Annotated in this window: 54 protein-coding genes and 1 pseudogene; 34 read left to right on the top strand and 21 right to left on the bottom strand. The window is 56.9% G+C overall.

Features of this window, described 5'->3' with window-relative positions:
* A partial coding sequence (locus A7976_RS14625) for an XrtA system polysaccharide chain length determinant (RefSeq protein ID WP_082878187.1) occupies positions 1-1,251 on the bottom strand: 1,251 nt, incomplete at its 3' end.
* 118 nt (positions 1,252-1,369) lie between these two features.
* Entirely contained in the window at positions 1,370-2,002 is a 633-nt protein-coding gene (locus A7976_RS14620) for an XrtA/PEP-CTERM system exopolysaccharide export protein (RefSeq protein WP_067113656.1), read from the bottom strand.
* 341 nt (positions 2,003-2,343) lie between these two features.
* Between A7976_RS14620 and A7976_RS14615 the strand changes: the two genes are divergently transcribed.
* Positions 2,344-3,114, top strand: a complete 771-nt coding sequence (locus A7976_RS14615) for a GAF domain-containing protein (RefSeq protein WP_067113653.1) — start codon at positions 2,344-2,346, stop codon at positions 3,112-3,114.
* A 217-nt stretch (positions 3,115-3,331) separates the two neighbouring features.
* Positions 3,332-4,288, top strand: a complete 957-nt coding sequence (locus tag A7976_RS14610) for a transglycosylase SLT domain-containing protein (RefSeq protein WP_067113650.1) — start codon at positions 3,332-3,334, stop codon at positions 4,286-4,288.
* Positions 4,289-4,401: 113 nt separating this feature from the next.
* Here the strand turns inward: A7976_RS14610 and A7976_RS14605 are convergent, their stop codons facing one another.
* The 14 genes from A7976_RS14605 to A7976_RS14540 form a co-directional block, all read right to left on the bottom strand.
* Positions 4,402-5,046 carry a PEP-CTERM sorting domain-containing protein gene (locus tag A7976_RS14605; protein ID WP_067113647.1) on the bottom strand — a complete coding sequence of 215 codons (645 nt, stop codon included), beginning with the start codon at positions 5,044-5,046 and terminating at the stop codon, positions 4,402-4,404.
* Positions 5,047-5,191: 145 nt separating this feature from the next.
* Complete coding sequence (locus A7976_RS14600) at positions 5,192-7,498, bottom strand: RND family transporter (protein WP_082878185.1); 2,307 nt, start codon at positions 7,496-7,498, stop codon at positions 5,192-5,194.
* Between the two features lie 37 nt (positions 7,499-7,535).
* On the bottom strand, positions 7,536-8,924 hold the full coding sequence (locus tag A7976_RS14595; protein WP_131801041.1) for a DUF1302 family protein: 1,389 nt from the start codon (positions 8,922-8,924) through the stop codon (positions 7,536-7,538).
* A 68-nt stretch (positions 8,925-8,992) separates the two neighbouring features.
* Positions 8,993-9,805: an outer membrane lipoprotein-sorting protein gene (locus A7976_RS14590; RefSeq protein WP_067113642.1), complete on the bottom strand. Its 813-nt coding sequence runs from the start codon at positions 9,803-9,805 to the stop codon at positions 8,993-8,995.
* Positions 9,806-10,025: 220 nt separating this feature from the next.
* Positions 10,026-11,213: a PEP-CTERM sorting domain-containing protein gene (locus A7976_RS14585; RefSeq protein ID WP_067113639.1), complete on the bottom strand. Its 1,188-nt coding sequence runs from the start codon at positions 11,211-11,213 to the stop codon at positions 10,026-10,028.
* A gap of 371 nt (positions 11,214-11,584) precedes the next feature.
* Entirely contained in the window at positions 11,585-12,346 is a 762-nt protein-coding gene (gene pepA, locus A7976_RS14580; RefSeq protein ID WP_165601756.1) for a flocculation-associated PEP-CTERM protein PepA, read from the bottom strand.
* Positions 12,347-12,517: 171 nt separating this feature from the next.
* Positions 12,518-13,618 (bottom strand): nitroreductase family protein, encoded by a 1,101-nt coding sequence (locus A7976_RS14575; RefSeq protein ID WP_067113633.1) that lies wholly within the window; start codon positions 13,616-13,618, stop codon positions 12,518-12,520.
* Between the two features lie 2 nt (positions 13,619-13,620).
* Positions 13,621-14,493: a ThiF family adenylyltransferase gene (locus A7976_RS14570; protein WP_067113632.1), complete on the bottom strand. Its 873-nt coding sequence runs from the start codon at positions 14,491-14,493 to the stop codon at positions 13,621-13,623.
* A gap of 97 nt (positions 14,494-14,590) precedes the next feature.
* Positions 14,591-15,364 carry a hypothetical protein gene (locus tag A7976_RS14565; RefSeq protein ID WP_205633548.1) on the bottom strand — a complete coding sequence of 258 codons (774 nt, stop codon included), beginning with the start codon at positions 15,362-15,364 and terminating at the stop codon, positions 14,591-14,593.
* Between the two features lie 141 nt (positions 15,365-15,505).
* On the bottom strand, positions 15,506-18,289 hold the full coding sequence (gene prsT / locus A7976_RS14560; RefSeq protein WP_067113629.1) for an XrtA/PEP-CTERM system TPR-repeat protein PrsT: 2,784 nt from the start codon (positions 18,287-18,289) through the stop codon (positions 15,506-15,508).
* Positions 18,290-18,412: 123 nt separating this feature from the next.
* Positions 18,413-19,483 carry an SDR family oxidoreductase gene (locus A7976_RS14555; protein WP_067113626.1) on the bottom strand — a complete coding sequence of 357 codons (1,071 nt, stop codon included), beginning with the start codon at positions 19,481-19,483 and terminating at the stop codon, positions 18,413-18,415.
* A gap of 20 nt (positions 19,484-19,503) precedes the next feature.
* A complete protein-coding gene (locus A7976_RS14550; RefSeq protein ID WP_067113623.1) occupies positions 19,504-20,784 on the bottom strand; it encodes a nucleotide sugar dehydrogenase in 1,281 nt (426 codons plus the stop codon).
* A gap of 189 nt (positions 20,785-20,973) precedes the next feature.
* On the bottom strand, positions 20,974-22,767 hold the full coding sequence (locus tag A7976_RS14545) for a diguanylate cyclase (protein ID WP_067113620.1): 1,794 nt from the start codon (positions 22,765-22,767) through the stop codon (positions 20,974-20,976).
* Between the two features lie 114 nt (positions 22,768-22,881).
* The gene (locus A7976_RS14540) at positions 22,882-23,946 is read right to left on the bottom strand and encodes a GGDEF domain-containing protein (RefSeq protein WP_067113618.1); all 1,065 of its coding nucleotides are present in this window, start codon (positions 23,944-23,946) and stop codon (positions 22,882-22,884) included.
* Positions 23,947-24,667: 721 nt separating this feature from the next.
* Here A7976_RS14540 and A7976_RS14535 point away from each other — a divergent pair.
* The 13 genes from A7976_RS14535 to mutS all read left to right on the top strand — a co-directional run bounded on the left by A7976_RS14535 (position 24,668) and on the right by mutS (position 37,472).
* Positions 24,668-25,315: a response regulator transcription factor gene (locus tag A7976_RS14535; RefSeq protein WP_067113614.1), complete on the top strand. Its 648-nt coding sequence runs from the start codon at positions 24,668-24,670 to the stop codon at positions 25,313-25,315.
* 32 nt (positions 25,316-25,347) lie between these two features.
* Positions 25,348-25,722, top strand: coding sequence for an Hpt domain-containing protein (locus A7976_RS14530; protein WP_165601755.1), 375 nt, complete (start codon positions 25,348-25,350; stop codon positions 25,720-25,722).
* A gap of 32 nt (positions 25,723-25,754) precedes the next feature.
* Positions 25,755-27,443 carry an ATP-binding protein gene (locus A7976_RS14525; protein ID WP_082878182.1) on the top strand — a complete coding sequence of 563 codons (1,689 nt, stop codon included), beginning with the start codon at positions 25,755-25,757 and terminating at the stop codon, positions 27,441-27,443.
* Positions 27,436-27,798 carry a response regulator gene (locus A7976_RS14520; protein WP_067113603.1) on the top strand — a complete coding sequence of 121 codons (363 nt, stop codon included), beginning with the start codon at positions 27,436-27,438 and terminating at the stop codon, positions 27,796-27,798. The genes A7976_RS14525 and A7976_RS14520 overlap by 8 nt, the downstream gene beginning before the upstream one ends.
* A 157-nt stretch (positions 27,799-27,955) precedes the next feature.
* The gene (locus A7976_RS14515) at positions 27,956-28,378 is read left to right on the top strand and encodes a Fur family transcriptional regulator (RefSeq protein WP_067113599.1); all 423 of its coding nucleotides are present in this window, start codon (positions 27,956-27,958) and stop codon (positions 28,376-28,378) included.
* A gap of 230 nt (positions 28,379-28,608) precedes the next feature.
* Positions 28,609-29,349: a ZIP family metal transporter gene (locus A7976_RS14510; protein WP_067113596.1), complete on the top strand. Its 741-nt coding sequence runs from the start codon at positions 28,609-28,611 to the stop codon at positions 29,347-29,349.
* A gap of 11 nt (positions 29,350-29,360) precedes the next feature.
* Entirely contained in the window at positions 29,361-29,813 is a 453-nt protein-coding gene (gene hisI / locus A7976_RS14505) for a phosphoribosyl-AMP cyclohydrolase (RefSeq protein ID WP_067113594.1), read from the top strand.
* Positions 29,806-30,771: a GTP-binding protein gene (locus A7976_RS14500; RefSeq protein WP_067113591.1), complete on the top strand. Its 966-nt coding sequence runs from the start codon at positions 29,806-29,808 to the stop codon at positions 30,769-30,771. Before hisI ends, A7976_RS14500 begins: the two co-directional genes overlap by 8 nt.
* Positions 30,759-32,420, top strand: a complete 1,662-nt coding sequence (locus A7976_RS14495; protein WP_067113588.1) for a formylmethanofuran dehydrogenase subunit A — start codon at positions 30,759-30,761, stop codon at positions 32,418-32,420. The genes A7976_RS14500 and A7976_RS14495 overlap by 13 nt, the downstream gene beginning before the upstream one ends.
* Positions 32,417-32,824 (top strand): RNA polymerase-binding protein DksA, encoded by a 408-nt coding sequence (gene dksA / locus A7976_RS14490; protein WP_067113584.1) that lies wholly within the window; start codon positions 32,417-32,419, stop codon positions 32,822-32,824. Before A7976_RS14495 ends, dksA begins: the two co-directional genes overlap by 4 nt.
* A 15-nt stretch (positions 32,825-32,839) precedes the next feature.
* On the top strand, positions 32,840-34,060 hold the full coding sequence (gene zigA, locus A7976_RS14485; RefSeq protein ID WP_067113581.1) for a zinc metallochaperone GTPase ZigA: 1,221 nt from the start codon (positions 32,840-32,842) through the stop codon (positions 34,058-34,060).
* Positions 34,057-34,710, top strand: coding sequence for a DUF1826 domain-containing protein (locus A7976_RS14480; protein ID WP_067113570.1), 654 nt, complete (start codon positions 34,057-34,059; stop codon positions 34,708-34,710). The genes zigA and A7976_RS14480 overlap by 4 nt, the downstream gene beginning before the upstream one ends.
* Positions 34,711-34,955: 245 nt before the next feature.
* Positions 34,956-37,472, top strand: coding sequence for a DNA mismatch repair protein MutS (mutS, locus tag A7976_RS14475; RefSeq protein ID WP_067113668.1), 2,517 nt, complete (start codon positions 34,956-34,958; stop codon positions 37,470-37,472).
* A gap of 47 nt (positions 37,473-37,519) precedes the next feature.
* Here mutS and A7976_RS14470 read toward each other — a convergent pair whose 3' ends face one another.
* Both A7976_RS14470 and A7976_RS14465 read right to left on the bottom strand, forming a co-directional pair.
* On the bottom strand, positions 37,520-37,999 hold the full coding sequence (locus A7976_RS14470) for a peptidylprolyl isomerase (protein ID WP_067113568.1): 480 nt from the start codon (positions 37,997-37,999) through the stop codon (positions 37,520-37,522).
* Positions 38,000-38,461: a peroxiredoxin gene (locus A7976_RS14465; protein WP_067113566.1), complete on the bottom strand. Its 462-nt coding sequence runs from the start codon at positions 38,459-38,461 to the stop codon at positions 38,000-38,002.
* Positions 38,462-38,546: 85 nt separating this feature from the next.
* Here A7976_RS14465 and A7976_RS14460 point away from each other — a divergent pair, with 85 nt between their 5' ends.
* The 4 genes from A7976_RS14460 (at position 38,547) to A7976_RS14940 (ending at position 41,391) form a co-directional block, all read left to right on the top strand.
* Complete coding sequence (locus tag A7976_RS14460) at positions 38,547-39,659, top strand: cupin domain-containing protein (RefSeq protein WP_067113563.1); 1,113 nt, start codon at positions 38,547-38,549, stop codon at positions 39,657-39,659.
* Positions 39,660-39,671: 12 nt separating this feature from the next.
* Positions 39,672-40,178, top strand: a complete 507-nt coding sequence (locus A7976_RS14455; protein ID WP_067113559.1) for a hypothetical protein — start codon at positions 39,672-39,674, stop codon at positions 40,176-40,178.
* Positions 40,178-40,984 carry a hypothetical protein gene (locus A7976_RS14450; RefSeq protein WP_067113551.1) on the top strand — a complete coding sequence of 269 codons (807 nt, stop codon included), beginning with the start codon at positions 40,178-40,180 and terminating at the stop codon, positions 40,982-40,984. The genes A7976_RS14455 and A7976_RS14450 overlap by 1 nt, the downstream gene beginning before the upstream one ends.
* 167 nt (positions 40,985-41,151) lie before the next feature.
* Entirely contained in the window at positions 41,152-41,391 is a 240-nt protein-coding gene (locus tag A7976_RS14940; protein ID WP_082878181.1) for a hypothetical protein, read from the top strand.
* Between the two features lie 69 nt (positions 41,392-41,460).
* Here the strand turns inward: A7976_RS14940 and A7976_RS14440 are convergent, their stop codons facing one another.
* Genes A7976_RS14440 through dapA form a run of 3 tightly spaced genes read right to left on the bottom strand, consistent with a single transcriptional unit; the run spans position 41,461 to position 44,397 of the window.
* Entirely contained in the window at positions 41,461-42,234 is a 774-nt protein-coding gene (locus A7976_RS14440) for an MBL fold metallo-hydrolase (protein WP_067113549.1), read from the bottom strand.
* The gene (gene bamC, locus A7976_RS14435) at positions 42,234-43,508 is read right to left on the bottom strand and encodes an outer membrane protein assembly factor BamC (RefSeq protein ID WP_067113547.1); all 1,275 of its coding nucleotides are present in this window, start codon (positions 43,506-43,508) and stop codon (positions 42,234-42,236) included. Before bamC ends, A7976_RS14440 begins: the two co-directional genes overlap by 1 nt.
* A gap of 13 nt (positions 43,509-43,521) precedes the next feature.
* Entirely contained in the window at positions 43,522-44,397 is an 876-nt protein-coding gene (gene dapA, locus A7976_RS14430; protein WP_067113543.1) for a 4-hydroxy-tetrahydrodipicolinate synthase, read from the bottom strand.
* 215 nt (positions 44,398-44,612) lie between these two features.
* Between dapA and rsxA the strand changes: the two genes are divergently transcribed.
* The 15 genes and pseudogenes from rsxA to A7976_RS15280 all read left to right on the top strand — a co-directional run.
* Entirely contained in the window at positions 44,613-45,191 is a 579-nt protein-coding gene (rsxA, locus tag A7976_RS14425) for an electron transport complex subunit RsxA (RefSeq protein ID WP_067113540.1), read from the top strand.
* On the top strand, positions 45,191-45,742 hold the full coding sequence (gene rsxB, locus A7976_RS14420; protein ID WP_067113537.1) for an electron transport complex subunit RsxB: 552 nt from the start codon (positions 45,191-45,193) through the stop codon (positions 45,740-45,742). Before rsxA ends, rsxB begins: the two co-directional genes overlap by 1 nt.
* On the top strand, positions 45,739-47,400 hold the full coding sequence (gene rsxC, locus A7976_RS14415) for an electron transport complex subunit RsxC (RefSeq protein WP_067113534.1): 1,662 nt from the start codon (positions 45,739-45,741) through the stop codon (positions 47,398-47,400). Before rsxB ends, rsxC begins: the two co-directional genes overlap by 4 nt.
* A complete protein-coding gene (gene rsxD / locus A7976_RS14410; RefSeq protein ID WP_067113532.1) occupies positions 47,397-48,419 on the top strand; it encodes an electron transport complex subunit RsxD in 1,023 nt (340 codons plus the stop codon). The genes rsxC and rsxD overlap by 4 nt, the downstream gene beginning before the upstream one ends.
* Positions 48,416-49,057, top strand: coding sequence for an electron transport complex subunit RsxG (rsxG, locus tag A7976_RS14405; protein WP_067113530.1), 642 nt, complete (start codon positions 48,416-48,418; stop codon positions 49,055-49,057). The genes rsxD and rsxG overlap by 4 nt, the downstream gene beginning before the upstream one ends.
* Positions 49,057-49,734 (top strand): electron transport complex subunit E, encoded by a 678-nt coding sequence (locus A7976_RS14400; protein ID WP_067113528.1) that lies wholly within the window; start codon positions 49,057-49,059, stop codon positions 49,732-49,734. Before rsxG ends, A7976_RS14400 begins: the two co-directional genes overlap by 1 nt.
* Before the next feature lie 13 nt (positions 49,735-49,747).
* Entirely contained in the window at positions 49,748-50,386 is a 639-nt protein-coding gene (gene nth, locus A7976_RS14395; RefSeq protein ID WP_067113526.1) for an endonuclease III, read from the top strand.
* Positions 50,383-50,841: a DUF1841 family protein gene (locus tag A7976_RS14390; protein ID WP_067113524.1), complete on the top strand. Its 459-nt coding sequence runs from the start codon at positions 50,383-50,385 to the stop codon at positions 50,839-50,841. The genes nth and A7976_RS14390 overlap by 4 nt, the downstream gene beginning before the upstream one ends.
* A 14-nt stretch (positions 50,842-50,855) precedes the next feature.
* Positions 50,856-51,425, top strand: a complete 570-nt coding sequence (locus tag A7976_RS14385) for a sigma-70 family RNA polymerase sigma factor (RefSeq protein WP_067113521.1) — start codon at positions 50,856-50,858, stop codon at positions 51,423-51,425.
* The gene (locus A7976_RS15285; protein WP_067113518.1) at positions 51,425-51,721 is read left to right on the top strand and encodes a hypothetical protein; all 297 of its coding nucleotides are present in this window, start codon (positions 51,425-51,427) and stop codon (positions 51,719-51,721) included. The genes A7976_RS14385 and A7976_RS15285 overlap by 1 nt, the downstream gene beginning before the upstream one ends.
* Before the next feature lie 26 nt (positions 51,722-51,747).
* Positions 51,748-52,092 carry a hypothetical protein gene (locus tag A7976_RS14375; RefSeq protein WP_067113515.1) on the top strand — a complete coding sequence of 115 codons (345 nt, stop codon included), beginning with the start codon at positions 51,748-51,750 and terminating at the stop codon, positions 52,090-52,092.
* 8 nt (positions 52,093-52,100) lie between these two features.
* The gene (locus tag A7976_RS14370) at positions 52,101-52,955 is read left to right on the top strand and encodes a DUF692 domain-containing protein (RefSeq protein WP_067113512.1); all 855 of its coding nucleotides are present in this window, start codon (positions 52,101-52,103) and stop codon (positions 52,953-52,955) included.
* Entirely contained in the window at positions 52,952-53,704 is a 753-nt protein-coding gene (locus A7976_RS14365) for a DUF2063 domain-containing protein (RefSeq protein ID WP_067113665.1), read from the top strand. Before A7976_RS14370 ends, A7976_RS14365 begins: the two co-directional genes overlap by 4 nt.
* A gap of 79 nt (positions 53,705-53,783) precedes the next feature.
* Entirely contained in the window at positions 53,784-54,305 is a 522-nt protein-coding gene (locus A7976_RS14360) for a DoxX family protein (protein WP_082878180.1), read from the top strand.
* A 236-nt stretch (positions 54,306-54,541) separates the two neighbouring features.
* Positions 54,542-55,182, top strand: a pseudogene (locus tag A7976_RS15280) (hypothetical protein); the annotation flags it as partial.

Below are 55,182 nucleotides of genomic sequence, written 5' to 3'. Positions count from 1 at the left end.
TAACGTCATCAGCTCGGTCGTGGCCCGCATATCCCCGGACATCTTGGCGGCTTCGCGGCGTTCGATGAGCTTTTCGTAATTGGCCTTGTTGACCTCGTAGTCGCGATTGAGCTGGGCTAGCGCCGCTTCCACTTCGGGTACGGCGTTGCTCATGGATTTTATTTGATTGAAGCGGGCAGTGAATTCTTCTACCCGGGCACGCATCGAGGCGACCCTCGCTTCCGCTTCTGCCAACGCGACATTCAGCTGCTGCAGCATCGGGCTATAGTTTTTCCCGGGGTCGCTGCTCTGCTGAATTAGTTTTGCTTCCTCACGCTCCCGCGCTTCGATCTGCTTGATTTCTTCCTTCTTGCGCTCTTCCAGCTGCTTGATCAGGCGCTTTGCCGCAATGATATCCGGGTGCTGCTCGGTATATTGCAAAAGCAGCGCATCCAGATGCTTGTTCAAAGACTGGATGCGTTCGTCGATTTCCGGCGTGGCGGTCATGCTGGCGACAGGAGCATCTTCGATGATGGTAGAGGGTTCGTTGCCGGCGATCTGGTTCTTGAGCGCGTCGCGCGCCTGCTCGGCTTCCTTCAGCTCCAGCCTCGCCTGGTTGAGGCTATCGGAAACTTCCGCGAGCTGCGTGGCGAAGTCCCTGTTGTTACGGGGCATGACGCCCATGTTCTTTTGCTTGAAAGTCTTGAGGGCGGTTTCGGCAGTGAGCAGTTTCTGTTCATACTCCTTGATCTGCTCGTCGATAAAGCGAATGGCCGAGGTCGTATTCTGCTTGTTGTCGCGGAGGCTGCCTTCGACAAAGATGGTCAACAGGGATTGCACGACCCCTTTGGCGATTCGCCGATCTTCGTTGGCGTAGGAAATGGTAAACAGATTGTCGCGTCCGGTGGCCTCGATCTTGATGTCATCCATCAGGTTGGTGACGAGTTGCTCGCTTTCCTGCGCCGTCCTGGCTTTGAGGTCAAGATCGACCATGCGTATGACTCTTTCCACGTTGGGACGGCTGATCAGGGTACGGCTCATGATGGTAACCTGCTGTTCAACGTTGGGTGGTTGAGCCATGCCCGCGAGCAACGGTTTCAGGACGCTCTCGGTATCCACGTAGATTCTTGCTGACGACTCGTAATTGTCAGGCAGTTCATGCACCACCAGCCAGCCGATAACGGCAACAACCCAGATCGCCACGACACCATACCAACGATATTTCCATGTCCCTTTTAAATAGGGAATTACATGTGTAGTCAGATCCTCCATCTGGTCACTCTCTCCTTAATCAAGGATCGGCGTCGCGTCGCATAAAACCCGGGTTTCTCATCCCCGGGCCGGCACGGAAAATCAAACGGTCATAAGCAAGGAATCCGTCATGTGATATCTAAAAATAGCTTTCCGGGATGACCACCACATCACCCGGCCGCATCACGACATTGGCAGAGATATCGCCATCCCTGAGCAAATCTTCCAGGCGAACACCGAATTGCTGCTGGCTGCCGTCGATATTGCGAATCACGCTGGCACGGTTGCCGTCGGCAAAGTCGGTAATGCCGCCCACGGCAATCATGACGTCCATCACCGTCATGTTTTCGCGGTAGGGGAGTGCTTGCGGTTTGGCAGCTTCGCCGACTACACGGATCTGCTCGCTATAAGGCCCGACGAAGTTGGTCACGATCACCGTGACTATCGGGTCCTGAATATATTTGGCAAGTGCTTTTTCGATGTCGCGCGCCAACTGGGAAGCCGACTTTCCGCTGGCTGGCAGGTCTTCTACCAGGGGGGTGGTGATTTTGCCGTCCGGACGTACCGGAACGGACATGGAAACTTCGGGATTGCGCCAGACCATGATGCTCACGCTGTCACCCGGGCCTACCAGGTAATCATGCGCGGCAACCTGTCCTTCCTCGCCGGAGAGCGGCGGATATCCTTTACTGGCGCAACCGTTGAGAATCAGGAGGGAAAAGACGATAGCAAAACAGACCAGCCATCCCGGGGTGTATTGTTGTGTATTCATTTGGATCACCTCTTTCGCTGTGGAAGAGCGGCAACGCCGGAACAAGTCGAAATCTCTGTACGAATATCTAAAAACTAATACTTACCTTAAAGCGCACTGCTGTTTTCCTATCAGTAAGTAGGAATTATTTTACACACGGGTAAGAATTTTTCTACTAAATCTTATAAACCAATGCTGATCAATAGTTAAGCTACTTTTTAAAGGATGAGTTTGACTGAACATAAGCATATACTTTTTTCATGGCCAAGACTCGTAAAATCTTCCTTGATCAGCCGGTTATCAAACGAGTCATTGAAATAGCGCCGTCAGGTTCAAGGAAATGGAATCCTTAGGAGAGTCTCATGGATAATCCACTCATCAAACTTCAAGACCTGTCCAACTTTCTTGAACAGGGAACTCTCGACGATAACCTCCTGCAATTGGCCGAAAAATCGGCTAGAGCACTCACTGCCGAAAAATGCTCCATCATGCTGCTGAAAGACGGCGAATCCGATAATCCCAGGATGCGGGTCTGCGCCAGCTACGGACTATTGCCGGACGCCGCCTATACCGAGTCGATAGGGAAAGGCGAGGGAATTGCGGGGCGGGTCATTGTCACCGGCCGATCGATACTTATCGAGGACATTAGCCGATCGGAACTCGCCGCCAGTGCGCGACGTACGGACGATCCGCGCAAAAGCCTGGTTTCATCGCCGATTCCCATCAACCGGCGCATCGTCGGCGTGGTCAACGTGAGCGGTCATATGCGCGGGGATGTCTTCACCGAAGCCGACCTGAGTCTGCTCGAAGTGATAGCTCTTTTCATCGGCAAATCCATCCAGGCGATTCAATTGCAAAATATCCTGAATTCCCGGTTTGCGCAGCTGGCCCTGCTCCACGAAGCGGAAAAGAGCATGGAGCCCTTGGGCGTTGGCGCCGCGATGCAAAACCCCGATCAGGTGGCGAAAATACTCGCGAAATCCTTTTACAGGGAAATGACCCGGGCAGGTCTGGGCTCCAGCCAGATCATCAATGCCGCTTCCGAAATCATTTCACAGTTGAGCGGCAGTTTGCAGCGACACAACAAGCGTCTCGCGCGGGGTATGCCGGAGATCGCTGACGACGACTCTTAGCAAGGTGTCGGATTTTTTTACACCCGTCGCGATAAAGGTTGAAAGCGGTGCTTGGTGGATTCTCACCCATGCGCTGCATGTCTACTTACCCATTCCATGCGGGACAAGGGAGGCCAGACTTCTCTTGCGATGCCTGCCGTTTCGAATTCATCCGCAAAAAATACACTGGTGCGCAATTTGCTTGTTCAAGGATTAAGCATCCAATAGTGGCGAAAGTATGGCCCATTCGAAAAAATCATTGCTTGCGCTCGCGATTTTGGCCTCGTTCATGGCGAGTGCCGGAGCAGACGATAGGCTTGTCGAGGGCACGCCGCCCACGCTTGCGGATGCAAACAGTCCGGAGGCTCAGGTAGCCTTGGCCGTCAGGTACGAGCACGCCGAGGGTGTGCCCCGGGATTACATCAAGGCGGCTGAGTTGTACTGCCGTGCTGCCCGCTCGGGCAATGCAAATGCGCAATTCGCCCTAGGCTGGATGTATGCCAATGGGCGCGGTGTTCCCCGTGACGATAGCGTGGCCGCGCAGTTGATTACCATGGCTGGCGATCAAGGGCATACACATGCCAAGGAGATGTTGCGATACATTCATGCTTCCGCCACGACGCCATTGCCCTCATGCCTGTTGCCAGACCCTGAACCCGTGGTGGAGGGGAGCCTTGACGAGAAAGGGCTTCAGTATGCAAGAAAGGGGCATCTGAAAGTCGTCATGGAGGAAACCTTATTTCAGCGAGGCCCGATTTTTGATCTGGTGCACAAGCTGGCCTCCGACTACGAAGTCGATCCCAAACTGGTTCTGGCCGTCATTACGGTGGAATCGGGCTTCAACGTATACGCAAAATCACCCAAAAACGCGCAAGGCCTGATGCAACTCATTCCCGAGACCGCCCAGCGCTTCCGCGTCAAAAACGCGTTCGACCCGAAAGATAACATCAAGGGCGGGCTGGCTTATCTGCAATGGTTGCTGGCTTACTTCAAAGGGGATGTGCGCTTGGTGTTGGCGGCCTACAACGCGGGTGAACGGACGGTGGAAAAGTACCGCGGTATCCCCCCGTATCCTGAAACCAGGGATTATGTGCAGAAAATTACCAAGCTTTACAAAAGCCCCACCCATCCCTACAAATCCAACTGGATAGAGCCGGCAAAGTTTGTGGTTTTACCTGCGAATACCAAAAAATAAATCAGAGTTAGATTCATGGTCTAGTTGTAGCTACTAATCCGACCATTACATTTAAAATGGTTAAAAAGAACCTCATTCATGGGTGCTTTTTTATTACTTAATAGCTCATGAGTTTAGCGCTTAACGGTTTTTCTCCTGCGTGAGGTCCAGCCCATACCCGCAAAACCTACCCCCATCAGTGCTAACGTTACAGGTTCCGGAACGCCGACGAAGTCCGTAACGGTGCCTGGGTCCACAAGGGTGACGTCGGCCGGAATCGTTATAACTTCATTAGTCGTTCTATCTACATTGACCGTCAGGGTTGAACCGAGGAACAGAAAATCGCTCCTGTCTTCCTGATGGCTATTGGTCGTGCCTGCATTTTCAAGCTCGACGTTCAGAATACCATCTGCAGAAATCAACCCGCTCAAGGTCAATCCTGAAAACACGGTAGTAAACGTCGCCCCACCGTTGGTGACGAGCTGCGAACCGAATGGCGCGAGGTCGAATGTAAAAAATACCGACTCCGCTGCTGCATCCGTACTTTCATCTGCAAAGCTGAATACGAGCGAAGAGCTCGTGATGGAATCCGTGAGTGCGTTATAGCCATCGTCAAGAATATTGTGACTGTAGCTATAGGTTTTGTTGACGCCAAATGCGATCAGTTCGTCCGGGCTCGGATCTGCCACATCGGTGAATGTCAACTCAGTGGCATGGGCCGCAAGGCTGCCGGTGAGTAGAAGAAGAATGGTCAAGAGAAGCGGGTTGATCTTATTCATGGCGTCACTTCACTTTCTATCAAAAATAGATTTGAACGGCGAAAGCGCGATTGCGAAAAAGATTAATGAATTCAATATACTTAAACTCTAAAACAAAGCAAGTTATTTTTGTGTCGAGACCTTGCAACTGTAAAAAATCCCGACATTAAACCGCCATCAGTCGATGGCGTATCCTTAGCTTGCTCCAGAGCACGATCAACGCCGGTAGCAGCAGCAATTCAAGGAGTTGCCCAGCCAGCAGGCCGCTGGAAGCGAGCAGGCCGAAATGCGACGTGGGCTGGAAGCGTGAAACCGTCAGCAGCAGAAACTGGGCCACCAGCAGGAGCGAGATAGCGACGACGGCGCGGCCTGAGGCCTCGAAACTGCGTGCCAGGGAAAAAACGACGCCGCAACCTTTGTGGCGTCGCTCCAGATAGCTGTGAAAGAAATGGATGGTGTCATCCACGGTGATGCCCAGTACTACGCTGGCGATCAGTACCGTCGCCATATCCAGGTAAATCCCGAAAGTGCCCATGATGACAAAAATGAAGGCGAGCGGTGCCAGGTTGGGCAGCATGCTGATGACGGCTGCAGGAATGGAGCGCCACAGAATCAGCATAATCAGGAATATCTGGCCGAAGGCGCCGAGGAAGCTGCGTTCCTGGCCCACAACCAGCAAATCTTCCTGATCCGAGAACAAACGGCCGCCGCCGCCGATCTGCCAGGTAACGCCGGGTGCATTGATTCTGGCCAGATGCGCCTCGATTTTTTCAATGACGGACTGGATGGCATTGGCGCCGTGCACATTCACATTGAGCAGGATGCGGGTGCGCTGGTATTCGTTGTTCACCAGCTCCTGCAAATCGCGGCCGTCATAGATCAGCAGCAGCTGGCTGAGCAGTTTGTCGTTATCGGGAAGCACGCGCGCGGCCGGGTCTTCGCCATTGAAAGCCCAATGCATTTCCTCGACGACATCCATCATTGATACGGTGCGGTCAACTTCCGGCAGGGTTTCAACCCGGCTCTGCACGGACTTGAGGATTTTCAGCCGCGCGGCATTCTTGAAAGCGTCGCGGCCGGGCCCATCGACGACGATTTCCAGCGCGGTAACGCCCGCCAGCCTGTCCTCGATCTGCCGGGTGGATTGCGTGAGGGGGTGGGAGGCGTCGAAGAACTTCAACAGGTCGGATTCGGCCTGCACCTTGAGGATTTGAGGCGCGGTCAAGATCGCCATCAGGGCAATCGTGGCCGCTACCCAGCCGGCATGGCGCATGCTGAAGCTCGCCAACCCATAGGAAATGCGTTTGGTCCATGAAAAACCGCCGCTCCGTTTCGGCCAGTAGCCGCTATCCCACTTCACCAGCAAAGGCGGAATCAGATAGATCATTACCAGGTAAATCATCAAGGTACCGAAGGCGCCGACAATGCCGAATACCTGGATCGGCGGGATGGGCACCAGCACCAGGCTGATCATGCCGGCCGCAGTACTCAGCATGTTGAACAGCGCCGGCTTGTGCACCAGTTGCACCGCAAAGACGACGCGCTTCGGCCTGCGGAAGCCGGCCTTGCGCATGCGTAGCAAGGCCGCGTACAGATGCAGGATATTGGCTGCGGTATAGGCAAACAGCAAGGTGGGCGCCATCGCCGTGACCAGCGTATAAGGCCGGCCTATGGCCGCTATCAGTGCCACGCAGCTGATCACGACGGTGCTCATTCCTACTGCGCCGATCACGACCGGCGGGGTGCGTCCCACGACCCAACGCAGCAACAGCAGACCCATGATCACGACCAACGGCGTGAACAATGCGCTGTCCTGCAGCATGGAGCGCATTTCGGCGGCATCCAGCGCGACCGGGCCGGCGACGGCGACCAGTTTCTTTTCCAGTTTTTCCGTTCTGACCGCCTCATACAGGGCCGCTTCGATGGCTGCGCGCTGGCGGCTTTCGCCTAATTTGTTGGCGCGCACGACGATCGCCAGGGCCGAGCCGTCCTTCGCAGCCAGAAAACCGGGCGCGAAGCGATCCTGAAGTATCCTGTCCTTGCGCTCTTGCGCGGTGGTGTCATCCAGCGTTTCCGGGTCAATCAGACGCTCGACCGTGAAGCCGTCCTCGCTGCCGCCGATATGATCGGTATTGGTGACCGTGAAAACGCGGTCCACGTCCGGGTGTTGTTCCAGACGCTGGCTGATCCGGTCAAGCGCGGCGAGAAACTCCTTCGAATAGAGATCGTTCCCGGCAAACAGGCCGATCAGTACTTCATCGTTGGGAAATTCCGCGCGAATTTGCCGATCTAGGATGGTGGCAGGGGCGTTGTTGGGAAAATAGAGCTCAGGCGCATTATTCACTTCCAGGCGCAATAGAAAGGCGCCTGCCACCAGATGAATCGCCACGATCAAGCCGATGGCAACACGCAGGCTGAGCAGCCTGGGCTGCATCAGGTGCCGGAGCCAAATCTGCGCAGTGCGTTTAGGCATCTGGGCTGCCCTCAAAACGGTACCGTGTCGTTGCAGGCTAGAACTTGGCCTGCCAGCCCAGCAGGATCAGATCTCCATCTTCGTAATATCCTCCCAGGGTTTTCTCGGAGCCGCTGAACACGTGCGCCGCCAGAAAGAATTCATGCTGGTCGATGCCGATGTAAGCGATCTTGGGAGTGAGATAAAGATCGTGGTCGTTTATGCCGGCAATAAAGCGCAGGTTTGCACGCCAGCGCCCTTGTGCGAAGGGGTGCTCGATCTCGCCGGTCAGGTTGTAGATATTGTCCCGATCCAGCAGCGGCGTGTCGGTGAAGGTCTTGTGGCCGGTCAGTTGCAAGGTGACACGGGTGTCGCTGTCGCCGGGAAAGAATTCCGTGCCGACTACCACATCGAACGCCTGTTCCGTGCGGTACTGAAAGGCGCGGGTAGTCACCGGCTGATCGCTGCTCCAGGCGGCTTCCATGCGCCAGGTAGCGCCCCATTTCTGCGCTTCCAGCTCACCGCCGACCACCCAGCTATACGGGTGGATCGCATTCAGCAAGCCCGGCGCCGCCAGACGATAATAAGGCTGCGACTGGCGCACCCGCTGCAGATTGAAGCCGTAATCGAGACCGCCGCCGGAACGGGTAATGCGGATACCGCCACCGCCGCTGCCATCTTCGTCTTCATGCACCCGCGCGCCGATGATGCCGGGTACGTCGCCTATGCCCAGCAAACGGCCATTCACCGTATCCACCGGGCTCCAGAAACTGTCCCGGTCGGGCAGTACGGCGGCATCGAACACCGGCAGCCATACCGCATCGATCTTGAAGTCGCCGGCGAACTGTTCCAGCCGCACGGCCGGGACGGCGCGGCGGCGATCCGGCAGCTTGTCCAAAACAATGCGCGAGAGATCAGCGCGGCTCATGCGGTCTATCGGCGAGATTTCGTCTGTACGGCCCCACAGCACATTCTGCGTGCCTACCGTGATGCGAGTATCCTCGCCGCGCCAGCGCAGGTAGTTTTCCGCATAGTCCAGCTTGTCCTTGTAGAAATCCTGCGTGCCTGACTGGGAATACGCGTCGAAGCGAGCGCCCAGTGCGAACTCCCACGCGCCGGATTGCCCTTTGGCGCTGACGGCCCCATGCACGAAAGCATCGGTGGAAGCAGGGTTGGATTTGTCGACGAAAGGGCCGTATTCGACCCGGATATCGTCGATCTTGATCTTGATGCCGGCCTTGTCGGCTTTGCGCGAGCGTTTCTTTTTTGTGGTGGGAGCGCTCGCCTTTTCTTCCGGCGGCTCTACCGCGTCCAGGGATTGCTCGACCGGGGCTGACGCTGGCTCGTCCACCATCTCATCATCGGCGGCATAGCCCGCCGTCGCCACGCCAAACGACAGGAATATCCCCGCCAGTCCGCTCGCCATTATCGTCCGACAGTGCGTCATGTTTCTTCTCCCTTTTAGAGCCTGCTGAATCAGACTCTTATTGCATAACCGCGAAACCTGCCGACCAATCACGGACGGTAGTCTTCCTCTGCGCTTTCGTCTTCCAGTACCTGATTGGTAAAGAGCCGCGCCGGCAGTCCCCGGTCATACTGCGTGCGCTCCAACGTCAGCCGCGTCTGGTGCCCATTGCTTAGCGTCGTCAACGTGCTGTCCATGACCGTCCAGTAACCCTGAACTTTTTCCCGTTTGACGACCAGCAGGCGTTTGCTGGGCTGATCCTGGTGTTTTTCGAAGAAATCGACGCGCATCGGCAGCAAGGTAACCGAATCGATCCAGCTGATGCGTTTGGTATAAACCGAATTGCCGGATTCAGTGGGGATGCTTTCCAGTATTTCGCAGGGAATGCCGGCTAATTCCTCCCGGCCGAGAATGCGGTGCTGGTCCTTGTTGACCTGGCGGTCGCGCAAGTCTTCGTAGTAATAATCGGAATTGACGAAGCGGCCGCCCTTGCGATTGGAGTCGATGCGGCGTGTGCGTTCGAGGGCGGGCAAATAGATCCACTGGTCGGAGTCGCCGCTGGCATGATCCAGCGTCAACAGGCCGGTACCTTCGATGTCGGCAGGATCGGTAAAGCGAATCAGGGTGGAGACTTCGTCCGCCTTCTGGTCCAGCCGGTAGAGCAGCATCTTGCGGACGCGCGGACTGCGGTTTTTCTCCGTTAGCGTCATAGTCATGGCAAAAGCGGCGTCTTTGCCATCGGGGCGGTCGTAAACGCGCTGGGCCAGCTCGACACCCACAGTGTCGGCCCATACCTGGCCTGCCAGAAACAGGCTGGTGAATATTGCCACGGCATACTGCAATATCGCTAGGTGATTTGCCATTGCCATCATTCCCTCACGTTGACGTAACGGTTGATTTTTCGGCATGTTTTACTGTACATGAAACCTTGAAGCATGGAAATGTGCATTAATTGGGATGATTCCGGAAAAAGGAATAAGACTCGCCAAGCGGAAGAAGTTCTTCAAAAAAAAGGGTGCCTTATGGGCACCCTTGAATTCACTTTGTAAGTGCTGCCGCTTTGCGATTGTTGTGCCCTTTTCTTTAAGAATGGTTACGGCGACGAGCGATGGCGCCGAGGGAGATCAGACCCAAAGCCAGCAGAGCCAAGCTGCCCGGTTCGGGCACTACTACCGTTGGTCCAACACCGCCCAGGATACCGAATTCCTCGGCTCCATTGGTGTTGCAGCCTCCATCTTCAGTCCCGAGGAAGGGGCTCGTGATACCGGGGATGCAGCCCAGGTCGCCGCTGATGACCCACAGGAAAGACGGATCAAACAGGCTCAGGTCCATGGTATCGGCGAACACCATAAAGTCGGCGGACCCGGATCCCTTGTTATGTTCGAGGTTCACATAATCCGCGCCATCAGTCGTAACCCCGGCACAGCCCTCGCCCGTCACCGGATCCCACGGGTCGGCCGCACAAGCTGCCGCGTCTCCCAGGAAGCTGATCTTCCCGTAGTTGTAAGTCGGGTCCGTTTCGTCCCAGGTGCCATTGGTTGTGGAGTCAAGCTGCCAAGAGGCAACGGGCAGTCCGGTTAATGGATCGATGATCTGGACCTGCGCGCTGAACCACAGCGAGTCGCCACTGCCGGTCTGGTTGTAGTCGGCATAGATCAGCGGGATGGTGAACGATGGGTCAAGGCTCTGCAGGTAGGTCAGCAGGTTGCCGACCGTAGTCACGCCATTGATGTCCCCTGACGGACTGCTATAGCTCGACGCCACAGTGCCATCATCATTATAGAACGTGCAGGCTTGCGTTGACCCGCCCCAATTGCATGTCCATCCCCCTATTGGGTCGCCGTTATCGAGTTCAGCCGGGTCCTGGAAAGTCAGATCGCCGCTTGGGCCAGGAGGGGGGAGTGACACAACGTTGGTCGCGCCTTGAGCAGTCGACGTGAGGTTGATGTCGATTACCCCAGTACCCGTCGAAAAATTGTAAGAGCCGAAGGTCGACTCGGGGATCAGCGTAGGGGAATTCGTCTGGATTGACTCCAGCAGCGGCCCGGAATAAGACCAGAAGTCGTCATACTTGAAGGCGATCGGGATGCCGTTCATGAGATAGGCTTCTCGCAGTTCTCCCGTAGCGTCAGGATAGAGGCCAAGGGTAACGTTCGTATTGTTGTCCGGATTAGGCAGGACGAAAGGATCAACAGCACTTGCCACCCCTGAAGTCCCGGCAGCGAGCACCATCGCGCTGGCAAGGATCAATTTACGTAATTTTGTATTCATGATTTTCTCCAGTACACGTAACCAGAGCTTTGTCGCTCTCTCGCTAATCTATAAGCAAGACGCGGGCCAGAGTATTAATATGAATTAAAACAATACCTTGAATGAATAATTATTTGCCATCCATCGATGTTATGTAAATAATCCCGACAATGAATTACAGGAAAATTCTGGAATCGATTATTTGCGTTCTCTCGATTCCTATCCGCTAAATATCGCTGCGGATAAGAGGGCTGAACTTGTGGCTGACAGGCTGTATGAAGGATGAAGGCAAAGGTTTTCGAGGATGGGATAAGGTAGAGAAAAAAGCCCCATGTTTCCATGGGGCTGCAGTTTTAATTCTGATATTTTTATTCCTTTAACGGCGCTTCCCATTAGGTCCGACGACGGCTGGAGAAAGCCAGTCCCAGCAGGCCGATGCCCAGTAGCGCGAGAGAAGCTGGTTCTGGCACGGCATTGGTAAAGAACCCGTTACCGGAACCATCCACGTCAGCCACAAAGGATTCCTCGGTGCTGGCGCCTGTAATGGTGGTGGTATTGCCCGCGTAATTCAACTGGATATAGAACGGGTTGGGGTCGAAGAAATAGGTTTCGCCGAACGCGGTGGGTGTGAAGGCCATCACCGCCTCGAAGTCGCCATTGGCCAATCCGTCGAAGATATGAGCGACGCCTTCACCGGGAACCAAACTGGCAGTACCCAGCAACGTATCGCCTACGCCGTCTTGGTCGTCATCAATATACAGATTCATCAGGAAGGTATCGAACAGCGCGGTAATGTTTACGCCGGTGATGCCTGCTGTACCTGTTGCGGTGAAATCGCCGATCAAGCCATAACCAGCTGGCTCGAATCCATTCAGGGATGTTTGTTGAGTGTCGATCCCATCTTTATAGGACGACAATTCAAAAGTACCCGTTTCTATGAAAGTGTCGCCGACAAAGTCAAAGTCGCCAACAATGGTTTGGTCGATGGTGGCTTCGTAAGAAAAGTCGAAAGAATCGGCGGTCACTATGTTGCTTGGTGTCCCGGTTATGACTCCTTCATCGACACTAAATGTACCGCCAGTGCCGACAGCAAATGCAGGGGCAGCCACACCCAGCATGCCCGCAACGGAGGCGGCTACCAGAGTTTTTTTCATGTGCTTAAACATTTGGAACCTCTCTCAATGGTTATTAATTGATGGGGCTTGTCTGACTGACATAAAGCAAGAGAGGTGCCAAACATAAAAAACAGTTAAAAATCAATGTATTTAATCCGATTCTGCTACCCATTAAACATGGCATCAAGAAAACAATCGCGACATGTAAATTTATCCGACAGACTCAACCGGGCTTGAACTCTTTCCGGCAATCGTCAATTCCGCCACGTTCTTGCGGGTGGATCTCGCCCATGGCCTCGGCTTCATCCCGATGCGGCCCATGAAGAACAAGCGCTCGACTTGCGCTGTGCCTACCATGGTTTCCAGTCGTGCATTCAACTTTCCCGTTTCTTTCAGTGCGGCTTGTGTCGCGGTAAAAGCCAGGCCGTGCCGATGGTAGCGTGTAAAGATAACCGGCGTCATTTCGGGCTGGATGAGCCAACCTAACTGGGTGGCGGTCAACCAGAAGCGCTGAAGCGCGCGGCCGGCGGCGATATAGTCGTCCACGGAGACGAGGGGCGCAGGAGCGAGCAGGGCAAAATGCGCGCCGCAGCGCAAGCCGGGGAGCAAATCCAGTTGCAGTCTGGGCGGCAGATGCCCTAAAAGATAAGTGTTAAAAAATCCGACACGTTCCCAACTGTCCATGACCCAATGCATGAAGCGGGCGGTCAGCGGATCGACGCCGACCGCCTGCTCGGGAATCCTGTCCCGGCTGAATTTCGCGCCCCACTCGATGACAGATTTGTGCACCGCATACGCTTCCGGGATGGTGAGGCGTATCTTGGCGTTGTCGAACATGAACCTGGCCAGCCGCCAGCGCTGGGCGAGCCCTTCAAACCAGGCTACCGCATAGCCTGCGGGCAAAGTCCTCGCGAGCGCTTTTTTCTGCTCGTTGTTCAACGGGTGGGTAGACATCGGGCGTCGCTGCACGACACGCTTCTCGATATAAGGAGCCAGCGGGTCAGGCGCGAGATAGTCTTGCGATTGCAGGCGCACATCGAATAGCAAGTGGGTTTCAGGCGTGCCCGGCCTGCGCTGGATGATGGCTGTACGCCCCACGGTGCTGGCGGCGATGGATAGGGTTTCCAGCAGGGCGCCGACGGCCAGTTGGCTGGCATGGCCGTCCAGATCGTAGACCACATGATCGCGCGTGTCGAAGCCGTGTACCAGGATGTGCTCGTTGCCGAGAATCTCGAATTGCCATGGCTGGGTGTTGTCGCCGCTGGGAGCCCAGCGGGCCAGGTCGAGTATGCGTTGGAGATGCAGCTGCATGCCTAGATTCCCAGCTGATGCCGGGCCATGGCAATGGCCAGCATGTTAAGCGGGTTGCGATTGCCGCCCGGGCGCCAGGTATGCGCCAGTTTGTTGCGGTAACCGTCGAACTGGATGCAGTGAGGTGCGGCCCATACTTTGCCGCGGCCGAGCAGAATCTTGAGCGCTTCGCTGGCGGCGACGCCGGCGCAGAGCTGGCAGGCCATGATGGTGGAAGGCCCTTTACGCGCCTTGAGGTCTACCCGGGACTTGTCTGCCAGATAATGGCGATGCAATAGCGCAGGCGCGAGGCCGACCAGGAAGCGCACGGCTTTTTCCAACTCGGGACGGCCGGCGAGCTGGAAGTACTCTTCGAACGTCATGCCGCCGGGCATGAAATTGAGCAAGGCCGCGCCCATGCCAAGCGGGGCGACAGTGACGGCCGGAATGCCGTGCCGGGCGCAGTGGGCGAAGACGAGTTCGCGCGCATCGAAGGCAAAAAAGTCGAGGCCGTCGACGTAGATATCCACATCCTTGAAAAATTCGTCAAGATTGGCCGCATTCACGCCTAGCGCATAAATGTCCAATTCTGCTTCGGGATTGATTTCCCAAGCCATTCCCGCCAGCACTTCGACCTTGGGACGATGCAGAGTCGACATTCCCGCTCCGGCCTGCCGATTGAAATTGGCGAGCTCAAATGTATCCAGATCGGCAATGTTAAATTTTCCGACACCCAGGCGTGCCAGCGTGAGCAAATGAAAACCGCCCACGCCACCCATGCCGGCGATGGCAATCCGCTTATGCCGCAGAGTCTTTTGCTCGGTATCGCTTAACCAGCCGATATTGCGCGAGAACGCGGTTTCATAACTGAACGCGGTTTCGTCCGGCAATGACATGATCCCTCTGTGCGTCAGGCGATAGATTGATAAGACAACTGGCGGGATGCTCGTTATTCAGCCGGTTGCCAACGAATATTGCTGAAAATTCATGCGCCTAGCCTATGCTTAATAGCCGATGCAGTATGCCTTCCTCCTCGCGATGGGAGAAGAAATATGGATACAGGGACCGCTCGACCCCCGGGTGGCTACTGGTGCCTCCCAGTTTGCGGATCTGCTCCGCAACGAAATCCACATCCACCCAAAGCAGAACAGCCGGTGCGTTGACGCGTGGATTCATCCTTCTTTCCCCGATCCGTTTGAAGCCCAGCATCGTTTCATAGAAGCGGCGATGTCGTGGATTGACCTCGATAAAAACGTCGGTGCATTTATGAATATAGCGGCCATAGATAAAGATCACGTGAAAAAGCGAACCCATGACCAGCTTGGAGCGAACTCTGGGGTCGAAAGCCAGCTTGATCAACTCGCATACCTTGCCCCCGAGATTCCGGCGCATATCGACCTGATCCTTGAAGATTTCGTCGGCAAGAATGCCGATGGGAGAATCGATGCTCAATGTGACGGTTCCGATGGCAGTATGCTTGTCGGAAGCAGTCAAGGTAATGCGGCTGGGGCTTTCATGGAGTTCGTGAGACCCCGAATAGCCCCGCCAGGTATACATCTTGTTAATAAGCATGCTTGCGGAGTTGCGACCTTCTTCCGTATCGGCAAGACGTATGGCAAAAGTTTTCTGATCAACGGTCAAGTCTTCGAACTCGATGCGCGGTTCGGTATCCGGGCATATCACGTCTTCCATGGTTGGGGTGTACAGGATCTCCTTGATGGTCTTGTCGGGCACCATCTCATCCAGACCCCGGTTTTTGCTGGCCATTGGCTTCTCCTCATGGCTGAGAGCCTGTTTCAGTCGGGCCGACCTCCTGGTCCATTCCTGTTGTTTTTGTTGTGTCGGCCCAAGAGGACGCCTGGCGGCTCACCCATGTTATTGTTTGAATTATTGATATTATTCATATCGTTATAACTTCTTTAGCAGCGCTCGTGCTTCCTCGATTTGAGAAAAGCTCTTTCCGCTCGCCAGCAATTGCTCCAGTTCCTTGCGCGCATTGGCCTTGTCGCCGGACTTCATCAGCCCAACCGCCAGGTGATAGCGAATTACCGCGGCCCCCGGTGCCTGGCTGGCGGCTTTTTGCAACAACGGCAGGCCGCGGGTGACATTGCCTTGTTCCACCAGTATCCATCCCAGGGTGTCCTGGATCGCGGCATTGTCCGGCTTGAGCTTATAGGCTTGCTCGGCATACCCCAGGGCGCGAGCATCATTCTGCTGGTGCAGCAGCCAGGCCAGGTTATTGAGTGCCGGCACATAGTTTGGATTCAGCCGAAGAATGATCCGATATTGCTCGATGGCCGCCTCGTTTTGTTTAGCAGCAAGAAAGGTACCAGCTAGGTATAACCGGGTCGTATTATCCGCAGGATGCTCCTTCACCCACTGAGCTAATCGGGCGTCCGCTTCCTTGCCTTTCCCGGCATTGGTGAGAGCTTCGTGCAGTTTTATCAGCGCGAGGCCTCCTTTGCTGAGCGCGTGGGCCTGCTCATAGAGTTTCGCTGCGACATCGGGTTTTTTCTGTGCCATCAGCAGGTCGCCTTCCAGCAAATAGCCGGCGGGCGATTTGGCACGCTGCTTCTGGATTGTCTGGGCGATGGCGACCGCGCGATCGTACTTTCCATTACTGGCTTCCAGCGCCGCCAGGTTCATTTGCGCTTCCAGGTAGTCCGGTTGCAGTTCCAATGCCTTTTTCAGGGCTTCCATTGCTGCCTGCGGGTTTTGCATGGCCCTGTACATAGAAGCGATGCGCAACTGTGCCAAAGCGGAGTTCGGGCGCATAGCGGCGAGGCGGTTATAAGTGGCTAATGCAGCTTGCTTATCGCCGTTCGCAAACTGCGCCTGGGCCAGAATATCCAGTACTTCGGGTGAGTTCGGGTTGGCGCCTTGGAATTGTTGCGTCAAGGTGAGCGCTTTCTGTTTCTCACCCATGCGCAGATAGTGTGCCGCCAGTTGCAGGGCTGGCTCCAATGCATCTGGATTTTCTTTGCTGGCGCGCTCCAGCCATGCGGTAGCTTCCTTTTTCTGTCCTTGCGCAAGGGCGAGATTGGCAAGGGCGTTCATCGCTTTGAAGTTTTTTTTGTCCTTGGCGAGCAGTGCTTCGAAACGCTGTTTGGCACGCTCGGGTTTCTTTTCTATCAGATCGAGTTGCGCCAGGTTGGCCACCGCAGGGAAAAAGCTGGGCTGGATGGCAGTCGCCTTTTCAAAGCTCGCCCGGGCGTTCGCGTAATCTTTCTTGCCAAGATAGGCAACGCCTTTCAGATTGTGGCTGAGGGGATTGCTGGGCTGGTTTTTCTCAAAGTTCTTCGCTGCATTCAATGCCAGGTCAAATTCTTTCTTGCGCAGATGGGTAATAACCAGCAATAGATCCGGCCGTGAAGATAGGCTGTCCAGATCCGAGGCCATTTCGAGTTCGGCGATGGCCCGGGTATCATCGCCCTGTGCCAGCTTGCTGATGCCTAGCGCAGTGTGGACATTAGCGTCTTTAGGCGAAAGTGCCGCGGCTTTTTCGAAGTACTCCTCAGCTTTTTCGAAATCTTTTGCCTGCATGTATGTTTCGCCAGTAAGCCTGAGCAGTTCGAAGTCCTGGTGGGAGTTTTGGAGTGCCGGCCGCAGTACTTCAAAAGCGCTATCCGTCTTGTGGGCTCTCAATAGGGTGGAAATTAGCACTTTTCGGGCGTATGGATTCCTTGGGTCTTTATCCAGATAACTCTTCAGATAAAGCTCGGCCTGAGGCATCGATCCCAGGGCATATTGCACCGCTCCCGCTAGCAGCACGCTGGGCATGTGTTCCGGCGCTACCCGCAGTATCTGTTGCAACGAATCCCAGGCCTCGGCATGCTTCCCCTGGCGGAAATCGAGCAGCGCCTGGGTGTAGAAGACCATGAGGCCGCCTGGCGCTACCTTTTTTGCCGCGTCGATATCGGCTTTGGCTGCGTCGAATTTCCCCAGGCCGATTTCCAGGAAGGCCTTGTTGAGATGTGCCATGACGTTTTTCGGCTGCAGTTTCAGCGTCTGGTCGTAAGCGGCCATCGCCGGCTCGATTTTTCCTTGGGCACGCAACAGATCGGCCTTGAAAAGCCAGGCCTCGGCATTTTTCGGATTTTTTTCTACCGCCTGCTCGGAAAAGCGCGTTGCCGCTTCGATATTTTTTTCCATGAGCGCATGTCTGGCCAGCCCGATGAGCGCTGACGGAAAATCGGGCTGGCTATTGAGGGCTCGCTCGAATGCCGCTTTCGCTTCCTGGTTCTTGCCCAGCGCCAGGTAGGCATTGCCGCGCAGGCTCGCTATCTCGGGAGATTCCTTCTCACCCGATAGCCGTTGCGTTTCATCCAGGGTTTGCTGGTACTGCCCTTGAACGAGCAGGGCCTTGCCAAGCTCGGGCAGCACCTGGGTGCGGCTCATGCCCAGGTCCAATGCTCTGCGCAGTTCCTTTTCCGCGGATTTTGAATCGCCGGCTTCGTTGTAGATCGATCCCAGCAGAAAACGAGCCTCGGCGTCTTTAGGATTTTTCTGCAAGGCATTCTTGAGCTGGATGATGGCGGCCGGAGTGTCGCCTTTTTGCTGATATTGTCTCGCTTCGGCAATAAGTGCCTGTGGAGTCTGTGGTTTCCCGCAGGACACGACGCCGCCCAAGATGAGTGCCGGTGCCAATAACATGACGGCGATCCTGGTGCGCGGATATATGCGTTTGAACATCGTTATCTCCTCAACCCCAAGCAAATTTGCCAGTGCGGACTGGACTCATGCGGCGTAGCCTTCGATAAGTTCCGAATGTTGCCAATGCATCAGGCGTCCCGTTCCGTTCTTTAAACTACAAAATCACATTGCAGCCGCGCCCTTCTCGCCGCTCCGATATCCTGCGGGGACGAGATTGTCGACATACCAGTCCATGGCCTGTTTCAGTCCGGCATCGATGCGATGGGTCGGCTGAAACCCAAGCAGGCTTTCGGCTTTTGCAATGTCTGCCTGGGAGTGGCGTACATCCCCGGCGCGAAAATCCACGTATTGCGGGCGATGGGCCTGCAGATGAGGAAAGCGCTCAAGCAGCAGCGTTCGCATCATTTCATAGAGCTGATTCAGGCTGGTGCGCTCATTGAGCGCGACGTTGTATACCTGATTCACGGCCGGCGGATTGTCGGTCAGGGCGGCGAGCAGGTTGGCCTGCACGACGTTGTCGACAAAGCAGAAATCCCGGCTGGTTTCGCCATCGCCGTTGATATGCAAGGGTTGATTCCTGATCAGTGCGGCGACCCATTGCGGGATCACCGCGGCATAGGCGCCTTCCGGGTCCTGTCGCGGGCCGAAGACATTGAAGTAGCGCAGCCCGATGGATTCCGTGCCGTAGCAGCGGGCGAACACATCCGCGTAAAGCTCGTTGACATATTTGGTGACCGCATACGGCGAGAGCGGCCTGCCGATGACCGATTCCACCTTGGGCAGGTCGGGCTGGTCGCCGTAGGTCGAGCTGGATGCGGCATAAATAAAGCGTTTGACGGCGGCATCGCGGGATGCCACCTGCATGTTCAGGAATCCCGATACATTGCTTTCGTTGGTCTGGATGGGGTTTTCTATGGATCGCGGCACGGAGCCCAGCGCCGCTTCATGCAGGATATATTCCACGCCCTCGCAGGCGAGCCGACAGTCATCCAGCCTGCGGATATCGCCTTCGATAAACGTGAAGTTGGCCCATGCCTCCGGTCCGACCAGCTCCTGCACCTGCGTGAGGTTATGCCGGTGGCCGGTGGAAAAATTGTCCAGCCCGGTGACTTTCTGGTTCAGGCCGAGCAAGGCTTCCAGCAGGTTGGAGCCGATAAAGCCGGCCACGCCGGTGACCAGCCAGCGGTGCTGGTGATTCTGTAAATACTGCCGGGCTTCCTGATACTTGCTCATATCCACTCATTCCTTTCCGGCTAGAGGCGCCAGACGCAATGCCCGGCCTCGCGAAGTGCCGTGTGGTCGAACTGGGATTTGACGTCGATAAAGCAGCCTTGCGCTGCCAGCTTGGATTGAAAATCGCTCAATGGTCTGGCCAGAAGCTCCCGATGCGAAACCGCGGCGATAATCGCCTCCGCCCGCGGGAGGTCTTCCCAGGCCTCGATTTCCAGGCCGTATTCGTGTCGCGCCTCATCGGGGTCGGCGATAGGGTCGTGAACATGGACTTCTATCCCGTAATCCTGAAGTTCGCGTATCACGTCGGCCACCTTGGAGTTTCTAAGGTCGGGGCAGTTTTCCTTGAACGTCAGTCCGAACACGTTGACCTTGGCGCCACGCACATTGAAACCGGCCTTGATCATCTGCTTGATGGTTTGCTCGGCGACCACCTTGGCCATGCTGTCGTTGATGCGGCGGCCCGCCAGGATCACCTGCGGGATATAACCGATCATCTCTGCCTTGTGGGTGAGGTAGTAAGGGTCGACGCCAATGCAGTGCCCGCCGACCAGCCCCGGCCGGAAGGGAAGAAAATTCCATTTGGTGCCGGCCGCTTGCAGGACTTCCTGGGTATCGATTCCCAGCTTGTCGAAAATGATGGCCAGCTCGTTCATCAGTGCGATATTCAAGTCGCGCTGGGTGTTTTCGATCACCTTGGCGGCTTCGGCCACCTTGATGCTGGAGGCGCGGTGCACGCCGGCCGTGACGATGGTTTCATAGAGCGCGGCGACTTTTTCCAGGGTATCGGCGGCGTCGCCCGAGACGACTTTCAGGATCTTGCTCAGTGTATGTTCCTTATCCCCCGGGTTGATGCGCTCGGGGGAATAGCCGACGTGGAAATCCGTTTTCCATTGCATGCCGGAATGTTTTTCCAGAAGAGGAATGCAGACTTCTTCGGTGGCGCCGGGATATACCGTGGATTCATAGGTGATGATGGCGCCCCGTTTCATGTGCTTTCCTACCGTTTCGCTGGCGCCGGTGAGGGGCCTGAAATCGGGCTGGTGGGCGACATCCACCGGGGTTGGGACTGCAACTACGATATGGTCGGCCTGGGACAATTCGGCCGGATTGGTGGTGACGGTGAGTTGGCTGGCAGCCTGGAAATCGGCGCCTGAAACTTCCCCTGCCGGATCGATGCCACGCTGGTAGTTAGCGATCTTGTCCGCAGAAAGATCGTATCCGATAGTGCGTTGCTTTTTTCCGAATTCGACGGCCAGAGGCAGTCCCACATACCCGAGTCCAACGACGGCAACCACGCTCATATTGAGTGTCCCTTGTCCAGACCGGGCGCACGGGGAGACAGGTGCGCCTGTATATCGCTAACACATTAATCCTGAACGTATAAAGTATGCAATAGCCTATCTGGGGTAGAGCGCGGAGGTTGTATTCACATAGCTCGAAATCGTGAATGAAAACTGCAGATCCCCAACGTCGGGGCGTATTGGGGAATGTCAGTGCGCGAGGCTGATCTTGTTGCGTCCGGTTGTTTTCGCGTGATACAGCGCCGTATCCGCCCTCGCGAGAAATGTATCGAGATTGATCGCGTGATCCGCTATCGTGGCAACGCCAATGGACACCGTAAATTGCAGCGGAACCCCCATTTCTAATATCAAGCTTTCATGGGCGATGGCCACGCGCAGGCGCTCGGCGACTTCCCTTGCCTTCTCTCCATCCGTTTCGGGCAGCAGTATTGCAAACTCTTCTCCGCCTATACGACCTATCAGGTCGACATCGCGCAAAATTGCCTTGCTTACCTCGCCGAGTTTCTGAAGCACGCGGTCGCCGGTTTGATGCCCGTAGGTGTCATTCACTTTTTTAAAGTTATCGACATCCACCATCAACAAGGAAAGTTCGCCGCCATAACGAGCGACACGGGCCAGTTCGATGGCGGCTTGCTCCATGAAGTGGCGACGATTGGGAAGCCCGGTCAGATAATCCTGGAAGGCCTGTGTTTTCAGTTTCTCTTGCAGTGCCTTTTGCTCGTTAATATCTTGTATCTGCACAACAAAATAAAGAACCTCATTCCTGGAGTCATGGGTTGCCGAACCGGTGAGCAAAATCCAGATGATGCGGCCATCCTTGTGGAAATAGCGTTTTTCCATCTGATAATTAACGCATGCTCCCGCTACCAGCTCACGCATCAACGAGCGATTTGCTTCCAGATCGTCCGGATGGGTGATTTCTGCAAATGTCTTTTGGCAGAGTTCTTCTTCCGTGTATCCGACGATATTGCATAGCGCCTGGTTGGCCTTTATGAAACGACCGCCCAGATTCAGCAGCGCCATGCCGATCGCTGCTGAATCGTACGTCGAGCGGAATAGCTTTTCCGATCGCTCCAGGGCGAGCGCGGAGGCAGTAGCCAATTGTTCGTATCGGCGCTGATGCTTTTGATAGATATACAGGAATGAGACCGAAAAAATGGTAAAGAGAAGGAAAAAGCCAATCTCGATGAGGCTCGTATGCCTCCATGATTCGAAGATCGCTTCGGTATCCCGGCTGACGGTCACATCCAGCGACTTGTCCATCTTTAACAGGCCAGATTGAACGATGCGTTGCGCGATCATTCTGGATTCCTGGGCAGCATGGCCCTCGCGTGCAGGCTCGACAATGAAAAGCAAACCGTCCCCGTGGGCCAGCGAGCTCTCGACATCAGGCGCATACAGGACAGAGGTCAATAATGTAGTGAAGTACTCAGGATTGAGCGTGGCAGTGACTATGCCTGCAAATCCTCCCGCCTTGTCGGGAACCATGCGTGTGACATTGATGAGGTAACGCCCGTTAAGGCCTTTGAATGGTTTGGAGATATAAAGGGTTTCCCGGCTGGGATGTTCTTTTACCGTTGTGAAATACTCACGGTGGCTGAAGTTTTGGCCAACAAACTCCGGATAATTGGAAGAGATTAAATTGCCCTGGTTATCGAATACGCTGATGGCGCGGATACCCGGCATGGCATTGGCAAGCAATCTGAGGTGTTGAGTATCCACCTTATGATGCAAGAGGGATTGTTCACGCAGTTCCTCAAGCACGCCCAGCAGTGCTTGATTGGCGCCCTTGAGCTGGAATTCCAGGTTCCTGGAAATGACTCGGGCCTGGGTTGCCAGGCGATCCCGCTCCACGGCTTCGACACGCTGGTGTTCGCGCGCAATGTTGTAGGCAATCAAACCGCCGAGGACAAACAAGGCGATAGCAAGCTCTATCCATTGGGCAGCGGCAAAACGACGAAATATTTTCTTGCTTAACGACATTTCTACCTCTACTGCGCTACTCCGACTCTACATGCAGCGGGGGTAAAGGATGACTGACTGCCACTCGAGTCTTCTTCCGGAATTGCGTCTCCCATTGCAGGATAGCATTGCGGCTTATATTCCCTTATTCATTCTTTTTGCCTGATACATCCTTTTATCGGCGAGGCGGATGAGTTCGGCGGGCTCGATGGAAGCATCCGGCGCCGCTTCGGCAATGCCGATGCTCAGCCTTACGTTTTCCACCTGATGCTTGAGTGCCGCATTCAATCTTCCGATATATAACGCATGCGCTTCGGCCTCCCTGCAATTGGGCAATATCATGCAGAATTCGTCCCCGCCGTAGCGGAAACAACTGTCCTCCAGGCGCGAAATCTGTTGTATCGCAGCACCGACAACCCGCAATAGCTCATCTCCGCGCTGGTGGCCATGGGTGTCGTTGATCGCCTTGAAATCGTTGATGTCGAGGAAGACAACCGATACATATTCCGAACGCCGCTGGGCGGCACGCAGGATGCGCGTCATGGTTTGGTGGAGAAACCGTATATTCTGCAAGCCTGTCAATGGGTCGGTGCTTGCCAGTCTTTCAAGATGCTGCGTACGTTCCTGCACCTTTCTTTCAAGCGAAGCGACAAAGTGCTCGCATTGTTTCCTCGAAGCTTCTACTTCGGCCATCAATGACTGAACATGAGCATCGATCAGCAGATGAACATCGAACAAAAGCAGGGCGTTGAGAGCTTTCAGGGTGGCATGACGCTTAATCTCATCGGCGATATTTTCGATAATCAGCTCCATCAACAGGCTCTTCAGCATATTGATGCTGGATAAATACAGTTTGGGCTCGATGCGGACACACGTATGGCTGAGCCCGACGCGAATGCGATGCTTTGCATACTCGAGATCATAGATGCCGGAAAAGAGGCCGAGCACATAGTTGCGCTGCTCGGCGCGCAGCCGCTCCAGCGCATGCGCATCGCCCAACATGGCTGCGATTTCAGGCACTCCGGTCTGCCTTTCGTAAAAGCGGTCGATCAATTGATCGATTCTGACTTCAACAATAGGCTTGCATGCCTCAAGTAACTGGCAATCTTCATTGGTAAGCGAAAACAGCAATTTTCGATATTCAATATCGAAATCAGAAATTTTCAGCTGCTCAAGCAGCGCTTGTTCGGTTTGACTCACTTGCCACCCCCTAATCGATGAGAATCGGGTCTTGGGTAGTTACTGGATTTCTTCCCAACCCTTTTTCTTGAATTTTTTATTTCCTCATTTCCGCCACGATGTGCGGCTTCGCAAACAGGTAGCCTTGCCCTACAGTATCTTTCCTTGCGGGTTTGTACGCATGACGATGGGACGGCTTTCGTTCAGGAAAACCTCAATATCGGTGACTGGCAGATTTTGTTTCAAAGCTGGTTTCCCCTCAGTTGCTGGCGGGCTCATGAAGGGCGAAATTATTGCCATGCTCCAGCCAGCCCGATGAATATGGATATCGAAAAATCGGCTGACAGCCGGTATGGCTTGCGCAAACCCATGGCATGGTTTGCCGCGAGCGCTTCATAATCGGGGAGAGGAGTGGGTCTTCGCGAGGCGCGCAAGGCACGAACCGGCCGGTTGGCTAGCGTAAGCAAGCAATTATTACGCAATGCTTGCAAAGCAGAACCTAGGTTGATACCTAGGTATCATCAATTCGGGAAAGGTTTGAGAATAGGCTACTGGATGGGTTGGGGAGCGCAACGATGGCTTCCGATCCGATCTCGTTATCGCCGGTTTCAGTTATAAAAAAGAATTTGACCTTAAAGTAGAGTTTCTGAAATCGCCCCATACCGATACATAGCGTATTGATATGGCCCAGTCGATTGATTGAATGGTCTCAGGGCTCTACTCTGTCAGGGGAGGGGCTCATATGAACCAGCGTGTGCTCATCGCGGACGACCACCTTCTGGTACGGATGGGAATCAGGGCACTATTATCCCAGCTGGATGGTTTCGAGGTGATTGCGGAAGCGGAGGATGGCTCTGGCGCGCTCAGGATGCAGCGCCAATTGCAGCCGGATATTGCATTGATCGACATCGCCATGCCGGACATGACCGGTATTGAGGTCGTGCGGAAAATCCGCCAGTTTGATTCGCAGGTAAAAATTATCTATTTGTCGGCGCTGAATTCCGCCGAGATCATCCAGGCGGCTTTTGCCACCAGCGCAAACGGATATTTGCTCAAGGACTTCATGCTGGCCGAGCTGGAGGAGGCGCTCAACAAGGTGACCGAAGGCGAGATTTATCTGAGTCCCCGGCTGTTGCATAGCCCGCCGGTCGAGCGCGAAGAGGAATCTCTCGAATATGCCGGGAAATCTTTATTGACCGCACGCCAGATTGAAATTCTGAAAGGCATTGCATTGGGTTCTTCGACGAAGGAAATCGCCCGCGACTTGGGGCTCAGCCCGAAAACCGTGGATTTTCATCGCACCCAGTTGATGAAGCGCCTGGGCTTGCACGATATCGCCAGCCTTACGTTATATGCGGTTCGCCACGGCTTTGTGCCATCTGACCTATAGAACGGCAACCGTGGCAGCAAGGGAAGTACAAGGTGAACCACATCAGTGCCCACACGGATCTTCAGTCTTCGTTGTCGGACCTTCGGGGAGACGATGCGGCCCTGCGGTTGCTCGCCGCGAAATTCATCAAGCGTTATCCGGAAAAAGTCCATCTGCTGTCTTCCGCATTCCGGGAAAAGGATTTGCCGCGTTTCGCAGGGCATATCCATCGGCTGCGCGGCGCATTGGGCATTTTTCGCGCGGCACGGGCGCAGGCGATGGCGGTAGTGCTGGAACACAAGGCGCAATCCGGCTCAAGCCCGTCCGATGCGGAATTTTCATGCTTCATGGATGAACTTGCCGGGGTGGCATCGGATTTATCGCTGTATCTTGGCAGCACCTCGGAAAGATCGGCTCCAGATCAATAAAGCCGCCCCGCAACTAAAAATTTGAATCGTTGATGAAGATAGAAAAATTCACGGACTGGTTGTCCGCTGCCTGGCTGCGGCATTTGAGCCTGGCCTGGGTTATTTCCCTTTTCTCGCTATTGCTGCTGGCCGCCATCTGGATTGCAACCATGGTCCAGATTCAATCCGAATACCGGCGGACCCAGCAGGATATCCTCAAACAAAATGAAACGCTGGTGCGTGCCTTCGAAAAACATGTCTCCCGTACCATCGATATTGTCGAACAATCCCTGCGGCTGCTGAAATGCCAGTTCGAAGAAGGAAGCACGCACCTGAATTTTCATGACCTGCGGAAAAACGGCATTCTGCCTTCCGAACCGTTTGCGCAGTTCGGCATCATCGACAGGCATGGCATGCTCCAGTCGTCGAGTGTGGCCGGATTCAAAAAGCTGAATGTCAGCGATCGCGATTACTTCAAGTTCCATCTGGCGCGAGACACGGATGAGTTATTGATCGGGCCCCCGGTCAAGGGAAGGCTTACGGGAAGATGGGCCATTCCGTTTACGCGCCGTATCGATCTGCCGGATGGCAGTTTCGGCGGAGTGGTCGGCGTTGGGGTGGATCCGCAATATTTGACGAACTTCTATGGCGAATCCGATATCGGCCGGATGGGCGTCGTGGCAGTTGTGGGGCGAGACGGTATCATCCGGTCGCTTACCAAGAGCGACGGAAGTTCGACAGCGGGACTTGCGCTCAAGTCGCCCTTGTTCGGCCTATGGAGCAAGGCCGATCACGGCAATTTCGAGAACCGGGGCGTGACCGATGGGGTGCCGCGGCTATTCAGTTATCGCGCCATCCGGAATTATCCGCTGGCCGCAGTTGTCGGTATCGGCAAGGAAGAGGCGTGGGCTGACTTCAGTCTTCGCCGAAATATTTATTTGATGGACGCGGCCATTGCTTCGCTGGTGGTCGTGTTGTTCAGCTATGTGCTTGTGGGTTTGGCGGTCAGACTGATGCGCGATCAGAGCAAGGCGGAATCCGCCAACAAGATGAAATCGGAATTCATCGCGCACATGTCGCATGAACTGCGCACGCCCTTGAACGGCATCCTTGGCGGTGCCGAATATCTCCAGCATTCGCTTTCCAATCCGATCGAGCGCGAGTCGGCCGGCATCATTTACAAAAGCGGGCAGCATCTTCTGAGCCTGGTGAATACCATACTCGATCTGGCGCGTATTGAAGCGGACCGCATGCCCGTGGAAAACAAGCCCGAACATTTGCCGACCCTGCTTCAGGATGCAGTCGAAGTGTTCCGGGCGTCTGCCGAGAAAAAGAATCTGCAGCTCATGGTAGAGATACAGATGCCGCCGGAGGGCGCGGGAAATTATCTGGTCGATAGTACCAAGCTGGTGCAGGTCATCAACAACCTGCTGGAAAACGCCATCAAATTTACCGAAAAAGGATACGTCAAGGTAAGCGTGGTGTTGTCGGCTACCACGATGCATCTGGCGGTGAAAGACACGGGTATCGGCATTGCAGAGGAGTATCGGCGGCATGTCTTCGAACGTTTCCGACAAGCCGATTCGTTCCTGACCCGTTCATATGGTGGCTCGGGCCTGGGCCTTGCCTTGGTCAAGGAGCTGGTCAATTTGATGGCGGGTGAAATTTCGTTTGAGTCGGAAGAAACGGTGGGAACAACGTTTTACGTCACCCTGCCTGTTGGAGAAATTTCACATGAGTGAACGCACGATTCTGGTCGTGGACGATGAGGAGATCAATCGGCTGGTCGCGGCACTTTTTTTGCAGCAGGAGGGATGGGCCGTCGATCTCGCCGCCAGCGGCCAGGAAGCCTTGGAAAAGATGGCGGGGCATCGTTATCGCTGCGCCCTGCTGGATATCAGCATGCCGGGCATGAGCGGTATCGAGTTATGCAAAACGATACAGGGGAATGGAGCTTGGCAAGCCACTCGGCTGATCGCTTACACCGCGCATGTGCTGCCGGACGAGCAGGCTGCCATTTTGCAGGCAGGCTTCGATGCGATTGCCAGCAAGCCAACCACCCGCGCCAGCCTGCTGCAAGCGATACAAGGTAGTTAGCATTACTCATGCGTGCATGAGAGTTTCGCGCTGATACCCCATAATTTCACCCGGTTTTTCATTCCGGCCACTATCCTGGCTACCAGTCACTCCAGGTAAATAACTCGCCATGCCGTTTATTTGACTTGGCTACCTGATTGCAAGTATTTTCTGCTCCATGAATTCAGCTGATCAACTTATCCAGGCGTCGGGGCAGAGGGCAACGCCGGTCAGAAGCGCTGTGCTCGGCATCCTGATGGAAACCGACGCCGCGCTTTCGCATGCGGAAATCCTCGATCGGCTTCAGGCACTGGGCGAGTTCGACCGGGTCACGGTCTATCGAGTGCTGGACTGGCTGGTAGAACATGGCCTGTTGCACAAGGTCGCCGGAGCCGGCCGCGCATGGAGATTTCGGCTGACACGCAATGAAACCATGCATCGCCATGCGCATTTCCAATGCAACCAGTGCGGCAGGATTTTCTGCCTGCCGGATGTTCAGCCTGTATTGCCAAAGAAAGTCCCTGCCAGCTTTTCCGTCGAATCGATTGAGCTTAACCTCAAGGGCATCTGTGACGACTGCAGCCGTGTAGCGGCGGAATAAATCGGAATTAATGCAACACTGTTGCATTAAGTGGGTGGGCGCGGATAAAATGCAACACTGTTGCAAATAGGCGCTCACTGAATGTATTCAAACCTCCCCGACATGTCCAAGCCGGATTGCTTGGGCAACTCACCTCATGTACTGATCTTTCAAGCCCGCAAAACCGGCGCGGCTGGCCAGCCTGTAGCCGGGCGTCTGGCGCGAGCCCGGCGTTACGCGGAGCAGCGGCCATGACCCTGCTCTTCATCCTGATGGCAACCATGGCCGGTGGGGTCATCTCGGTGCTGCTGGCGGCTACCGTGGCCCTCTCTTTTCTTGCACGCTTTGCCGACAAAATGGTGGCTTTCGCCGTCGGTGTGCTGCTTGCTTTTGCGCTGACGGACATCCTGCCGGAAGCAATCCAGCAGGGGCTGGCCATCACGCAGGCAGGCTGGATATTGCTGGCCGGATTGAGCGGGTTTTTCATCCTGGAAAAGCTGGCCCTGTGGCGGCATGACCACGCTACGGCACAAGGCCAGACGACGGATCAACCGCAAGTCGCGATGATCGTCATCGGCGATGCCATGCATAACTTCGTCGATGGCGTCCTGATCGCAGCGGCCTTCCTGACCGATGCCTCCCTGGGTTGGGCCGCTGCCGTGGCGGTGACGGCTCACGAAATTCCCCAGGAAATTTCCGATTTCATGGTGCTGCTCGGCTCGGGCGTCTCCAAAGCCCGCGCGCTGATGCTCAATGCGTTTTCCGGGGCGGCGATGATGCTGGGCGGCCTTGCCGGCTGGCTGGCGCTGGATCACGCCCAGCAGGCCATACCCACCATTCTGGTGCTGGCAGCATCCAGTTTCATCTATATCGCGGTGGCCGATCTGGTCCCCGAGTTGCATCGCCGCCGCAGCCTGCGGGACGGCGCGACCCAACTGGTCCTGATGTCGGCTGGCGTCGGGGTCGCAATACTTGCTCAGGCATTGCACTGAAAGGAGTTTTCATGGAGTTTCCCTCTCGTAAGGATTTGTACAGCATCGAAGAAGGCACCGAACTGCAGGCGTTGTTCGATGCGTCCGGGCTGATTCCGGTCGTGACGCAGGATGATGCCAGCCTCGAAGTCCTGATGCTGGGCTGGATGAACCGCGAAGCGCTGGAGCGCACCATCCGCACCGGCATGGCGCACTACTGGTCGCGTGCGCGGCAGCAGCTATGGCGCAAAGGCGAGCGCTCCGGCCAGGCGCAGGAGGTCCGGCATATTCTGATCGACGACGACCAGGATTGCCTGTTGCTGAGAGTTGCCCTGACCGGCGGCGCTTCGTGCCACGTCGGCTACCGCTCATGCTTTTTCCGTGAGCTCAATGTGTTCGGCGGGGAAACCGATTTTTCGCTGACCTATCTCGAAAGCGAGAAGGTCTACGACCCGCAACTGGCTTACGGAGAGCAGCATGCGTGAAGACCGCCGTATTCCCGTGACCATATTGACCGGTTTTCTCGGTTCGGGCAAAACCACGCTGCTCAACCGCATCCTGAAAGAACACCACGGCCGCCGCATCGCCGTGATCGAAAACGAGTTCGGCGAGGCCGGCATCGACAGCGACTTGCTGGTGCAAAGCGAGGAGCAGATCGTCGAAATGAACAACGGCTGCATCTGCTGCACCGTGCGCGACGATCTGGTGCGCATTCTCAAGACGCTCTTGACGCGTGCGGACGAGTTCGAGCGCATCGTCATTGAAACCACCGGTCTCGCCGATCCGGGGCCTGTGATACAGACTTTCATCGCCGAGCCGACGATCCAGCTTGCCTATCGGCTGGACAGCGTCGTGACGCTGGTAGATGCCGTGCATGCGGCGATCCAGCTGGAGGCGCAGCACGAGGCGCGCGAGCAGATTGCCTTCGCCGACCGGATTTTTATTACCAAGGGTGATATCGCAGGCCCGGCGCAGGTCGAAGCCGTGAAATCGCTGATACGCGACATCAATCCACGGACGCCAGTCGAGGAAGCGCACTTCGGCAATGTGCCCATCGACCATGTGCTGGACCTGCACGGTTTCGACCTCGATGCGATTCTGGAGATGGAGCCCGGCTTTCTCGAAGAAGAGGATCACCACCATCACAGCGACATCGCGTCGTTCGTGCTGCGCGAGCGCTACCCACTGAATCCGGAAAAGCTGGAAATCTGGCTGTCGGTACTGGGGAGCAATTTCGGCCGCGATCTGCTGCGTTACAAGGGCGTGCTGAATATCTCGGGCAATCCGAAGCGAGTCGTGTTTCAGGGCGTACACATGCTGATGGGTGCTACTGACGGAGCGCCCTGGGAGGACGATGAACCGCGCGATTCGGTGCTGGTATTCATCGGCCGCCGGCTGCCGCGCGACATTTTCGAGGAAGGTTTCCGCAAATGCCTGGCCTGACCCGATTGCGCGGCGGACAGGTCTACGACCCGGAACACGGCATCGATGGCGAGGTGCGCGATGTCTACTTCCGCGATGGCTTCATCGTGGCTGCGCCTGAGCCCGGCACTGCAGTGGATAACGATATCGACGTGGCCGGAAAAGTCGTCATGGCCGGCGCTATCGATATTCACAGCCACATCGCCGGCGGCAACGTAAATACCGCCCGCCTTATCACGCCTGACCTGCGACGCGAACACATGATGGGCAGTATGGGGACGCGGCGCCCCGGCAAATGGTCGACGCGCGATACCGGAAGGCGTTACGCGCAGATGGGGTATACCACCGTCGTGGAACCGGCCGTGCTGCCCACGAATGCGCTGCAGGCGCATCTGGAAATGGCCGACATTCCCATCCTCGACACCGCCGGGCTGGCGGTGTTGGGCAGCGATGACTTTCTGCTGCGGCTGCTGCGCAACCGGCGCGGCCAGCAGGCCGTGAACGATTATGTCGCGTGGACGCTGGAGGCGACACGCTGCCTGGGCCTCAAAGTCATCAACGCGGGCGGCGCCAGCGCTTTCAAATTCAATGCGCGCACGCTGCAGTTGGACGAAGAAGTACCCTATTACGGCGTCAGTTCACGCGCGATCCTCAACGCCCTGCAAACCGCGGTATGCACGCTGGGAGTGCCGCACCCGCTGCATGTGCATTGCAACAATCTCGGCACTCCGGGCAATGTGGCGACGACGCTGGCGACGATAGAAGCCGCACGCGGTTTGCCTATGCACCTGACGCACATCCAGTTCCATAGCTACGCCGATGAAGGCCGGCACGGCTTCTGCTCGGGCGCGGCACGCATTGCCGAGGCCATCAATGCCAATCCCCACATCACGGCTGACGTCGGCCAGGTGCTGTTCGGCCAGACGGTGACCATTTCCGGCGACGTGATGCGCCAGTACAACGCGCACGGCGTCGCCAGCCCGGCCAAATGGGTGGCCGCCGATGTGGAATGCGATGGCGGCGGCGGCATTCTGCCTTATCGCTACAAGGAAGCGAACTTCATCAACACGCTGCAATGGGCGATCGGACTGGAACTGTTCCTGCTGGTGGATGACCCCTGGCAGATTTTCTTCACCACCGACAGTCCCAACGGCGCGCCTTTCACCCGCTATCCGGAGCTGATCCGGCTGCTGATGGATGCCACTTATCGCAACGAGGTCCTGGCCTCGCTGAACCCGGAAGCGGCGGAACTGTGCCTGCTGAAGGAACTCCGTCGCGAGTATTCGCTGTACGACCTCGCCATCACCACACGTGCCGCGCCTGCACGGCTAATGGGAATGCAGGATCGCGGGCATCTCGGCATCGGCGCCAAGGCCGATATCGCGGTGTATGCGCCCGATGAGAATTACGCCGCAATGTTTTCCCGCGCGGCATGGCTGTTCAAGAACGGCGAGCCAGTAGTCCGCGATGGCGAGGTGCTGGCCGAGCCGCCGGGCCATGTCCTCAGCCTGTCCTCAGGCGGCGGCCGGGAAATCGAACGCGAACTGCAATCCTATTTCGACGATTACTTTACGCTCCGGCTGGACCATCTTAAGATCCGGCCCGATATTCTGGGCAGTGCAACCATGCCGCGCATGGAAACCCGATACCAACTCAAGGAGCCCGCATGACTCCCGAAGAGCAACAGTTACTTGCCATGCCGCCGGAGGAATACATGAATCCTGCGCAGCGTAATTTTTTTCGTACGCGGCTGCAGCAGATGCGCGAAGAAATTCTCAACAATTTCGCAAGCACCGGAGAACATCTGCGCGAATCGGAGGAAATATCCGACCCCGCCGATCGCGCTACGCTGGAAGAAGAGCGCACCCTGGAGCTGCGTACCCGCGACCGCGAGCGCAAGTTGATGCACAAGATCGAGGCCGCCTTGCAGCGCATTGACGAGAACACTTACGGCTACTGCGAGGAATCCGGCGAACCCATCGGCTTGCAGCGTTTAATGGTTCGACCTGTCGCCACATTGACCATCGAAGCGCAGGAGCGCCACGAACGTCGCGAACGCCAGTTCGGCAATTGATATCAGGAGCATCCCATGCAAAAACTTCCCGTTACCGTGCTTTCCGGTTTTCTCGGCGCCGGCAAAACTACGCTGCTCAACCATGTCCTGAACAACCGCGAGGGCAGGCGAGTGGCCGTGATCGTCAACGACATGTCCGAAATCAATATCGACGCGCAACTGGTGCGCGAAGGCGGCGCCGAACTGTCTCGCGCCGAGGAGAAGCTGGTGGAAATGTCCAACGGCTGCATCTGCTGCACCCTGCGCGAAGATCTGCTGGTGGAAATCAACCGGCTGTCGCGAGAGAACCGCTTCGACTATCTGCTGATCGAATCGACCGGCATTTCCGAGCCGCTGCCGGTGGCGGAAACCTTCACGTTTGCGGACGAGGAAGGCCGCAGCCTGTCGGATGTCGCCCGGCTCGATACCATGGTTACCATAGTGGATGCCTTCAATTTTCTGCGCGACTATCAATCGCCGGACTCCATCGCGGAACGCGGCGAAAGCCTGGGCGAGGAGGATGACCGTACCGTCGTGGACCTGCTGGTGGAGCAGGTGGAGTTCTGCGACGTGATCGTCATCAACAAGGCCGACCTGGTGAGCCCGGACGATGTTGACCGCTTGCAGCATATCCTGCATACGCTCAACCCCCGCGCCCGGCAGGTGATTTCGGAATTCGGCCGCGTCCCGCTGGATGCCATCATGAACACCGGCCTGTTCGACTTCGAGCAGGCTGCGCAGGCTCCCGGCTGGCTGGCGGAGCTGCGCGGCGAACACGTGCCGGAAAGCGAGCAATACGGCATCAACAGTTTTGTTTATCGTTCTCGCCGCCCCTTCCATCCGCAGCGTTTCTGGAACCTGATACACACCGAATGGAAAGGTGTGCTGCGCTCCAAAGGGTATTTCTGGCTGGCCTCGCGTTACGATTTTGCCGGCAATTGGGCGCAGGCGGGCGGTGCTTGCCGCCACGGCGCGGCCGGATTGTGGTGGTCGGCGGTAGATCCCGCCCAGTGGCCGGACGATCCGGAATACCTCGCCCAGATCCGCAAGAACCTGGATCCGGAATTCGGCGACCGGCGCCAGGAGCTGGTGTTCATCGGTGTCGGCCTGGATGAAGCCGCGATGTGCGCAAAACTGGATGCCTGCCTGTTGAACGATACAGAAATGCGGCTGGGAGAGAGTGCCTGGCGCGACCTGCCCGATCCTTTCCCGCGCTGGGGCCAGGAAATGGAACAGGAAATACTGGAGGAAGCATGACCCGCAGTGTTATTCCATTGCGAAAGGCTGTGCGCCCCGTGCGCCGCGATTCGATGCTGGACCTGATCCAGATTTTCGAGCCGGATCGCCAGGTTGTCGTCGTCAACCGCCCCCGGATTCCTGTCGCGGATGCATATCTGCAAGCGATAGCGGCGCGGTTGGGATCCGGTTTTCGCTACGCCATGAAGGCGGAGGAGCGATTTCCTGCCCATTTGCTGCCCGAGCATCCTGAGCGCATGGCATTTGCTGCCGACATCGATTTCCTGATTGAAATTTTTTGCGATCTTCTGGGCTGCCCCCAGGTGGGCGTGCGGCTGGAGGTCATGCAGCATGCCATGTGCCCCCGGTTTCATATCGACCATACGGGCATTCGGCTGTTGTGCACTTATCGTGGCCCGGGAACCGAATGGCTGGAAGACTCCTGTGCGGATCGCAGCAAGCTGGGCCCTGCTTCCGCCGGTATCGAGGACGAAGCATCCGGCATCATTCTCGATCCTGCCGGGATTCACCGGATAGCCCCCTACGCAATCGCCCTGCTCAAGGGAACGCGATGGCAGGGCAATTCCGGACGTGGTGTCATTCATCGGTCTCCACAAGTACCCATGAGTTCAGGCCCGAGAATCATGTTGGCACTTGATGGATTATGGTGAAAAGCCCGATTCCATTGCTTGCTCACCCCCGTATCCATCAATCTGCCTTTAACGAGGTTTAACTGAAGGGTCGCATAGCTGAATCTCTGAGATTGTCAGTGGCAAAATGCTCAGCAAGGCGAGGGTTTTCTTCGTAAACTATCGTTTCTCCGGATTTTGTAACGGCTTGAGCAACGGATGGGTCATGAGTTTTGATTGATAAGGAAAATAACAAGAGCCCCGAAGGGTTGCAAAATCACACGCCGATGATGCGTCAGTACTTTGGCATCAAGGCGCAGTATCCAGACATGCTGCTGTTCTATCGCATGGGGGATTTCTACGAGCTGTTCCATGACGATGCCGAAAAGGCCGCGCGCCTGCTCGGCATCACGCTCACCAAGCGCGGCGCCTCCAATGGCGACCCGATTCGCATGGCGGGCGTGCCGTATCATTCCATCGAGCAATATCTCGCCAAACTGGTAAAACTGGGTGAAGCCGCCGCCATCTGCGAACAGATCGGCGATCCGGCCAAATCCAAGGGACCGGTGGAGCGCCAGGTTGTCCGCATTCTGACGCCCGGCACGCTGACCGATAGCGCCTTGCTCGACGATACGCGCGACAGCGTGTTGCTGGCGCTGTGCCCGGGCGAGGATGTGCTCGGTTTGGCGCGCATTAATCTCGCGTCCGGCCAGTTCGTGCTCAACGAAATCGCCCCGGTGCTATTGGCGCAAGAGCTGGAACGCATCGCGCCGGCCGAATTGCTGCTACCCGATGGTTTTGCGCATACCGCAATAGATGCCGCGAAATGTCCCAAAAAGCGCCTCGCGCCGTGGCAGTTCGATCTCGATTCCGCCACGCAATCGCTGACGCGTCAGTTCAACACCTACGACCTGAGCGGCTTCGGCTGCGCGGGCCTTAATGCCGCGATCTCGGCGGCGGGTGCATTGCTGGATTACCTCAAACACACCCAGCGCACCGCGCTGCCGCACATCCTCGGCATTTCGGTCGAGCAATCCGGCGAGTTCGTGCAATTGGACGCGGCGACCCGCCGCAATCTCGAAATCGACCTAACCTTGCGCGGCGAGGCGGCGCCGACCTTGTTTTCCCTGCTGGATACCACGCAGACTGCAATGGGCGCGCGTTTGCTGCGCCGCTGGCTGCACCACCCGCTGCGCAACCAGAACGAGGTACGCGCGCGGCATGCGGCCATTGCCGAACTGATCGAAAGCGATCTGTATTCCGGGCTGCGCCAGGCGTTACGCGCCATCGGCGATATCGAGCGCATTACCGCCCGCATTGCCCTCAAGACGGCGCGACCCCGTGATCTTTCCGGCCTGCGCGACAGCTTGCGCCAGTTGCCGCAGGTGAGCGAAAGTTTGCGATCCGTTATTTCCGAACGCCTGAAGTCGCTGGCCGTGCATGCGCCTGCAGCGGCGCTGGACCTGCTGACGCGCGCCATTAAATCGGAGCCGTCCGTAGTTCTGCGCGAAGGTGGTGTGATCGAAGAAGGTTTCGACGCCGAGCTCGACGAACTGCGCGCGATCCAGACCAACTGCGGCGAATTTCTGCTGGCCTTCGAAGCGAGCGAAAAAGAGCGTACCGGTATCGCCGGCCTCAAGGTCGAATACAACAGCGTGCACGGCTTCTATATCGAGTTGAGTCGCGCGCAGGCCGAAAACGCGCCGCCCGAATACCGCCGTCGCCAGACGCTGAAGAACGCAGAACGCTACATCACGCCGGAGTTGAAAACCTTCGAAGATAAGGTCTTGTCCGCCAACGAGCGGGCCTTGGCGCGCGAAAAAGCGCTGTACGACGAGGTTCTGGAGCAGTTGCTGCCGCACATCGCCGTGTTGCAATGCACCGCTGCGGCTGTGGCGGAGCTGGATGTGCTGTGCGCCTTCGCCGAGCGTGCCGAAGCGTTGAATTTCGTCGCGCCGGAATTCACCGACGAATCGGTGATCGAGATCGTCGGCGGACGTCATCCGGTGGTGGAGCAGATTGCACAGCCTTTCATCGCCAACGACACGCGGCTCTCGGCCTATCGCCAGTTGCTGCTGATCACCGGCCCCAACATGGGCGGAAAATCGACCTATATGCGGCAGACGGCGCTGATCACGTTGCTGGCCTACTGCGGTAGCTACGTCCCGGCGACCGCGGTAAAAATCGGCAAGATCGACCGTATCTTCACCCGCATCGGCGCTTCGGACGATCTCGCCGGCGGGCGCTCGACCTTCATGGTCGAAATGACCGAAACCGCCAACATTCTGCACAACGCCACCGAGCAGAGCCTGGTGCTGCTGGACGAAATCGGCCGCGGTACTTCCACCTTCGACGGCCTGGCGCTGGCCTGGGCCTGTGCCCGCCATCTGCTGGAACGCAACCGCGCCTATACGCTGTTCGCCACCCATTACTTCGAGCTGACGCGGCTTACGGAAGACTACAAGCAGGTCGCCAATGTGCATCTGGATGCGGTCGAGCACGGCGACAGCATAGTATTCCTGCACAGCGTGGAGGAAGGGCCGGCCAGCCAGAGTTACGGTTTGCAAGTAGCGCAGTTGGCGGGCATTCCGAAATCCACGATTGCGGCAGCGCGTCGTCGCTTGGCGCAACTGGAGCAGCAGAGCATCGCGGCGGGGCCGCAGGCGGATATGTTTGCGGTACCCGAGGCGAGCGAGCCGATGCCGCATCCGGTGGTGGAGGCGCTGGACGATATCGAGCCGGATGAGATGTCACCCAAGCAGGCGCTGGAGGCGCTCTATCAGCTGAAAAACTTGCTGGGGTAGGCTATGAAAACAAAAAAGCCGGCATGCGCCGGCTTTTTTATTGAAACTTAGTGATGATGCCCGCCCGGTCCATGCACATGACCGTGGTTGATTTCTTCCTTGGTCGCTGTGCGAATGTCGGTGACGGTGCAGGTGAAGTTCACGCGTTCGCCGGCCCAGGGATGGTTGCCGTCGACCACGACCTTGCCGTCGCCGATGTCGGTGATGGTGTACAGCACCACGTCGCCGCTCGGGTCTTCGCCTTCGAACTGCATGCCGACTTCGAGCTTGTCGACCGGGAAGGCGCTCTGCGGCTCGATCTGCACCAGCTCTTCGTCGTATTCGCCGAAAGCGTCCACGGGTTCCAGCACCAGGGCGACGCTGTCGCCGACTTTCTTGCCGTGCAGTTCTTCTTCCACCTTGGGGAAGATATTGTCATAGCCGCCATGCAGGTAGGTCACCGGCTCGGACGTGCTTTCCAGAATATTGCCGTCGGTATCACGCAGTTCGTACGTGATCGAGACAACGGTGTTCATAGCGATATGCATTCACAGTTCCTTGATCAGATTTAAAATTTCGGCCGCATGGCCTTTGGCGCTGACGCCGTAGAGCGCGTGACGCACGACGCCTTCCCTGTCGATGACGAAGGTGGAGCGCACGATGCCCATCTTTTTGATGCCGTCCTTTTCCTTCTCCTGCCAGACGCCGTATTTTTCGCAGACCTTGCCGTCGACATCCGAAAGCAGGGCGATGGCCAGCCCATGCTTGTCGCGGAATCCCGCATGACTCATGCAATCGTCGCGGCTGACGCCGAGAACGATGGCGCCATGCTTGGCGTATTCCTCTTCTAGGTCGCTGAACTCGATGGCCTGAACGGTGCAGCCGGGCGTGTCGTCCTTGGGATAAAAATAGAGGACGACCGCTTTCCCCTTGAGCTTGGAGAGCTTGAACAGCTCCATGTCTGCATCGGGCAAGGTGAAATCGGGCGCGGGCGATCCGGGTTGCGGCATAGGGTCTCGCGAAGGTTGGGGGACGAAATAATTCTACCGCATAACCGATTTTTAAAGGCAAGAAACAATCGGCTATGATGACGCCATGAAAAAAACCATGCTCGGCGGCCTCAGCGCGCGCCAATTCATTGAAGAGTACTGGCAAAAAAAGCCTTTGCTGGTGCGCAATGCCTTTCCCGGATTCGGCGAGATTCTGTCGCCAAACGAGCTCGCCGGGCTCGCTTGCGAAGAGGATGTCCAATCGCGATTGGTACTGCAGCAACGCGGCAAATGGAAGCTGGAGCAGGGGCCATTCGTGGAGGAGCGTTTCGCGCAATTGCCTGAAAAGGACTGGACCCTGCTGGTTCAGGGCGTCAACCATCATCTGCCCGAGGCGGACGAATTGCTGCACGAGTTCGACTTTATCCCGCGCGCTCGCCTGGACGACCTGATGGTGAGCTTTGCACCAGATGGCGGCGGCGTCGGGCCGCATTTCGATTCCTACGACGTGTTTCTGCTGCAAGGTGTCGGGCAGCGCATGTGGCGCATCAGCGGGCAAGACGACATGACGCTGGTACCGGATTCGCCGTTGCGCATTCTTAAGAACTTCCGCATCGACCAGGAGTGGGTGCTGAATCCCGGCGACATGCTGTACCTGCCACCCAGGCTGGCGCACTGGGGTATCGCCGTTGGCGATTGCACGACCTATTCGATCGGTTTCCGCGCGCCTTCGACGCAGGAGCTTGCGACGCAGTTCCTGGTGTTCATGCAGGACCGTCTGCATCTGGAAGGCCTGTACGCCGATCCCGATCTGGAAGCCCAGTCACGCCCGGCGGAGTTGAGCGGGCAGATGGTGAATAAAGTGGAGACCATGCTGCAAGGCATACACTGGAGCGGCGATGACGTCGCGGATTTTCTTGGAAGCTATCTGACCGAACCCAAGCCGCATGTCGTGTTCGAGCGACCGCGCCGTATCGGCATGGACAAGTTCCGCGAGCATCTGACGAAAAAAGGTTTGCGGCTTGATCTGAAAAGCCAGATGCTATTTCGCGGTAATCGCATCTTCATCAATGGGGAAACGGTGCAGGTTGAGGGCGAGTTGCTGGCACTGCTGTGCGAACTCGCGGATAAGCGCATGCTGCCACCTGGCGCATCGGTTCCGGATGAAGCGGTGGCATTGTTGCATCAATGGGTGAGTGCAGGCTATCTACATTTCTGAGGAGCGCGAACGATGCAGGAAACTCCGGAAAATGGCACGAACGGGCAGCGCCAGATGCTCAGCGGCGAAAGGGATTACGAATCCGCTATCGATCGCGTGATCGATAGCGCGCAACACACGCTGCATATTTTCGACGGCGACCTGGCCAGTGGCGGCTACAGCAGCCTGAAGCGCTACGATGCCCTGAATGCCTTCCTGCGCAAAAGCGGCAAGAATCGTCTGATCATCATCCTGCATGAGACGGAGCATGTCAGCGCCTATTGTCCGCGCATCATGAATCTCCTGAAGTCATACAGCCACGCCATGGCTATCCACAAGACCATGGAGCACGCGCGAATCGCGATGGATCCCTTCGTGGTGGCCGATGACTTGCACTACGTGCATCGCTTTCATCGGGACGGCACACGCTCGCTGCTGGCAATCAGTGATCCGGCCGGTGCCCGGCAAATCGAGGAGCGTTTCCAGCAATTGCTCGAAGCCTCTCATCCCGCCGTGTTCGCAACAACATTGGGGCTGTGATGCGCCGTTTGATTCAGATTCTGATCCTGATTTTTGTTTGTGGCGCAGCCTGGGCAGAAAACCAGTTCAAGATCATCACCTTGCAGCATCGCTTCGGCCAGGACTTGCTGCCTGCGTTGCAACCCTTGGCCGGGCAGGGCGGAGTCGTCAGCGCTTCCGGCAATCATCTTTTTGTCGATGTTCCGTCCGAGCGCATGACGGCCATCGAGCAGGCTGTCGCGCAGCTTGATGTCGAAAGTAGAACCTACCGTATCCGGGTCGATCGGTCCGGCAGCAGTCATTCCTCCACGGGCCGGCTCGAAGCTGGCGGAAGCCTGGGTGACGATGTCCGGATACAGCGCTCGGGCCCCGGGCCCGGCAGGAACAGCATTATCATCGAAATGGATAGTCGCGAGACATCCAGCCATACGCGCGGAAGCGAATATATCAGCGTCCTGGATGGCGCTCGTGCTTTCATTGCCGTCGGACAGTCGGTGCCGTTTACCGAAAGCTGGATGACCATCCTCCGGCGCTATGCGCATATGCAGCAAACGGTGCAATATCGCGACATTACCACCGGGTTCTCCGTACTGCCGCGTCAGATAGGGCAAGCTATCGAGCTAGAGATCGCTCCTCGCATTGCTTCGTTGCGCAATGACGGCGTGGTGGAGTTCCAGGAATTGGCGACTACTGTGCGGGTCGCGCCGGGCGAATGGTTCAACCTTGGTGGAACGATGCAGGGTCGAGATGAGGTGAGTCGGGCGATACTTGCGCGCGGAACAGGAAAAACGGAAAACACCAGTCAGTTATGGGTGTTGATCGAGTAGACGGAGGCTGAATCGTTTTATATTTAGCGAAAAACTCTTGCCATGCTTGGAAACTACTAGTATTTCCAAAAAAAACTCTATAAAATTTTGCCCACTCGGTACCAATCCGTTATTGGTTGGCTCCGTACAACAGATTTTTCAACACATTGTCTCGTTAAGGATAAAAAATGACTCGTTCCGCTCTGCTCGCCGCTCTGCTGGCTCTGGCTCTGACCGCTTGTGGCCAAAAGGAAGAAGAAGCTCCTGCTGCTGAAGCTCCTGCTGTTGAAGCTCCCGCTGCTGAAGCTCCTGCTGCTCCTGAAGCTGCTCCCGCTCCGGAAGCCGCTCCTGCTCCTGAAGCTGCTCCCGCTCCGGAAGCCGCTCCTGCTCCGGAAGCTGCTCCTGCTGCTCCTGCAGAAGCCAAGTAATAGTTTTATTGCTTGAACGACAAAAAGCCGGCTTTGCCGGCTTTTTGTTTTTGTGGTGCATGGTTTTACCTACACGATTTGGCGCCAGCCGAATCCTTCCGCCTGCGTTGCCACCTCTATCCATTCCTTTTCACAAGTCATGGCCTCGGCCAAGGCATCAACCGCGAGTGCCGGCGTATTGTTTTTTTCACTCAGGTGAGCCGCAATCAAATGTTGTAACTTGCTATTGTCCAGCTTCGCAAGCAGCGCTGCCGATGTTGCATTATCCAGGTGGCCAAGCCGGCTTTTTACCCGCTGCTTGAGCGGCCAGGCATAAGGTCCATTCATCAGCATGTCCAGGTCGTGATTACATTCCAGTACCAGCGCGTTGCATCGGTCCAGCATGTATTCGATATGCGGTGTACTGCTGCCGGTATCCGTCAATATGCCGAGTTTTCGCGCACCATCGGACAGCACGTATTGCACGGGTTCGCCTGCATCGTGAGGAACGGGAAAAGGGTGAACTTCCAAACTGCCAACGCAAAATGATGTGTGGCTGTCTATGACCATCAGGGGGGCGTGGAATCCGGCTGGAACGTAGCGTTGTGCGGCACGCAGCGTGCCGTGGGTGGTCCAGACGGTAATGTCGTGTTTTGCCGCGAACCTGAATACGCCACCTGCGTGGTCGTCATGTTCGTGTGTGACAAGAATGCCGTTGATGTCTTGTGGTGATAGCCCGAGTCGGGCGAGGCGCTGTTCGGTTTCGCGTATGCCGAAGCCGCAATCCACCATCAGCCGCGTCGTGCCGGCTTCCGCCACCAGGGCGTTGCCGGCACTACCGCTGCCGAGGGATGCAAAGCGCATTATTTCAATTGGTCGTAGAGCATTGCCAGAATGCGGTTGGCTGTGGGCGAGACGTCAACCTGGCCATTCTGGTCGGTCACGGTGACGGCGCTGGTTTCTTCGCCGCGGCCGATCTGGATGCGATATTGTTTCTCGCGCTCGGCCTTGTCCTTGTCCTCGCCCCAGAACTTGAGCTTGTCGGTCAGGCCTTTCTCTTCTTTTTTCGGAGCGGGCGCCTTGGATTTTTCTTCCTCGTCGTCACCCCAGAATTTCAGAGTATCCAGCAGACCTTTCTTCTTTGCTTCGGACTGGGGGTCGTCGATGCTGATGTCGGAGTATCGTACAAAGAAAACGCCGCGCGAGCGATCGCGGTCTTCCACGACGAAGCCGATGCGGTCGAGTGCCAGGCCGACGCGACGCCATGCGCGATCGAATGGATCGTTGACGGTGAGCTTGGTATTGCCGGACTTGTCCTGCTCGAACGTTGCACGTTTTTCCGTGGAGGCGGCGGCCATGATGGTGTGCGACTTCTGTTCTTCCACCCCCATGCGCACCATCAGGCGACGCAGCAATTCGGCATCGATATCTTCGGCAATGGCGCGTCCTTCCTTGCTGCCTTTTTTCTTTTCGAAATCCTCGTTCCTGTAACCAGTTTCTACTTCACCGTATATGGTGCGGACGCGCTGCTTGCCGTCGTCAGGCACATCGCTGACGGAGCGGTGGCTCAGATAAACTTCGGTAGTCTCTTCTTCCGTGCCGCGGTCGATGCGGGTGCGGAATTTCTGACGGCTGCTGAGAGCATTCAGCTTGTCCAGCCAGCCCTGGAATTTATCCAGGTAGTTGCCTTCCTTGTCCTTGGTCAGATCCGAAGGGTCTACCCATTCGGTTTCCATGACGCCAGTCTGCGGATTCTCGGTGCGCACGGCAAAGCCGAGCTCGTTCCAGAACTCGCGCACGACCGGCCAGACTTTTTCAGGCGGAGCTTGCACGACCAGCCAGCGTTGCGAGCCCGCACGCTCCATCTTGACGCTATCCGAGGTCGGCAGGATTTTTTCCGTTTGCTCCTCTTGCTGCCCTTGGCCTTCGCTGTACTGAGAGTAGGTGGTGCCGCCCGGCACATTGTAGGTGTCGGAAGCGGATGCCGATGTCAGGTCGGGCGGAACTTCCAGCGGCTTGCCGCGGCCTGCGCTCTTGTAATCGGAGGTGGTGTCGATGAAAGGAATCGAATCGCAGCCGGCCAAAACCAGGATGGACAGCAGCGAAACGATGCAGATACGTGCTTTGGATGTACTCATTCGGCTTCCTGCGTTAAATGATTTCTGCGCTACGCATCGCGTCGCGCAGGGTTTCGTGATATTGCGGGGCCAGCGGCGTCAAAGGCAGCCGGATCCCATGCCCGATCAGTCCCATTTCGGCCAATATCCATTTGGCGGGAATCGGGTTGGCTTCGATGAACAGCTTTTGATGCAGCGGAAACAGCTTGCGGTTGATGTCGCGCGCCCGTGCGAGGTCGCCGGCAAAAGCGGCAGCGCACATTGCATGCATCAGTTTCGGCGCCACGTTGGCGGTGACGGAAATCGTGCCATGGCCGCCGAGTAGCATCAATGCCAGCGAGGAGGCGTCGTCGCCGCTGTAGATTGCAAAGTCGGCCGGTGCGCGACGAAGCAGGTCGGTACCGCGCTCGATGTTGCCGGTGGCATCCTTGATGCCCACGATGTTCGGGATCTGCGCCAGGCGCAACGCGGTGTCGTTGGCGATGTCGCAACCGGTGCGGCCCGGCACGTTGTACAGGATCTGCGGGATGTCCACTGCTTCGGCAATCGCCTTGAAGTGCTGGAACAACCCTTCCTGCATCGGCTTGTTATAGTAAGGGGCGACTAGCAGGCAGGCGTCTGCGCCGGCCTCCTTCGCCTGCTGCGTCAACTCGATGGCTTCGCGCGTGCAATTGGCACCGGTGCCGGCGATGACCGGCAAACGCCCGGCCGTCTGCTCAACGGTGGTGCGAATGAGCAGGCAATGCTCTTCGAAATCGACGGTGGGCGATTCGCCGGTGGTGCCGACGATGACGATACCGTCGGTTCCCTGGTCGGCATGAAAATCGATGAGCGAGCGCAGTGATGCGAGATCCAACGTGCCATCCGCGTGCATCGGCGTGACGATGGCAACAAGGCTGCCTTTCAGCATGTTCTACCTGATAACTTGATTGATAAACCGCGTTATTCTAACCGAAATGGATGTCGAAAAATAATCTCTGACATGTCTTTACACTTGGGTTTTGCCGCAGCCCCGCATTTCTTGCCCCAGCAGCCGAGGAAAATGGGCATTGCAAGAGCCTTTGATATTGAACGAATTCCCCCGGCAGGGGATAATCCGACATTTACCTCCAGAGTTGGCAGTACATGGTCGAAAGCTACATCCTGATTCTGGTCGGCACGATACTGGTCAACAACATCGTTCTGGTCAAGATTCTGGGGCTGTGCCCCTTCATGGGCGTTTCCAAGAAACTGGAAACCTCCATTGCCATGGGTGCAGCCACGACTTTCGTGCTGACGCTTGGCTCCGGCAGCAGTTACCTTATCAATGAATATCTGCTCGGAACGGATCTCTTTTATCTGCGCACGCTGTCTTTCATCGTTGTCATCGCCGGTGTGGTGCAGTTTACCGAAATGGTGATCGAGAAAACCAGTCCGGTGCTGTATCAATCTCTCGGCGTCTATTTGCCCTTGATCACCACCAACTGCGCGGTGCTGGGCATTCCGCTGCTCAATGTCCAGGCCAACCATAATTTCATGGAGTCCTTGTTGTTCGGTTTCGGCGGGGCTGTCGGTTTCTCGCTGGTGCTGATACTTTTCGCGTCGATGCGCGAACGCCTTGAGGCCGCCGATGTGCCGGCATCCTTCCAGGGTTCTGCCATTGCGATGGTGACTGCCGGGCTGATGAGCCTCGCCTTCATGGGTTTTGCGGGGTTGATCCGATAATGCTGACTGCCTTGCTGGTGATGCTGGGTCTGGCCCTGCTGCTGGGCATCGTGCTCGGCTATTCCGCGCTCAAGTTCAAGGTGGAAGGCGACCCGCTGGTCGACAAGATCGACGCCATTCTGCCGCAGACCCAGTGTGGTCAGTGCGGCTATCCCGGCTGCAAACCTTACGCAACCGCGATTGCCAAGGGCGAGGCGGATATCAATCAGTGCCCGCCGGGCGGCGATAGCGGCATGCGTGCACTGGCTGATCTGCTGGGGGTGGAGCCCAAGCCGCTCAATGCCGAACATGGATTGCCCAAACCAAAATCCGTTGCGGTCATCGACGAAAACCTGTGCATCGGTTGCACGCTCTGCATCCAGGCCTGTCCGGTGGATGCCATTCTCGGCGCCGCCAAGCACATGCACACCATCATCGCCTCCGAATGCACCGGCTGCGAGTTGTGCGTGGCGCCTTGTCCGGTGGATTGCATCTCGATGGAGCCGATCCAGGAGTCCGTCGCCAACTGGAAGTGGCGTTATCCCGTTTATAGTCTCAAGCAAACCGCATGATCTCCCGTTTATTCAAATTCAGCGGCGGCGTGCACCCGCCGGAGCACAAGCTGGAGTCCACCGGACAGCCGATCCAGGTTCTGCCGGTTTCCGGCACACTGGTGCTGCCGCTGCGCCAGCATGTGGGTAATCTTCCCAAAATACTTGTGCAGCCCGGCGATCATGTGCTGAAGGGGCAATTATTGGCGGAGGCCGTCGGCGCGATTTCGGCGGCAGTGCATGCGCCGACCTCGGGCACCATCGTGTCGATAGAAGATCAATCGATTCCGCATCCGTCTGGTTTGCCCGACGTGAGCATCACGCTGAATCCTGACGGTGAAAACCGCTGGATGCCGCTGAATCCAACCGATTGGCGGCAGCGCGACCGTGCCGAAATGATTTCCAGCCTGCGGGTATCGGGGATCGTCGGTATGGGCGGTGCTGCTTTCCCCACGCAGATCAAGCTGCGTCCAGGCGGCGGGTCGGGGATCAAGACCCTGATTATCAACGGCGCGGAATGCGAGCCTTACATCACCTGCGACGATATGCTGATGCGGGAGCGCGCCGACGAAATCGTCAGGGGCATCGAGATCGCTCATTACCTGCTAGGCCCGGAAAAGTGCATAGTCGGCATTGAGGATAATAAGCCTGAAGCAGAGCGCGCCATGCGTGAGGCGTGCGCTCGTAGTGCAGTGAAAATTGACGTGGCCGTGGTGCCAACGTTATACCCCAGCGGCGATGCGCGGCGGCTGACGGCGCTGCTGACAGGTATTGAGGTGCCCAGTGACAAACGTTCCAGCGACGTCGGCATCCAGGTTTTCAACGTTGCGACGATGACAGCCGTCTATCGTTATTTTTCGCTCGGCGAGACCGTCGTTTCGCGCATCGTGACCGTGACCGGCAATGTAGCGCGTCCGGGTAACTTCGAGGTGCCTCTGGGCACGCCGATGACGGCGCTGCTGGAAGCCGCGGGTGGCGAATTGCCCAATACCAACGGTTTGATCATGGGCGGGCCGATGATGGGTTTCAGCCTGCCTTCGATGCAGGTGCCCGTGATCAAGGCGACCAACTGCATCATCGCAAGTGCGCCCCGGTTATTTCCTGCGCCGCCGCCGGTGTTGCCGTGCATCCGTTGCGCGCGGTGCGCCGATGCTTGCCCTGTCAGCTTGCAGCCGCAGGAGTTGTACTGGTTCGCTAAATCGCAAAATCTCGACAAGGCGCGCGAATACAAACTCTTTGATTGCATCGAGTGTGGTTGCTGCAGCTATGTCTGCCCGAGCAATATTCCACTGGTGCAGTACTACCGTTTTGCCAAGAGCGAAATCATCGCCCAGGACAAGGCCAAGGAAGCTGCCAACCTTGCTCGCGAGCGCAATGAATTCCGCCTGGAGCGGATAGAGCGCGAAAAACAGGAGCGCGCAGCGAAACATGCGCAACGTGCCGCCGGAGCCAAGGCTGAAAGCGCGGATGCAGATGCGGACGCGGCGAAAAAAGCCGCGATAGCTGCCGCAATGGAGCGGGCCAAGGCACAGAAAGCCGAAGTTCAGCCCAAAAATACGGAAGACCTTTCAGACGCAGCGAAGGCCGAAGTGGCCGCTATCGACGTTCGCCGCGCCGAAGCAACCGCTGCTGAGCCAGAGGCGGCGAATGTAGTGAAAGAAAAACAGGAAAACGGATGAGCGCGCCACCTTATATCACCGGCAATACCACTGTCAGCGCCCTCATGTTCAAGGTACTGCTCGCGCTGGTGCCGGGCATCGTCGCCTATGCATGGCTTTTTGGCAGCGGCATCCTGATCACGCTGGCCCTGGCGTCGGTCACTGCATTGGCGTCCGAAGCGCTGATGCTCAGGCTGCGCCGCCGCCCGATCATGCCTTTCCTGTCAGACAACAGCGCGCTGGTCACCGCGTGGCTGCTGGCCCTGGCATTGCCGCCGCTGGCGCCGTGGTGGCTGGTGGTGGTCGGTACGATGTTCGCAATCGTGGTCGCCAAGCAGCTTTACGGCGGGTTGGGTTACAACCCGTTCAATCCCGCGATGATAGGCTATGCGGTATTGCTGATTTCCTTTCCGGTCATTATGACGCAATGGCCGGCTCCCCTGGAACTGGCTCAGGCCAGGCTCTCCTTTGCCGATCAACTGGCCTATATTTTCGGAAGGGTCTTGCCGGCAGGGGTGCAACTCGACGCGATCAGTACCGCGACGCCGCTGGATTATCTCAAGACCCAACTCAAGCTGGATCATGCGATGACGGATATTGTCAGCGCGCCGGTGTTCGGGGCCTTCGGTGCCAAGGGCAGCGAAATCGTCGCCGGCGCCTACCTGCTCGGCGGTTTATATCTGATACAGCAGCGCATCATTACCTGGCATATCCCGGTAGCTCTTCTCGGGGGGCTGGCCGCGATTTCCGGGCTTTTCTACGTGATTGACCCGCAGCACCACGCTTCACCAATGTTTCACCTGCTCGGCGGAGCAGCGATGCTGGGCGCATTCTTCATTGCCACCGATCCGGTAAGCGGACCGACTACGCCGAGAGGCAAGCTGATCTTCGCTGCCTCCATCGGCGTGCTGACCTGGGTAATCCGCTCCTACGGCGGTTATCCCGATGGTGTTGCATTTGCCGTGTTGCTGATGAATCTGTGCGTGCCGCTGATCGATGCCTATACTCAGCCGCGCGTGTTCGGGCATGGAAAATCATGAGCGAAACACCGCTGAAGCATACGCTGACCACCACTGGCATCATGATAGGTTTTACGGTGCTGGGTACGCTGGTACTGGCCTCCGCTTTTTTTGCGACCCGGGCGCCGATTGAGGAAAGCGAGCGTCAAGCCAAGCTTGAATTGTTCCAACAGGTGCTGCCCGCCGCCTTGCATGACAACGACCTGCTCAAGGATGCAGCCATCGTTGCTGCCGGCGGCGAGCTGGGTAATCGCAACGAAACGCTGGCTTACCGCGCACGCCTGGCCGGGCAGCCTTCGGCGGCGATTCTTGAGGCGACGGCGCCGGATGGTTACAGTGGTGACATCAAGCTGCTGGTGGCTGTTCGTGTCGACGGTTCGATAGCCGGGGTGCGCGTGCTGGCACACAAGGAAACGCCGGGGCTGGGCGATTACATCGACATCACACACGGCGACTGGATCAAGAACTTCGACGGGCAATCCCTTGCCCAAACTCCAGACGATGGATGGCGCGTCAAAAAGGACGGCGGCAGTTTCGATTACATGGCCGGTGCCACCATTACGCCGCGTGCCGTGGTGAAGGCTGTGCACAAGGCGCTGAAATATTTCGAGGGACATCGCGACGAATTATTCGCGGCGCCCGCAGCAGGAGGAAAGTGATGGCTGACTACCGCGAAATCATAGACAACGGCCTGTGGAAGCAGAACCCGGGCGTTGTGCAACTGCTGGGCCTGTGCCCGACGCTGGCTGTCACCAGTACCGTGATCAACGGCTTCTCGCTCGGACTGGCGACGGCGCTTGTCATGGCAGCCAGCAACGGTGCCGTCGCGCCTGTTCGCCGCTGGGTGCCGGATGAAATCCGCATCCCGGTGTTCATCCTCATCATTGCCGCGCTAGTGACGGTGATCGATCTGTCGATGAATGCCTACATGCATCCGCTGCACAAGGTGCTGGGCATCTTCATTCCGCTGATCGTGACCAACTGCATTGTGCTGGCGCGCGTCGAGGCTTTCGCGGCCAAGAATCCGACCATGCCGTCGGTGGTGGATGGTTTCATCATGGGCCTCGGTCTGACGCTGGTGCTGAGCCTGTTGGGCGGCATGCGCGAAGTGGTGGGCAAGGGCACGCTGTTCTCCGGGCTGGATCTTGCATTCGGCCCGGCGGCCAAACAGTTCGTGGTGACGGTGGTGCCCGACTATCATGGCTTCCTGCTGGCAGTTCTACCGCCCGGCGCTTTCCTCGGCCTCGGTTTGCTGATCGCCGGCCGCAACTGGATGGAAAGCCGCAAGGCGATTGCCCATCCCCTTCCGCCGGCCGCGCTCGCACCCGAGCACTAGGCTTTTATTGTCGATGAATGCCGCTACTCGCCGCGAGATTTTTCGTCGCCTTGCCGTCGCCATCCCCAATCCAACCACGGAGCTTACGCACTCCAGTACTTTCGAGCTGCTGATTGCCGTGATTCTTTCGGCGCAGGCCACCGACAAGGGCGTCAACATCGCCACCGCCAAACTGTTTCCCGTCGCCAACACGCCGCAGAAAATCCTCGACCTCGGCATCGAGGGACTGGAAAGCTACATCAAGACCATCGGCCTCTACCGCAGCAAGGCAAAAAACGTTATCGCGACCTGTCGTCTGCTGGTCGACAAGTTCGGCGGGGAAGTGCCCGACACGCGCGAAGCGCTGGAAAGCCTGCCAGGTGTAGGCCGCAAGACCGCCAACGTCATTTTGAATACTGCATTCGGCCATCCGACGATTGCCGTGGATACGCACATTTTCCGCCTCGGCAACCGCATTGGGCTGGCGCCCGGCAAGACGCCGCTGGAAGTGGAGCAGAAGCTGGTCAAGACTACGCCCCGGGAATACCTGCAGGACGCCCATCATCTGCTGATTTTGCATGGCCGCTACGTGTGTGTGGCGCGCAAGCCCAAGTGCCGCGATTGCGTGATTCATGACCTGTGCGAGTACAAGGCCAAGGAGTATTCGCTGTGAGCCTGTTCAACCCCAGCCGCGACCAGGTGCGTCAGTTCTTCTTCGAGACTTGGCGAAAATTCCGTGCGAATGAGCCGCTAACGCCGCTGGAAGGCATGGCTTTGCAGATCATGCAGGCGCATCCCGAATATCATCATGTACTCGATGCATCCGACAGGTATCGGGAGCAGGAATATTTCCCCGAAATGGGCGAGACCAATCCTTTCCTGCACATGAGTTTGCATCTTTCCATCTTGGAACAGCTTTCCATCGACCAGCCCCCTGGTATCGCTGCCGCGTATCAATCGCTACTCAAAAAGCATGGCGATGAGCAGGCGGCACAGCACGATCTCATGGATTGCCTGGCGGAAACGATCTGGCGCGCTCAGCGCGAACGAGCTGCCCCGGATGCGGCAGCTTATCTGGAATGCATGCAACAAAAAGCTTCCGCCATACCAAAATCCACACTTTCATGATTGAATAGGCGCCTATGACTGCGCCTGCCGCCCATCAGCACGACTGGCTCGCCGAACACGGCGATTATCTCTACCGCTACGCCTTGGCGCGGTTGCGCGATCCGCATCTGGCCGAAGACGCGGTGCAGGAAACGTTGCTCGCCGCGCTTGCTGGCAGCGGTTACGCCGGCAAGGCCAGTCCGCGTACCTGGCTGACTGGTATTCTCAAGCACAAAATCATCGATCACTTTCGCCGCCAGCAGCGGGAGACCACGCTGGAAACGCCGGAAGATATTTCCGACGACGCGCCAGGCATGGACGAGTTTTTTGCCGAGCGTGGACATTGGGCCGAGCCACCGCAGTCATGGGGCGATCCGGGCAGCTTGCTGCAGCAGGATCAGTTTCTGCAGACATTGCAGGAATGCATGGACAGGCTGCCCGGAAATCTGGCCCGGATTTTCCTGCTGCGCGAGGTGGAGGAAACGGACAATGACGAAATTTGTAAGGAATTGGAAATCACGCCGACCAATGCCTGGGTAATGTTGTACCGCGCCCGCATGGGTCTGAGAAAGTGTCTCGAAATGAACTGGCTGGGAGGTCGCTGATGCTCGATTGCAAGCATGCTACACAGCTGGCTTCCCAAGCAATGGAGAAGCAGCTGACATTCCGTCAACAGATGGCGTTACGCTTCCATTTGCTGATGTGCGATGCCTGCACGCAGTTCACGCGGCAATTGCAGGTGTTGCGGAAAGCCGTCGGCCAGTTGGGCCGGCATATCGAGAACGACGAAAGACTGGTGCTGTCGAAGCATGCGCGCGAGCGCATTGCGAAGGCAGTGGCGATCCAGGCCCGGCAGAATGACGAGGCTCGGCGGAATCCCGATCTAGATTCAACCGATTGATTTTTAAACTTTAAAGGAGAATTTTCATGAACGCACAGAAAAAAACGCTCGCTCTGGTACTTGGCGGTGCTTTTGCCGCAGCAGTGGGTGTAATGCCGGCGGCCAATGCAGCTGAAAACCCGTTTGCGCTCAAGCCGCTGTCATCCGGATACATGGTTGCCGACCATCATGAAGGCGGCGAGAAAATGCAGGACGGCAAATGCGGTGCCGGCAAGTGCGGCAGCAACATGAAGAAGAAAAAGGCCGAAGAAGGCAATTGCGGCGCGAAGGAAGGCAAGGAAGGTTCCTGCGGCGCGGACAAGAAGGGTAAGGAAGGCAGTTGCGGCGCCGACAAGAAAGACAAGGAAGGCGCCTCCGACAACAAGTCCTGAGTCACGGCATGGCACGACTCGAAGAAATCCGCGGCGCCGGTCTTGGCCTCAAGCGCGAGCTGATGCCCGCATTGCAGGCCGGAGTGCCGGATTGCATCGATTTCTTCGAGATCGCGCCGGAAAACTGGATAGGCGTCGGCGGGCGACCGCGCAAGCAGCTCGACTGGTTCGCCGAACGCTATCCGCTGGTATGCCACGGTCTTTCGCTCTCGCTGGGCGGGCCGGACCCATTGAACGAAGTTTTTCTCCAGCGGGTAAAGCAGTTCCTCGATCAGTTTCACATTCAGCTCTATACCGAGCACCTGAGCTATTGCAGCGACGGCGGTTATCTTTACGACCTGCTGCCGATTCCGTTCACCGAAGAAGCGGTCAAATATGTCGCCGCGCGCATCCGCCGCGCGCAGGACATTCTGGAGCGCCGCATCGCGGTGGAAAACGCCTCCTTTTATGTTGCCGCACCTATTTCGGAAATGGATGAACCGACATTCGTGCGCGCCGTGCTGGAAGAGGCCGATTGCGATTTGCACCTCGACGTGAACAATATCTACGTCAACAGCGTCAATTTCGGATTCGATCCGTTGCATTATCTGCGTAGCCTTCCCGGCGAGCGCATCGTTTATGTCCATACCGCAGGGCACTTTCGCAAAGCACCCGATCTGGTCATCGATACCCACGGCGAAACCGTGATCGATCCGGTCTGGGATTTGCTGGCCGAAACTTATCGCCTGTTTGGCGTGCGTCCGACCTTGCTGGAGCGCGATTTCAATATCCCGCCCTTGCCGGAGCTGGTGGCCGAGGTAGAGCATATCGCTGCGCTGCAACAGCCGTGGTCGGTGGCAAGCCCGGCGGCCGTCCGCGCATGAACCGGCCTGATTTCCAGCGCTACCAGAAGGAGTTCTGCGCCCATGCGCGCAGCCCCCATCTCAATCCGCGCCCGGCAGGCGTTTCCGCAAAGCGCATCGGTGTTTACGCGCAGCTGCTGTTCAACAACATGGAAAGTACCTTGTCGGGATGCTTTCCTGTATGCAAGAAAGTACTTGGCGTACGAAAATGGAACAGGCTGGTACGCGATTTTTTTGCCGGTCATCGTTGCGCCACGCCTTTGTTCCGGCAAATTCCCGAAGAATTCCTGCAATGGCTGCAGCAAACCGAACCTGTCGGCATCCCGCCGTTCGTTCCGCAACTCGCTCATTACGAATGGGCGGAACTGGCGGTGGCCGTGGCCGATGCGCCGATGCCTGCAAGGTGGAGCGCCGACGGCGACATGCTCGAAGGCAAGCCGGTACTAACATCGGCCTTGATGCTGTTGCGCTATGACTGGCCGGTACAGCGCATTTCGCCACGCTTCAAACCCATCCAGCCGTTGACTGAACCCGTATGCCTGCTGGTGTTTCGCGACGCTGCGGACGAAGTGCGTTTCATGGAACTCAATACTGTCAGTGCACATCTGGTCGAATTGCTGCAAGACGGGAGCCGTACCGGACGCGAGGCGCTGATGAGCATTGCGCAGACTTTGCGGCATCCGGATGCGGAGCAGGTTGTGGCGTTCGGCGCTCCTATCCTGGCTGACCTGAAAGCGCGCGGCGCGATTCTGGGGATTGTTCCCCTGTAAGTAATCTCTCACGCTCCCGACCAAGCGATGAGCAGCCAATCTGCTGCTCCAACATCGAAATCGCTAAGGGAGAATAATCATGAATCTGGTTTTGAGGCCGTATCTGGCCGCGGCGGCATGGCTGGAATGCATTGCGCCTCTTTTCCCGCCGCTAGCATTGCGACTATTGCTTGCCTGGGAATTTGGTGAATCCGGCTATGCCAAATTGGTCGGCCAGAACTGGTTTGCCGATATTGCCTTTCCTTTCCCCTTCAATCTGCTGCCGCCGGAGTTCAGCTGGCAACTCGCGATCTGGTTCGAACTGGTGGGTGCCGTCGCATTGGCGCTAGGCATTGCAACACGTTTTTTCTCACTGTCATTAATGATACTCACCGTTGTTGCCATCGCTGGCGTGCATTGGCCGGAGCAGTGGCAGACGCTTGCCGAGCTGCTGCGCGGCTATCGCATCGTGGACGAGGAGGGCGACGGTTTCGGCAATTACAAATTACCGTTGATGTATCTGGTGATGTTCCTGCCCTTGCTGTTTGCCGGAGCCGGCCGGCTCAGCCTGGATCGATGGGTCGCCGGAAATATGCGTGCGCACCGCATGAACAACGGTTGAAACGAGGGGAACATTTTGGCCGCCGATGAGGATTATTCGATTCTTATCAGCGGCCTGCATCTTCGGTTTATGCGGCTATAGGAATGCACCTACGCGGCGTGCAGTTTTTCTTTTTATGCTTTTCCCGTGGTAAACTTGGCCGCAAAATATGGCGGCAAATCATTTCAATATTCGCAAGTTCCCGCGCGACCATTATCCGGTGACGCAAGGGGCGTTGCCCCTTCCGAAAAGGTGCTATGAAAGTCCGTAAATTCATCGGTGCCACCACGCGTGAAGCCTTGCGACAAGTGCGTGATGCGCTGGGGGCGGACGCTTTGATATTGTCCAACCGGCGTATCCCCGGAGGCGTCGAGATCATGGCTGTGACCGATGGCGATGTGCAGGCACTCACTTATGATGGTCACGCCCATTTGCGTCAGCCGCAGCCACAACAGCCGCAGCCACAACAGAAGGCCTCCATCCAGCCGGAAACCATAGCTGCAATCCTGCATCGTCGTCAGACCAGTGCCGAGCCCACGCCTGGCGTCACCACTCCGCAATTCGAAACCTTGCGCAGTCCCCAGATGGGCAATAGCGGTGTTTCCGCTTACAAGGAAGTTGCCGGCGACGATATGCCTGCCTCTGTCGAGGACAGGAGCCTTCCACTTTTCAGCGATTTGCCTGAAGAGCCTGTGGCGCAAGAGAGCGTCGGTCATAACGTTCCGACACTGGTGCCTTCGCCCGAGGCGGATAATTCCGAACCTCTTTTCGCCGAAATGTCCCAGGAACTGAAGCGCATGCGCAGCCTGCTGGAATCGCAGCTGTCGGGCTTCGCCTGGGGCGAACTGGCACGGCGCGACCCGGTCAAGGCCGAACTGATGCGCACGCTGCTGGGCGC

Source organism: Methylobacillus sp. MM3, assembly GCF_001645185.1.
GTDB lineage: Bacteria > Pseudomonadota > Gammaproteobacteria > Burkholderiales > Methylophilaceae > MM2.
Note: the sequence above shows the minus strand (reverse complement) of the source record. Positions and strands in the feature narration are given on the sequence as shown.

Bases quoted from the DNA above. Each gene is read 5' to 3' on its own strand.
- A7976_RS14620 (WP_067113656.1), bottom strand. From the start codon at position 2,002: ATGAATACACAACAATACACCCCGGGATGGCTGGTCTGTTTTGCTATC.
- A7976_RS14615 (WP_067113653.1), top strand. From the start codon at position 2,344: ATGGATAATCCACTCATCAAACTTCAAGACCTGTCCAACTTTCTTGAA.
- A7976_RS14610 (WP_067113650.1), top strand. From the start codon at position 3,332: ATGGCCCATTCGAAAAAATCATTGCTTGCGCTCGCGATTTTGGCCTCG.
- A7976_RS14605 (WP_067113647.1), bottom strand. From the start codon at position 5,046: ATGAATAAGATCAACCCGCTTCTCTTGACCATTCTTCTTCTACTCACC.
- A7976_RS14600 (WP_082878185.1), bottom strand. From the start codon at position 7,498: ATGCCTAAACGCACTGCGCAGATTTGGCTCCGGCACCTGATGCAGCCC.
- A7976_RS14595 (WP_131801041.1), bottom strand. From the start codon at position 8,924: ATGACGCACTGTCGGACGATAATGGCGAGCGGACTGGCGGGGATATTC.
- A7976_RS14590 (WP_067113642.1), bottom strand. From the start codon at position 9,805: ATGGCAAATCACCTAGCGATATTGCAGTATGCCGTGGCAATATTCACC.
- A7976_RS14585 (WP_067113639.1), bottom strand. From the start codon at position 11,213: ATGAATACAAAATTACGTAAATTGATCCTTGCCAGCGCGATGGTGCTC.
- pepA (WP_165601756.1), bottom strand. From the start codon at position 12,346: ATGAAAAAAACTCTGGTAGCCGCCTCCGTTGCGGGCATGCTGGGTGTG.
- A7976_RS14575 (WP_067113633.1), bottom strand. From the start codon at position 13,618: ATGCAGCTGCATCTCCAACGCATACTCGACCTGGCCCGCTGGGCTCCC.
- A7976_RS14570 (WP_067113632.1), bottom strand. From the start codon at position 14,493: ATGTCATTGCCGGACGAAACCGCGTTCAGTTATGAAACCGCGTTCTCG.
- A7976_RS14565 (WP_205633548.1), bottom strand. From the start codon at position 15,364: ATGGCCAGCAAAAACCGGGGTCTGGATGAGATGGTGCCCGACAAGACC.
- prsT (WP_067113629.1), bottom strand. From the start codon at position 18,289: ATGTTCAAACGCATATATCCGCGCACCAGGATCGCCGTCATGTTATTG.
- A7976_RS14555 (WP_067113626.1), bottom strand. From the start codon at position 19,483: ATGAGCAAGTATCAGGAAGCCCGGCAGTATTTACAGAATCACCAGCAC.
- A7976_RS14550 (WP_067113623.1), bottom strand. From the start codon at position 20,784: ATGAGCGTGGTTGCCGTCGTTGGACTCGGGTATGTGGGACTGCCTCTG.
- A7976_RS14545 (WP_067113620.1), bottom strand. From the start codon at position 22,767: ATGTCGTTAAGCAAGAAAATATTTCGTCGTTTTGCCGCTGCCCAATGG.
- A7976_RS14535 (WP_067113614.1), top strand. From the start codon at position 24,668: ATGAACCAGCGTGTGCTCATCGCGGACGACCACCTTCTGGTACGGATG.
- A7976_RS14525 (WP_082878182.1), top strand. From the start codon at position 25,755: ATGAAGATAGAAAAATTCACGGACTGGTTGTCCGCTGCCTGGCTGCGG.
- A7976_RS14520 (WP_067113603.1), top strand. From the start codon at position 27,436: ATGAGTGAACGCACGATTCTGGTCGTGGACGATGAGGAGATCAATCGG.
- A7976_RS14515 (WP_067113599.1), top strand. From the start codon at position 27,956: ATGAATTCAGCTGATCAACTTATCCAGGCGTCGGGGCAGAGGGCAACG.
- A7976_RS14510 (WP_067113596.1), top strand. From the start codon at position 28,609: ATGACCCTGCTCTTCATCCTGATGGCAACCATGGCCGGTGGGGTCATC.
- hisI (WP_067113594.1), top strand. From the start codon at position 29,361: ATGGAGTTTCCCTCTCGTAAGGATTTGTACAGCATCGAAGAAGGCACC.
- A7976_RS14500 (WP_067113591.1), top strand. From the start codon at position 29,806: ATGCGTGAAGACCGCCGTATTCCCGTGACCATATTGACCGGTTTTCTC.
- A7976_RS14495 (WP_067113588.1), top strand. From the start codon at position 30,759: ATGCCTGGCCTGACCCGATTGCGCGGCGGACAGGTCTACGACCCGGAA.
- dksA (WP_067113584.1), top strand. From the start codon at position 32,417: ATGACTCCCGAAGAGCAACAGTTACTTGCCATGCCGCCGGAGGAATAC.
- zigA (WP_067113581.1), top strand. From the start codon at position 32,840: ATGCAAAAACTTCCCGTTACCGTGCTTTCCGGTTTTCTCGGCGCCGGC.
- A7976_RS14480 (WP_067113570.1), top strand. From the start codon at position 34,057: ATGACCCGCAGTGTTATTCCATTGCGAAAGGCTGTGCGCCCCGTGCGC.
- mutS (WP_067113668.1), top strand. From the start codon at position 34,956: ATGATGCGTCAGTACTTTGGCATCAAGGCGCAGTATCCAGACATGCTG.
- A7976_RS14470 (WP_067113568.1), bottom strand. From the start codon at position 37,999: ATGCATATCGCTATGAACACCGTTGTCTCGATCACGTACGAACTGCGT.
- A7976_RS14465 (WP_067113566.1), bottom strand. From the start codon at position 38,461: ATGCCGCAACCCGGATCGCCCGCGCCCGATTTCACCTTGCCCGATGCA.
- A7976_RS14460 (WP_067113563.1), top strand. From the start codon at position 38,547: ATGAAAAAAACCATGCTCGGCGGCCTCAGCGCGCGCCAATTCATTGAA.
- A7976_RS14455 (WP_067113559.1), top strand. From the start codon at position 39,672: ATGCAGGAAACTCCGGAAAATGGCACGAACGGGCAGCGCCAGATGCTC.
- A7976_RS14450 (WP_067113551.1), top strand. From the start codon at position 40,178: ATGCGCCGTTTGATTCAGATTCTGATCCTGATTTTTGTTTGTGGCGCA.
- A7976_RS14940 (WP_082878181.1), top strand. From the start codon at position 41,152: ATGACTCGTTCCGCTCTGCTCGCCGCTCTGCTGGCTCTGGCTCTGACC.
- A7976_RS14440 (WP_067113549.1), bottom strand. From the start codon at position 42,234: ATGCGCTTTGCATCCCTCGGCAGCGGTAGTGCCGGCAACGCCCTGGTG.
- bamC (WP_067113547.1), bottom strand. From the start codon at position 43,508: ATGAGTACATCCAAAGCACGTATCTGCATCGTTTCGCTGCTGTCCATC.
- dapA (WP_067113543.1), bottom strand. From the start codon at position 44,397: ATGCTGAAAGGCAGCCTTGTTGCCATCGTCACGCCGATGCACGCGGAT.
- rsxA (WP_067113540.1), top strand. From the start codon at position 44,613: ATGGTCGAAAGCTACATCCTGATTCTGGTCGGCACGATACTGGTCAAC.
- rsxB (WP_067113537.1), top strand. From the start codon at position 45,191: ATGCTGACTGCCTTGCTGGTGATGCTGGGTCTGGCCCTGCTGCTGGGC.
- rsxC (WP_067113534.1), top strand. From the start codon at position 45,739: ATGATCTCCCGTTTATTCAAATTCAGCGGCGGCGTGCACCCGCCGGAG.
- rsxD (WP_067113532.1), top strand. From the start codon at position 47,397: ATGAGCGCGCCACCTTATATCACCGGCAATACCACTGTCAGCGCCCTC.
- rsxG (WP_067113530.1), top strand. From the start codon at position 48,416: ATGAGCGAAACACCGCTGAAGCATACGCTGACCACCACTGGCATCATG.
- A7976_RS14400 (WP_067113528.1), top strand. From the start codon at position 49,057: ATGGCTGACTACCGCGAAATCATAGACAACGGCCTGTGGAAGCAGAAC.
- nth (WP_067113526.1), top strand. From the start codon at position 49,748: ATGAATGCCGCTACTCGCCGCGAGATTTTTCGTCGCCTTGCCGTCGCC.
- A7976_RS14385 (WP_067113521.1), top strand. From the start codon at position 50,856: ATGACTGCGCCTGCCGCCCATCAGCACGACTGGCTCGCCGAACACGGC.
- A7976_RS15285 (WP_067113518.1), top strand. From the start codon at position 51,425: ATGCTCGATTGCAAGCATGCTACACAGCTGGCTTCCCAAGCAATGGAG.
- A7976_RS14375 (WP_067113515.1), top strand. From the start codon at position 51,748: ATGAACGCACAGAAAAAAACGCTCGCTCTGGTACTTGGCGGTGCTTTT.
- A7976_RS14370 (WP_067113512.1), top strand. From the start codon at position 52,101: ATGGCACGACTCGAAGAAATCCGCGGCGCCGGTCTTGGCCTCAAGCGC.
- A7976_RS14365 (WP_067113665.1), top strand. From the start codon at position 52,952: ATGAACCGGCCTGATTTCCAGCGCTACCAGAAGGAGTTCTGCGCCCAT.
- A7976_RS14360 (WP_082878180.1), top strand. From the start codon at position 53,784: ATGAATCTGGTTTTGAGGCCGTATCTGGCCGCGGCGGCATGGCTGGAA.